This window comes from Xanthomonas sp. F1 (genome assembly GCF_014199855.1).
Window position 1 is genome coordinate 173,015 of the sequence record NZ_JACHOK010000004.1, and the last position, 57,671, is coordinate 230,685.

At 68.4% G+C, this 57,671-nt stretch carries 42 protein-coding genes (2 of these 42 running past the window's edge); all 42 read right to left on the bottom strand.

What is annotated here, in order from left to right; all coding sequences use genetic code 11:
* Positions 1–561 carry the start of a methyl-accepting chemotaxis protein gene (locus GGR71_RS11465; RefSeq protein WP_160958673.1) on the bottom strand. It extends 1,824 nt beyond the left edge of the window, so only the first 561 of its 2,385 coding nucleotides appear in the window; it begins with the start codon at positions 559–561; its stop codon lies off the left edge, out of view.
* 102 nt (positions 562–663) lie between these two features.
* Positions 664–1,044: a hypothetical protein gene (locus GGR71_RS11470; protein ID WP_026143867.1), complete on the bottom strand. Its 381-nt coding sequence runs from the start codon at positions 1,042–1,044 to the stop codon at positions 664–666.
* A gap of 179 nt (positions 1,045–1,223) precedes the next feature.
* A complete protein-coding gene (locus tag GGR71_RS11475; RefSeq protein WP_160958675.1) occupies positions 1,224–1,718 on the bottom strand; it encodes a chemotaxis protein CheW in 495 nt (164 codons plus the stop codon).
* A gap of 124 nt (positions 1,719–1,842) precedes the next feature.
* Positions 1,843–2,625: a flagellar brake protein gene (locus tag GGR71_RS11480; protein ID WP_160958677.1), complete on the bottom strand. Its 783-nt coding sequence runs from the start codon at positions 2,623–2,625 to the stop codon at positions 1,843–1,845.
* A gap of 60 nt (positions 2,626–2,685) precedes the next feature.
* A complete protein-coding gene (locus tag GGR71_RS11485; RefSeq protein ID WP_160958680.1) occupies positions 2,686–4,893 on the bottom strand; it encodes a methyl-accepting chemotaxis protein in 2,208 nt (735 codons plus the stop codon).
* The gene (locus tag GGR71_RS11490) at positions 4,890–5,345 is read right to left on the bottom strand and encodes a hypothetical protein (RefSeq protein ID WP_237474290.1); all 456 of its coding nucleotides are present in this window, start codon (positions 5,343–5,345) and stop codon (positions 4,890–4,892) included. The genes GGR71_RS11485 and GGR71_RS11490 overlap by 4 nt, the downstream gene beginning before the upstream one ends.
* A gap of 319 nt (positions 5,346–5,664) precedes the next feature.
* Positions 5,665–8,157 (bottom strand): methyl-accepting chemotaxis protein, encoded by a 2,493-nt coding sequence (locus tag GGR71_RS11495; RefSeq protein WP_160958682.1) that lies wholly within the window; start codon positions 8,155–8,157, stop codon positions 5,665–5,667.
* 675 nt (positions 8,158–8,832) lie between these two features.
* Positions 8,833–11,091 (bottom strand): methyl-accepting chemotaxis protein, encoded by a 2,259-nt coding sequence (locus tag GGR71_RS11500; RefSeq protein ID WP_160958685.1) that lies wholly within the window; start codon positions 11,089–11,091, stop codon positions 8,833–8,835.
* A gap of 343 nt (positions 11,092–11,434) precedes the next feature.
* Complete coding sequence (locus GGR71_RS11505) at positions 11,435–13,699, bottom strand: methyl-accepting chemotaxis protein (RefSeq protein ID WP_160958687.1); 2,265 nt, start codon at positions 13,697–13,699, stop codon at positions 11,435–11,437.
* A 248-nt stretch (positions 13,700–13,947) separates the two neighbouring features.
* A complete protein-coding gene (locus tag GGR71_RS11510) occupies positions 13,948–16,326 on the bottom strand; it encodes a methyl-accepting chemotaxis protein (RefSeq protein ID WP_184451953.1) in 2,379 nt (792 codons plus the stop codon).
* A 13-nt stretch (positions 16,327–16,339) separates the two neighbouring features.
* Positions 16,340–17,101: a transporter gene (locus GGR71_RS11515; RefSeq protein WP_160958689.1), complete on the bottom strand. Its 762-nt coding sequence runs from the start codon at positions 17,099–17,101 to the stop codon at positions 16,340–16,342.
* A 240-nt stretch (positions 17,102–17,341) separates the two neighbouring features.
* Positions 17,342–19,990 carry a methyl-accepting chemotaxis protein gene (locus GGR71_RS11520; protein WP_160958692.1) on the bottom strand — a complete coding sequence of 883 codons (2,649 nt, stop codon included), beginning with the start codon at positions 19,988–19,990 and terminating at the stop codon, positions 17,342–17,344.
* Positions 19,991–20,344: 354 nt separating this feature from the next.
* Positions 20,345–22,597, bottom strand: coding sequence for a methyl-accepting chemotaxis protein (locus tag GGR71_RS11525; RefSeq protein WP_160958695.1), 2,253 nt, complete (start codon positions 22,595–22,597; stop codon positions 20,345–20,347).
* 454 nt (positions 22,598–23,051) lie between these two features.
* Positions 23,052–25,289, bottom strand: coding sequence for a methyl-accepting chemotaxis protein (locus GGR71_RS11530; protein WP_160958696.1), 2,238 nt, complete (start codon positions 25,287–25,289; stop codon positions 23,052–23,054).
* A 460-nt stretch (positions 25,290–25,749) separates the two neighbouring features.
* Entirely contained in the window at positions 25,750–28,014 is a 2,265-nt protein-coding gene (locus tag GGR71_RS11535) for a methyl-accepting chemotaxis protein (protein WP_160958698.1), read from the bottom strand.
* An 866-nt stretch (positions 28,015–28,880) separates the two neighbouring features.
* Positions 28,881–31,124: a methyl-accepting chemotaxis protein gene (locus tag GGR71_RS11540; protein WP_160958699.1), complete on the bottom strand. Its 2,244-nt coding sequence runs from the start codon at positions 31,122–31,124 to the stop codon at positions 28,881–28,883.
* A gap of 489 nt (positions 31,125–31,613) precedes the next feature.
* Complete coding sequence (locus GGR71_RS11545; protein ID WP_043091955.1) at positions 31,614–33,617, bottom strand: chemotaxis protein CheA; 2,004 nt, start codon at positions 33,615–33,617, stop codon at positions 31,614–31,616.
* Between the two features lie 31 nt (positions 33,618–33,648).
* Positions 33,649–34,014 carry a response regulator gene (locus GGR71_RS11550; protein WP_010341778.1) on the bottom strand — a complete coding sequence of 122 codons (366 nt, stop codon included), beginning with the start codon at positions 34,012–34,014 and terminating at the stop codon, positions 33,649–33,651.
* A complete protein-coding gene (locus tag GGR71_RS11555) occupies positions 34,011–34,319 on the bottom strand; it encodes an STAS domain-containing protein (RefSeq protein WP_010341777.1) in 309 nt (102 codons plus the stop codon). The genes GGR71_RS11550 and GGR71_RS11555 overlap by 4 nt, the downstream gene beginning before the upstream one ends.
* 108 nt (positions 34,320–34,427) lie before the next feature.
* Complete coding sequence (locus tag GGR71_RS11560; protein WP_184451956.1) at positions 34,428–35,795, bottom strand: chemotaxis protein CheW; 1,368 nt, start codon at positions 35,793–35,795, stop codon at positions 34,428–34,430.
* Positions 35,792–36,574, bottom strand: a complete 783-nt coding sequence (locus tag GGR71_RS11565) for a ParA family protein (protein WP_160958702.1) — start codon at positions 36,572–36,574, stop codon at positions 35,792–35,794. Before GGR71_RS11565 ends, GGR71_RS11560 begins: the two co-directional genes overlap by 4 nt.
* Complete coding sequence (motD, locus tag GGR71_RS11570) at positions 36,574–37,521, bottom strand: flagellar motor protein MotD (protein ID WP_184451957.1); 948 nt, start codon at positions 37,519–37,521, stop codon at positions 36,574–36,576. Before motD ends, GGR71_RS11565 begins: the two co-directional genes overlap by 1 nt.
* Positions 37,522–37,528: 7 nt before the next feature.
* Positions 37,529–38,269: a flagellar motor protein gene (locus GGR71_RS11575; RefSeq protein ID WP_160958704.1), complete on the bottom strand. Its 741-nt coding sequence runs from the start codon at positions 38,267–38,269 to the stop codon at positions 37,529–37,531.
* 416 nt (positions 38,270–38,685) lie between these two features.
* Complete coding sequence (locus tag GGR71_RS11580; protein ID WP_160958705.1) at positions 38,686–40,428, bottom strand: chemotaxis protein CheA; 1,743 nt, start codon at positions 40,426–40,428, stop codon at positions 38,686–38,688.
* A gap of 4 nt (positions 40,429–40,432) precedes the next feature.
* Complete coding sequence (locus GGR71_RS11585; RefSeq protein ID WP_160958706.1) at positions 40,433–41,044, bottom strand: protein phosphatase CheZ; 612 nt, start codon at positions 41,042–41,044, stop codon at positions 40,433–40,435.
* Entirely contained in the window at positions 41,045–41,437 is a 393-nt protein-coding gene (gene cheY, locus GGR71_RS11590; RefSeq protein ID WP_010341542.1) for a chemotaxis response regulator CheY, read from the bottom strand.
* A gap of 17 nt (positions 41,438–41,454) precedes the next feature.
* Entirely contained in the window at positions 41,455–42,204 is a 750-nt protein-coding gene (locus GGR71_RS11595) for an RNA polymerase sigma factor FliA (protein WP_160958707.1), read from the bottom strand.
* Positions 42,201–43,085 (bottom strand): MinD/ParA family ATP-binding protein, encoded by an 885-nt coding sequence (locus GGR71_RS11600; protein ID WP_010341540.1) that lies wholly within the window; start codon positions 43,083–43,085, stop codon positions 42,201–42,203. Before GGR71_RS11600 ends, GGR71_RS11595 begins: the two co-directional genes overlap by 4 nt.
* A complete protein-coding gene (flhF, locus tag GGR71_RS11605; RefSeq protein ID WP_160958708.1) occupies positions 43,072–44,697 on the bottom strand; it encodes a flagellar biosynthesis protein FlhF in 1,626 nt (541 codons plus the stop codon). Before flhF ends, GGR71_RS11600 begins: the two co-directional genes overlap by 14 nt.
* A 176-nt stretch (positions 44,698–44,873) precedes the next feature.
* Complete coding sequence (gene flhA / locus GGR71_RS11610; RefSeq protein WP_184451994.1) at positions 44,874–46,934, bottom strand: flagellar biosynthesis protein FlhA; 2,061 nt, start codon at positions 46,932–46,934, stop codon at positions 44,874–44,876.
* A 17-nt stretch (positions 46,935–46,951) separates the two neighbouring features.
* Positions 46,952–48,082 (bottom strand): flagellar biosynthesis protein FlhB, encoded by a 1,131-nt coding sequence (gene flhB, locus GGR71_RS11615; RefSeq protein WP_184451959.1) that lies wholly within the window; start codon positions 48,080–48,082, stop codon positions 46,952–46,954.
* Between the two features lie 100 nt (positions 48,083–48,182).
* A complete protein-coding gene (locus tag GGR71_RS11620; protein WP_237474291.1) occupies positions 48,183–51,083 on the bottom strand; it encodes a ligand-binding sensor domain-containing diguanylate cyclase in 2,901 nt (966 codons plus the stop codon).
* A gap of 253 nt (positions 51,084–51,336) precedes the next feature.
* Positions 51,337–52,128, bottom strand: a complete 792-nt coding sequence (gene fliR, locus GGR71_RS11625) for a flagellar biosynthetic protein FliR (RefSeq protein ID WP_048489847.1) — start codon at positions 52,126–52,128, stop codon at positions 51,337–51,339.
* On the bottom strand, positions 52,128–52,340 hold the full coding sequence (locus tag GGR71_RS11630) for a hypothetical protein (RefSeq protein ID WP_160958710.1): 213 nt from the start codon (positions 52,338–52,340) through the stop codon (positions 52,128–52,130). The genes fliR and GGR71_RS11630 overlap by 1 nt, the downstream gene beginning before the upstream one ends.
* Positions 52,341–52,648: 308 nt before the next feature.
* Positions 52,649–52,918, bottom strand: coding sequence for a flagellar biosynthetic protein FliQ (locus GGR71_RS11635; protein ID WP_048489846.1), 270 nt, complete (start codon positions 52,916–52,918; stop codon positions 52,649–52,651).
* Between the two features lie 4 nt (positions 52,919–52,922).
* Positions 52,923–53,753, bottom strand: coding sequence for a flagellar type III secretion system pore protein FliP (gene fliP / locus GGR71_RS11640; RefSeq protein WP_160958712.1), 831 nt, complete (start codon positions 53,751–53,753; stop codon positions 52,923–52,925).
* A 2-nt stretch (positions 53,754–53,755) separates the two neighbouring features.
* Positions 53,756–54,172: a flagellar biosynthetic protein FliO gene (gene fliO / locus GGR71_RS11645; RefSeq protein WP_048489845.1), complete on the bottom strand. Its 417-nt coding sequence runs from the start codon at positions 54,170–54,172 to the stop codon at positions 53,756–53,758.
* Positions 54,169–54,507 (bottom strand): flagellar motor switch protein FliN, encoded by a 339-nt coding sequence (gene fliN, locus GGR71_RS11650; RefSeq protein WP_010343865.1) that lies wholly within the window; start codon positions 54,505–54,507, stop codon positions 54,169–54,171. Before fliN ends, fliO begins: the two co-directional genes overlap by 4 nt.
* Positions 54,504–55,511: a flagellar motor switch protein FliM gene (gene fliM, locus GGR71_RS11655; protein WP_019796142.1), complete on the bottom strand. Its 1,008-nt coding sequence runs from the start codon at positions 55,509–55,511 to the stop codon at positions 54,504–54,506. The genes fliN and fliM overlap by 4 nt, the downstream gene beginning before the upstream one ends.
* 12 nt (positions 55,512–55,523) lie before the next feature.
* Entirely contained in the window at positions 55,524–56,039 is a 516-nt protein-coding gene (locus tag GGR71_RS11660) for a flagellar basal body-associated FliL family protein (RefSeq protein WP_160958715.1), read from the bottom strand.
* A gap of 248 nt (positions 56,040–56,287) precedes the next feature.
* Positions 56,288–57,601 (bottom strand): flagellar hook-length control protein FliK, encoded by a 1,314-nt coding sequence (locus tag GGR71_RS11665; protein WP_184451962.1) that lies wholly within the window; start codon positions 57,599–57,601, stop codon positions 56,288–56,290.
* Positions 57,598–57,671 carry the final stretch of a flagellar export protein FliJ gene (gene fliJ, locus GGR71_RS11670; RefSeq protein WP_160947166.1) on the bottom strand. Its footprint extends 388 nt past the window's final position, so 74 of the gene's 462 nt are visible here — the last part of the coding sequence; the start codon falls outside the window, past its right edge; the stop codon is at positions 57,598–57,600. Before fliJ ends, GGR71_RS11665 begins: the two co-directional genes overlap by 4 nt.

Genomic DNA, 57,671 nt, shown 5'->3' on the forward strand with positions numbered 1-57,671 from the left:
GCCGTAGGTGCCGCTGGCGGCGTCGGCCGCGACCTTGGCCTGGCGGTCGTTCTCGGCGATGAGGGCGACGACGTCGTCCACCACCTTGTTGTGCAGGGTGCGGGTCTCGCCGGTGAAGGTGTCGATGGCGTCGTCGTGCAGGTCGAGCTGCAGCATCTCGTCGACAGACTGGTAGGAGGCGCTGGCCTTCTTCCAGTCCGCGACCAGGCGGTCGTAGATGGTCTTTTCCTGCGGGCTGCCGATCTTGGGCGGATACTTGGCCAGGATCTGGTCCATCTGCTTCTTCAGCGCGACCGCGCGTGCCGCCGATTCCTTCTTCAGCGCGTCGCTGCTGCGGATCAGGCTCTGGTAGGCCGCATTGCGGTACTCGCCCAGGATGCCGCGCATCTCGCCGCCGGTGCGCACGCTCGGTACCACTTGACCAGAGACATTGCTGGTCACGCCATTAAGCGAGTTCAGTCCGCGATAGGCGGCCACGCCCTGGATCAGCATCAACGCCAGCACGACGCCGAATGCCAGCATCAGCTTGGGCATCACCTTGAGATCTTTTATCCACTGCATGAGCGGTTCCCGTAAATTCGGAGGAGGGCGACAAGAAGCAAAAAACGGCAAACGCCGCCGCGCCGGACCGTCTGTACGGGCCCAGCACGGCGGCGCAAAGGCTTACTTGATGGTCGCCAGCTTCAGGCTGGACGGCGCGCTGACCTGGATTTCGGCACGCGAGCTGTCGCGCTCGATCTTGCCGATCACGCACACGTCCTTGCCTTCCAGCGTCTCCGGCGCGAAGCCGAACTTGCTGCGGTCGGCGCCGGCGATGCGGGCGGAGAAGGTGTGGCGCGGGAACATGCCGCCCATGTACAGGAAGGTCGGCTCGCCTTCGGAATTCTGCGCGTACTTGGCTTTCTCGACCTTGCCGCAGACCATGCCGTCCTTGCCGACGAAACGGGTGGCCATCTCCGGCGGGATCATCTGCTGGGACTGGGCGAAGGTGCTGGGGCTGGCGGCGAGCAGCAGGACCAGCAGCATGGGAAAGCTCGGTTTCATGGAACGACTCCTTGAGGACGGGGGATGAAGTGAGGGCTGTGTGATGCCAGCCACTCTTCAGCTATCGGCAAGAAATCGGCGAACTTGATTCGTGCAAGTGATAAACAGTTCGCATTTCAAATAAAAAACCCGCCGTGAGGCGGGTTCGTCTACGCAGGGCGGCCGCCGCGGCCGCGAGGTCAGGCGGCTTCGTCGACGTGGGCGTGCTGCTGGCCGAACTCGGCGCTGTCCAGCAGGGTCTCGATGTCCAGCAGGATCAGCATCTTGTCGTCCTGGGTACCGATGCCGGAGATGAAGCGGGTATCCACCGCGGCGCCGAACTCGGGGGTCGGGCGGATCTGCTCTTCGTTCAAGGGGATCACGTCGGAGACGCTGTCCACGACGATGCCGACCACGCGGTCCTCGACGTTGAGCACGATCATCACGGTGAAGGCGTCGTAGCGCGCTTCCTTCAGGCGCAGCTTCAGGCGCAGGTCGATCACCGGCACGATGGTGCCGCGCAGGTTGATCACGCCCTTGATGTACTCGGGAGCATCGGGAACCCGGGTGACCGAGTCGTAGCCGCGGATTTCCTGCACCTTGAGGATATCCACGCCGTAGTGCTCTTCGCCGAGGGTGAAGCTGAGGAATTCGCCGCCGGTGGCGCCGGAGGTGGAGGTGGTCTTGTCGTTCATCGTGTGCTCCTGGTGCGCACGGGATTGCGGGTGGTGGCGGAAGTGCGAAAGCGCGACTCTGATGCTAGATCGGCGCGGGGCCGCCGAACTTTAGTGCGCCGATCGGTCTGGCCGCTTGCGGCGTTCAGGACAGCACGCCGCTCTTGCGGGCGCTGCGCTGGCGTTCGATGCGGAACACGTAGCGCTGGATCGCCGCATCGGCGCCGCGCGGCAGGTCCAGGAAGCGCATGCCTACCCGCAGCGTGTCCTGGCCGTTGGCGAGCTTGGAGACGTACATGTTGCAGACCTGCAGGGTCAGCCGGATGGCATCGGCGTCGGGCAACTGCAGCACGCAGTTGGGGTAGCTCTCCTGCAGCTTCGGCAATGGCTGGCCGTGCACCAGCGCCACCGCCAGGCCGCCGCCGCTGATGTCCAGCACGCGCAGCTTCAGTTCGACCTGGCCGGCGTCGTCGTCGATGCGCAGCACGCACAGCGGCGAGTCGGTGATCGGGGTCTCCAGGCGGAAATGCTCGCGCCGCTGCAGGTAGTACAGCGATTCCGGCAACGGTGCGCGGAAGCCTGCCTGGCCGTCGTGTTCGGTGCGTTCGGGGCGTTCGATGCGGAAACGCACCCGGACTTTTTCCAACTGGGCGAAGCACAGCAGGTACTCGGCCTGTTCGGCGGCGCGGTTGGAAGCCTCGTTGACGCTCAGGTCCAGCAGCACGCTGTCCTCGTCCAGTTCCAGCAGCGCGGTGGAGAAGGCCTGGTCGCGGCCGCCCACGTGCGCGCTGACCTGCGAACGCTGCTGGATCAGCGACTGCAGCAGCTGGCGGATCTGTCGTGGCTTGGTCAGCAGGAAACGGTCGTCCTCCACCTCTTCTTCCGGCGAAGACGGGACGGGGGAGTCGCTGGGAGTGCCTTCGGCCATGGTGGACAGTGCGTACGGGAAGTGGGTGGGGCGGCACCGCATCGGACCGCCCCACGCATGCTATCGGCTGAGCTGGGCTTTTTTGTAGACCGGATGGACGTTGCCGCCGCTGGCGGAGGCGCCCGACGGCGGGCGCCGCTCCAGGGTGAAGGATGCCACGGCCCGTGCCAGTTCGCCCGCCTCGTGTTCCATCGAACGTGCGTTGGCGCTGGCTTCCTCGACCAGGGCGGCATTCTGCTGGGTGGCCTCGTCCATCTGGGTGACGGTCTGGTTGACCTGCTCGATGCCGGCCGACTGCTCCTGCGAGGCCGAGGAGATCTCGCGCATGATGTCGGTCACCCGCTGCACCGAGGCCACGATCTCCTGCATGGTGGTGCCGGCCTGTTCGACCAGGGCCGAGCCCTGGGCGACGCGGCCGACCGAGTCGTCGATCAGGTCCTTGATCTCCTTGGCGGCGGTCGAGGAGCGCTGGGCGAGGGTGCGCACCTCGCTGGCCACGACGGCGAAGCCGCGGCCCTGTTCGCCGGCCCGCGCGGCTTCCACCGCGGCGTTGAGCGCCAGGATGTTGGTCTGGAAGGCGATGCCGTCGATGACACTGATGATGTCGGCGATCTTCTTCGACGACGCCGCGATGCCGCTCATGGTGGTGACCACCTGGCCGACCACGCTGCCGCCCTGCGAGGCGACCGCCGCCGCGCCGACCGCCAGCTGGTTGGCCTGGTGCGCATGCTCGGCGTTCTGCTTCACGGTGGAGGTCAGCTCCTCCATCGAGGCCGCGGTCTCTTCCAGGCTGGCGGCCTGTTGTTCGGTGCGGCGCGACAGGTCGTCGTTGCCGGCGGCGATCTCGCCGGCCGCGGTGTTGATCGCATCGGAGGCGCCCTGGATCTGCCGCACGATCGCCGACAACTGCTCGGCGGTGGCGTTGGCATCGTCCTTCATGTTCGCGTACACGCCCTGCAGGTCGGCGTCGATGCGCCGCGACAGGTCGCCTTCGGCCAGCGCGCGCAGCATCTGCTGGATATGGCCCAGGCCGGACGCGCCGGCGGCGAGCATGGCATTGATCTGTTCGCCCAGTTGCAGCAGGAAGCCGTGCTTGCCGTCCAGGCGGATGCGCCCGCCGAGGTCGCCGGCGACCGCGCCGCGCACGATGCCGGCGATCTCCTCTTCCACCGCCACCTCGTCGGTGCGGTCGGCCCATTCCACCACGAAGCCCAGGCGGTTGCCGGCGGCGTCGGTGACCGGGTTGACGATCAGGCGCATGGTGTGGCCGCCGACGCGGATCTGCGCGCGATAGGTGCCCTTGAGCTCGGCGAGCATGCGCGCCTGGTGCTCGGGATGGCGATGGAACACGTCGATGGTCTTGCCCAGCAGGTCGCTGGCATCGAACTGCGGCAGGTCGCGGCGCAGGTCCTCCTGCACGTCGCCGAGCATCTGCAGCAGCGGACGGTTGACGTAGACGATGCGGCGCTCGGCGTCGGCGATCATCACGTTGGTGGTGACGTCGTCCAGCGCGCTGCGGATACGCAGGTTCTCGCGCTGGGCCTCGCTGTCCTGCTCGCGGCTGCTCAGCAGTTGCGTGTTGGCTGCGACCAGGGTGTGGGCGATGGAACCTTGCGGCAGGTCGAGCGCACGGATCGTAGCCGGCAGCGGCTGCTGCTGGGCGATGGCGCGTGCGGCCTGCGCCAGGTCGTGCGGATCGTGGCCTACGTCCAGCAGTTGCCGGCGCATCTGCACCGCCATCGGCACCAGGATCGCCGCTTCCACCGCCACGTACAGCGCATGGATCGCGAGGATGCCGAGCCCGGCGTCGGCGGTGAACACGCGCACCGGCAGGCCGCGATGCTGCAGCCAGAAGAACAGCACGTGATGCACGGCGATCGCCGCGGCGGCGACCATGATCGGGCGCCAGTCGCGGTAGTACAGCAGCAACGCGATCAGCAGGATGACCCCGAAGTGCACCTCGATCATGCCGCCGGCCTGCTGGATCAGGGCGGCCGCCAGCACCATCAGGCCCAACGCCACGGTGCAGCGGCTGAGCAGGCTGCCCGGATACAGCTTCACCTGCAGGGCGATGACCGCCAAGGTCGGCAGGCTGACCGTCAGCCACAACGTCCACGTGCCCTGATGCCAGGCGGCGGCCAGGCTGGCGACGGTGGCCAGGACGGCCACCGCCACGAACAGGCGGTCGGCCTGTGCCGCCAGTTTCTGCAGGTAGACGTAGCGCTCGTTGCCGATGAGAAAACTGCCTTGGTGAGGCGACGCGCTCATGCGAGGGATTCCTTGGAGTCGGTGGGACATCCGCACTGGGCGGGAGAGATCAACGGCGCCGCGTCGTCGCTGGCGAGCAGTCGCGGGATCAGCGCGGCGGCGGCGATGGAGGTGCCGCATCCGCTCAGTTGCGCCGGGCCGGCATAGATGAGGCGGGCCTGCGCATCGAAGACGATCAGCGCGTAGGGCAGGGCCGGCGGCGCCGGACGATCGCGCAGGTCGACGCTGCGAATACCCGGCAGCGGCGCCGCTGCCGGTGCGGCGCACGCGCAGCCGGCCACGCGCAGGCGAAACACGACGGCCTGGCCGGCGCTGGCGGCGGCGGGCGCGAACGCCAGCAGGCGCGCACGGATGGCGTCGGCGCTGTCGGCCGGGGGCGGGGCAGCGAGCGCCACCAGTTGGGCGCCCGCCCAGATGCTCCATATCGCCAGCAGCAACAGGCCCAGCGGCAAGCGCCGGACGTGTCGCGATCGATCGGGTTCGGTGGGACGTGCCTGCATGGAGCACCGACGAGGGCTGCACCGGCACCTACCGGCTGTTCACGTTATCGACAGCGTCTATTGATCCTTAAGGTCGCGTTCATCGCATTTCACAATTTGGTAACGATACCGTTTCAGTGTGCTTGGGCAGAAGCCGACGCGCAGGCCCAGAAACGCGATCGGCCGCGTGACTAACGCGGCCGATCGCTGTCTCAGGGTGTCGTCACGGCATCGGACGGCGGGTCTGGCGCCTTGGTCGGACCGGACGGTCGCGCGACCTGCGCGCGCAGGCTCAGGCGACTGCGTGTGCCGGTCTGCGCAAGGATGGCGCCATCGGCACGCGCGCCGCGGCCGCCTCCACCTTGAACACCGCCACCGCCTGGCGCAACTGCCCGGCCTGTTCCTCCATCGAACGTGCCGCCGCGGTGGCTTCCTCGACCAGCGCGGCGTTCTGCTGGGTGCTCTCGTCCATCTGCGTGACGGTGCGATTGACCTGCTCGATGCCGGACGATTGTTCCTGCGAGGCGACGGCGATCTCACCCATGATGTCGGTGACGTGCTGTACCGAGGTCACGATCTCCTGCATGGTCTCGCCGGCCTGGTCGACCAGGGCCGAGCCCTCGGCGACACGGCCGACCGAGTCGTCGATCAGGCCCTTGATCTCCTTGGCGGCGTTGGCCGAGCGCTGGGCGAGCGTGCGCACTTCGCTGGCGACCACGGCGAAGCCACGCCCCTGTTCGCCGGCCCGCGCCGCTTCCACCGCGGCGTTCAACGCCAGGATGTTGGTCTGGAAGGCGATGCCGTCGATCACCGAGATGATGTCGGCGATCTTCTTCGAGGAGGCCTCGATCCCGCTCATGGTCTCCACCACCTGGCCGACCACCGCGCCGCCTTGCGAGGCCACCGAGGCCGCGCTGGCGGCCAACTGATTGGCCTGGCGCGCGCGTTCGGCGTTCTGCCTGACGGTCGACGTCAACTCTTCCATCGAGGCGGCCGTTTCTTCCAGGCTCGCCGCCTGCTGCTCGGTGCGGCGCGACAGGTCGTCGTTGCCGGTGGCGATCTCGGCGGCGGCGCCGTTGATGCTCACCGCCGCGGTCTGGATGCGCGCGACGATCGCCGCGAGCTGTTCGGTGGTGGCATTGGCATCGTCGCGCATGGTCGCGAACACGCCCTGGAAGTCGCCGTGCATGCGCGCGGTCAAGTCGCCGGCGGCGATCGACTGCAACAGCGACGACAGCGCCTGCAGGTTGCCATCGGCGGTGGCCATCAGCTGGTTGAGGCTGTCGACCATCAGGCGGAAGTCGTGCTGGAAGCGTTCGGCATCGCCACGCACGCTGAAGTCGCCAGCGGCAGCGGCGCCGGCCAGGTGCTTGATCTCGGTGTTCATCGCGGTCAGGTTGTGCTTGACCGTGTCCATCGTCTCGGTGAGGCGGGCTTTCTCGCCGGGCAGGCGGTCCATGTCCTCGGACAAGTCGCCGATGGCGTAGCGGCCCATGATCTGCGCCAGGCGCTCGGTCACGGCGATGTGTGCGGCGGCCAGGGCATTGCTGTCGCGGACCATGCGTCCGTAGTCGCCGGGGAAGGTGCGCTCGTCCATGCGGTAGCTGGTCTGGCCCACATCGTGGCGCCGCGCCATCTCGGTCTGTGCGGCCAGCACCTCGCGCAGCTGTTTCTGCATGCGTTGCATGTCGGCCAGCAGCCGTCCGCTCTCGTCGCGGCTGGGCACCACGATGCGGGCGTCCAGGCGGCCCTCGGCGATGTCGGCGGCAACGCCGGCGGCGCGGCGCACGTTGCGGGTCAAGGTGACCAGGGTGTGCGCGCATATCGCCGCAATCAGCAGCGTCAGCACGCTGAGTCCGGCAACCGCGGTCCACATTGCCTGCAGCGACGCGTCCAGGTGCCGTTGCGACTGCCGTTGCAACGCCTGCAGCGCGGTGGCGCTGAGGCCGTGCAAGGCCTCGTCCCAGCCGTGTAGCGCGGCGTTCCAGCGCTGATCGGCATCGGCACTGCCGCTGTCCAGGACCTGTGCCAACTGCGGCAGGGCGCGATCGGCGACGGCCATTTCGGTGGCGGCGGCGCGCGCCAGGGCCGGATCCGGCTGCTCGAGCAGGCCCAGTGCCTTCTTCAGCTCATGCCTCAGGCGCGCGTGATCGCGCGCCAATTCGGCGATCTGCGCGCGTATCACCGGCGCTTCGGCACCAGCGTGGGACGGATCGTGCATCGCATCCAGGCGCGTCAGTGTCTCGCTGGTGACCGGAGCGTAAATCAGGCTGCTGATCACCAGGTGGTAGCTTTCCACGTAGGGCGTATAGACCAGTTGGCTGTCGTCGCGCAGGGCGTCCAGCGCGTCGTCGGCCTGTTCGGCGACCGCTGCGGCGTCGTTGCGCTTGTTCTGCAGGGTTTGCTGCAACTGCGCCAGCGCCGCCGTGCTGCGCTCGAAGCCTGGCAGGGCCGGCACGATGCGCTGCAGCTCGCGCAGCGCCCGGTCGGCCGTTTCGCGTGCCTGCGCCACGTCGGCGCCTCTGCCGACCTGCTCTTCCTGCAAGGCCGCCAGCAGCGTGAGCATCTCGCGCAGCGGCGCGTAGCTGCGCAGTTCGGCACGGCTGACGTCCACCCCGTCGTTGAGCGTGCGGGTGTACAGCAGCAGGGGAATGGCCAGCCCGATGAGGGCCAGCACGCCGATCAGGCTGAGCTTGCGCGCAATGGGAAGGTCATGCCAGATCCGCAAACGGGAGCGGCGTTCGGAGGCGGGCGGAGCGGCGTGGTTCGCGGGATGCGACGTCATTGCGCGGGTCTCTGAGCAAGAGCGAAAGGAGGCACACGATCCACAGGGATCCACGCCATGGGACTGCAAGGTGCAAACGGGCGGTCGTCGAGCTTCGCCCGTCCGGATGCGCGCAGCGATGAATAGGCGGCGCTCGACCGGATCGGGCATATCTTTAGCGGCGGTCGTAGACAAAGGTTGAATCTGTAAGCATGACCCCGTTAAGCCGCCACCTACGGTGTGCGGCCCGCGGCAGAGGGACGCATCAGGCGGGACATACGCCGGCAGGTGCGGCGCGGATGCAGCCTGCGTGAACTTTTTCGCGGGCCATGTCCTGCAGGCGTCATGTCCGCTGGGTGGGGCGTCGGGCACATGGGTCTGCGGGTCCACATCGGCTTGCGGCGTCGGCTGGCTGGGTGATCGGGCGCATCTGAGCGGGGCGTCGCACTGCCGAGGACCACGACGGCGGGATCGCGGGTGCTGCACGCGTTCTGGCGCGGGCGCGGGCCTGGCGTTGCCTGAGGACCGTGGGGGAATGAAGCGCCAGGCCACATGCCGTTGCGACGACACGCTTGCAGACCCAGGACGGCCTCTGCGTGAGTCGCGAGGTCGTGCGAGGCGGCAGCCGATCGCCTCGTCGATCGGCTGCCTGTGCATTGTCGCGGCGGAGCTGACAGGCGGCCGGCGACCGTCGCGTCAGAACTCCTGCCAGGTGTCGCCATTGCTTGCCGCGGCCACGGTCGCACGGCGTACGGTCGGCGCTTGCGGGCCGGTGCTGGCCTTCGCCGCGGTCTTGATCGCCGGCGTGGCCGTCCGCGCGGCGGAGGCCGTGCGGACAGGCGCAGGGCGCGCGATGGCGGACAGCCGGTCGATCTTGAACAACGCGACCGCATCGCTCAATTGCACGGCCTGTTCCTCCATCGCGCGTGCCGCCGCGGTGGCTTCCTCCACCAGGGCAGCGTTCTGCTGGGTGGTCTCGTCCATCTGCACCACGGTCTGGTTGACCTGTTCGATACCGGCGGACTGTTCCTGCGAGGCCGCCGAGATCTCGCCCATGATGTCGGTGACCCGCTGCACCGAGGCGACGATCTCCTGCATGGTGCGGCCTGCCTGGTCGACCAGGGCCGAGCCGGTGGCGACGCGACCGACCGAGTCGTCGATCAGCGTCTTGATCTCCTTTGCTGCATTGGCCGAGCGCTGGGCCAGCGTGCGCACTTCGCTGGCGACCACGGCGAAGCCGCGGCCCTGTTCGCCGGCGCGGGCGGCTTCCACCGCGGCATTCAGGGCGAGGATGTTGGTCTGGAAGGCGATGCCGTCGATGACGCCGATGATGTCGGCGATCTTCTTCGACGAGGCCTCGATGCCGCTCATGGTCTCCACCACCTGGCCGACCACCGCGCCCCCTTGCGATGCCACGGAGGCTGCGCCCACCGCCAGTTGGTTGGCCTGGCGAGCGTGTTCGGCGTTCTGCTTGACCGTGGAGGTCAGCTCTTCCATCGAGGCTGCGGTTTCTTCGAGGCTGGCGGCCTGCTGTTCGGTACGGCGCGATAGATCGTCGTTGCCGGCGGCGATCTCGGTGGCGGCGGCATTGATGCTGACCGCCGCGGTCTGGATGCGGCCGACGATGCCGGTCAACTGGTCGGCGGTGGCATTGGCGTCGTCGCGCATGGTCGCGAACACGCCTTGGAACTCGCCGTCCATGCGCGCGGTCAGGTCGCCGGCGGCGATGGACTGCAGCAGGGCGGACAGCTTGCCCAGGTTGCGATCGCTGACGTCCATCATGGCGTTGAGGTCCTGCACCATCAGCCGGAAGTCGTGCTGGAAGTGCGCCGCATCGCCGCGGGCGCTGAAGTCGCCGGCCGCGGCGGCGGCGGCCAGGCGCTTGATCTCGGTGTTGATGGCCAGCAGGCTGGCCTTGGCCGCGTCCATCGATTCGTGCAGTACCGCGCGGCTGCCGGGCAGGCGCCGCGCGTCGCGGCGCAGGTCGCCGTTGGCGTATTCGTTGAGCACGCCGATGGCGTCGACGATGGCATCCAGGTGCTCGAACATCATGGTGTTGATGCCCTGGCTCAGTTCGCCGTACACGCCGGGGAAGTCCTGCGGCATGCGGTGGCTGATGTCCTTGTCCGCATGCAGCTCGATCATCAACGCGGTTTCGCTGGAGAAGCGCCGCAACTGCGTCTGCATCCGATCCATCGCGACCAGCAGGCGACCGGGTTCGTCGCGTGCGTCGGTGGCCACGTCGTTGTCCAGGCGGCCGTCGGCGATGGCCTCGGCGGCGCGGGTGGCGCGGCCCAGCGGTCCGGTCAGGCTGCGGGTGATGGTCCAGGCGAGCAAGCTGCTGACCAGCAGGACGGCGAGGCCACCGGCGATCAGGACGATGCGCCCGCGCGCAATCGCCGCCGAGGACACCGCATAGGCCTCCTTGCTCAAGCGCCGCTGCAGCTCGGCATTGGCGCGGATCGCCGCCTGCTGCTTCTCCATCGCCACCGCCGCATCGCCAAGCAACAGCGCCTGCGCCTGCGCGTTCTTGTCCTTTTCGCCCAGTGCCAGAATCTCATCGTTGAGATGGACCGACTGCGCCCGTAGCGTGTCGATCAATGCCATGGCATTGCGCTCGGCCAGGCTTGCCGGCATGGCCGACAAGGCGTCGTGCGCGGCCTTGAAGCGGGCCCGATTGCTTTGCACGATGTTGAGCATCTTCTGGTTGGCCGCGTCGCCATCGACGATGCTGATGGAGAGCAGGCCGACCTGCACATTGGTGTTGGCGTCCAGCATCTCGTTGGAGAGCCGCACCTTTTCCATGTTGCCGTTGACGATGTTGTCCAGCTCGCGATGCGCGCGGGACATGGTCAACAAGCCCATGGCGACCAGCACGCCGGACAGCAGGATGAGGATGCCGAACGCCATGCCCAGGCGTCGACCGACGTTGTAGCGTTGCAGAAGTGCGTTCATGACCGACCTTTGGGGGAACCGGAAGGAGTCGGGTCGCGCGAGCTGGCGGACCAGCCGTTGCGGCGCGTCGTGGCGGTGCGCTGCCACCCCCTGAATATCGACATGAAGGCCAGAAATTGAGCGATGTTCCGATCCCTGTTGGCGAGCGGTTAGGAAGCTGTCTGCCGGCCATTTCCCGCTTGGCAGCGGCGGCAAAATCCGACGTTGTTCCGACATGCGGCGGCGCTCAATACGGGAACCTGCAGCTTGCGCTTGGCGGGCACGCGCAGACAGCCTGCAGTGCCGATTTCGGGCCTAGCCGCCGCGGCTGGCGGCCATGTCGAGGGCATGGCCGCCAATCGCCTCAGAACTCCTGCCAGTCGCCGCCGACCGCGACCGCGGCGCGCTTGATCGGAACCGCAGTGCGCTTGGCCGGTTGCGGCAGTGGACGTGCCGTCGTCCTGGCGACATGCCTGGTCTTGGCCGCAACAACGTGTGCCGGTGCCGGTGCCGCAGGCAGGCCGACGGCAGCGGCGCCGTCGATCTTGAACAAGGCCACGGTACTGGTGAGCTGGCCGGCCTGCTCCTCCATCGAGCGTGCCGCGGCGGTCGCTTCTTCCACCAGAGCGGCGTTCTGCTGGGTGGTCTCGTCCATCTGCATCACGGTCTGGTTGACCTGTTCGATGCCGGAGGACTGCTCCTGCGAGGCGGCGGAGATCTCGCCCATGATGTCGGTGACCCGCTGCACCGAGGCCACGATCTCGGCCATGGTCTTGCCGGCCTGGTCGACCAGGACCGTTCCGGTGGCCACGCGGCCGACCGAGTCGTCGATCAGGCCCTTGATCTCCTTGGCGGCGTTCGATGAGCGTTGGGCGAGGGTGCGCACTTCGCTGGCGACCACGGCGAAGCCACGGCCCTGTTCGCCGGCACGGGCCGCTTCCACCGCCGCATTGAGCGCCAGGATGTTGGTCTGGAAGGCGATGCCGTCGATCACGCCGATGATGTCGGCGATCTTCTTCGATGCCGCTTCGATGCCGCTCATCGTCTCGACCACCTGGCCGACCACGCTGCCGCCTTGCGAGGCGACGGACGTCGCGCCCACCGCCAACTGGTTGGCCTGGCGCGCATGCTCGGCGTTCTGCTTGACCGTGGAGGTCAGCTCTTCCATCGATGCCGCGGTTTCTTCCAGGCTCGCCGCCTGCTGTTCGGTGCGGCGCGACAGATCGTCGTTGCCCGCCGCGATCTCGGTCGCGGCCGCATTGATGCTGACCGCCGCGGTCTGGATACGGCCGACGATGCCGGTCAACTGCTCGACCGTGGCGTTCGCGTCGTCGCGCATGGTGGCGAACACGCCGTGGAAGTCGCCGTCCATGCGCGCGGTCAGGTCGCCGCCGGCGATGGACTGCAGCAGCGCGGACAGCTTGCCCAGGTTGACGTCGCTGACCTCCATCATCGCGTTGAGGTCCTGCACCATCCGCCGGAAGTCGTGCTGGAAGCGCTCGGCGTCGCCGCGTACACTGAAGTCGCCGGCCGCGGCGGCAGCCGCCAAGCGCTTGATCTCGGTATTGATCGCCAGCAGGCTGTCCTTGGCCGCGTCCATCGACTCGTGCAGCACCGCGCGGCTGCCGGGCAGGCGGCGCGCGTCGCGGCGCAGGTCGCCGTTGGCGTATTCGTTGAGCACGCCGATGGCGTCGACGATGGCATCCAGGTGCTCGAACATCATGGTGTTGATGCCCTTGCTCAGCTCGCCATACACGCCGGGGAAGTCCTGCGGCATGCGGTGGCTGATGTCCTTGTCCGCATGCAGTTCGATCATCAACGCGGTTTCGCCGGAGAAGCGCTGCAGCTGGCGTTGCATCGCGTCCATGGCCAGCAGCAGGCGGCCGGGTTCGTCGTGCGCGTCGGTGGCCACGTCGTTGTCCAGGCGTCCGCCAGCGATGGCCTCGGCGGCGCGGGTGGCGCGGCCCAGCGGTCCAGTCAGGCTGCGGGTGATCGTCCACGACAGCAGGACGCTGAGCAGCAGGGCCACCAGTCCACCGGCGATCAGCAGGTTGCGGCCGGTGACCATCGCCTGCGTCGCCTTGCCATGGGCGAGCTTCATCTGCGCTTCCTGCAGGGCGACGTTCTCGCGGATCTTGGCCTGCCAGGCCAGCGTGGCCGGGCGCGAGCGTTCGCTCAGCAGCGTCTGCGCCTCGGCATTGCGGTGCGCGGCAGCCAGCGCGATCACTTCATCGTTCATGGCCCGCGCAGTGGTGCGCGCGGCATCGATGTCGGCGCGCAGCTTCACCGCATAGGCGTTGGCGGGCGGGAACGCCTCCAGTTCGTTGCGCAGTTCGGTGTAGCGCTGGCGCTTGGCCTTGATTTCCGCCTGTGCCTGATCGTTGAGTTCTTCGCGCGTCTCCATCGCCAGTGTGCCCAGCGCGATCAGGATGCTGGCGTTGGCATCCAGCATGCCGTTGCTGATGCGGCTCTTTTCGACGTTCACCTTGACAATGTTATCCAACTCGGTGCGCGTGCGTGCCATGGACAGCAGGCCGATGACGACCAGGGCGCAGGACAACAGGATCAGCAGACCGAAGGCGCCACCGAGCCGGCGTCCGACGTTGTAGCGTTGCAGAAAGGAATTCATGTCGACCTCTTCGTTGACGGTGGTCCTGGGACGTCCAGGTCCTTGTCCCTGCAGGCGCCGGCGGCGTTTGCGCGACCGGAGTGGTGGGCGTGGCGGTCAAAAAAGGGAAGAAAGGAAAACCAATGCCCTGCTGTACAACATGTCCGCCGTCGCCCGAATGTGATATCGGCATGACGATGACTTACTCGATAGCACGTTGGTCGTAAGGCGATTCCCGACGCTGTCTTATTCAGTTCCTTACGCTGTTCTCAAGCGGTCAGCGGCTGCCACTGCGTGCCGATCGCATCGGCGATGGCTTGCGCATTCGGCTGCGACGCGTGCGTGGCGTGCAGCGCTGCCGTCGCGGTCGCCGCCGTCTGCCCCGACGCAGCCGATGCGACGGACACCGATGCCGGAGCTGCGGCACGCGCGGTGTGCTGTTCCAACCGGAATATCGCCACCGCGTCGCTCAGTTGCGCCGCCTGGTCCTCCATCGACCGTGCCGCGGCGGTGGCTTCCTCGACCAGCGCGGCGTTCTGCTGGGTGCTCTCGTCCATCTGCGTCACCGTGCGATTGACCTGCTCGATGCCGGCGGACTGCTCCTGCGAAGCCGCGGAGATCTCGCCCATGATGTCGGTGACGCGGCCTACCGAGGCCACGATCTCCTGCATGGTCTGGCCGGCGCGCTGCACCAGCTCCGCGCCGGTGGCGACACGGCCGACCGAGTCGTCGATCAGGCCCTTGATCTCCTTGGCGGCGTTGGCCGAGCGTTGCGCCAGCACGCGCACCTCGCTGGCCACAACGGCGAAACCGCGGCCCTGTTCGCCGGCACGCGCGGCTTCGACGGCGGCGTTCAAGGCCAGGATGTTGGTCTGGAAGGCGATGCCGTCGATGACGCTGATGATGTCGGCGATCTTCTTCGATGCGGTCTCGATCCCGCTCATGGTGTCGACCACCTGGCCGACCACCGCGCCGCCTTGCGAGGCGACTGCGGCGGCGCCAGCGGCGAGCTGGTTGGCCTGGCGCGCATGCTCGGCGTTCTGCTTGACCGTGGCGGTCAGCTCCTCCATCGAGGCCGCGGTTTCTTCCAGGCTGGCAGCCTGCTGCTCGGTGCGCTGCGACAGGTCGCTGTTGCCCTGGGCGATCTCGGTGGCGGCGCTGTGGATGTCGCCGGCGGCACGCTGGATGCGGCCGACGATGTCGGCCAGGCGCTCGGCGGTGCCGTTGGCGTCGTCGCGCATGGTGGCGAAGATGCCGTGGAAGTCGCCGTGCATGCGTGCGCCGAGGTCGCCGTCGGCCAGCGCGCTGAGCAAGCGCGAGACTTCGGCGATGCTGATCGCGTTGGCATCGAGCAGGCCATTGAGTTGTTGCGCCAGCATCAGGAAGAAGCCCTGCTTGCCGGTGCGGTCGATGCGTTGCGACAGGTCGCCGGCGGCGGCGCTGCGCACCACGGCGGCCACTTCCGCTTCCACCCGTGTCTCGGCGGTGCGATCGCGCCATTCGCACACGAAGCCCAGGTGCGCGCCGTCGGCGTTGCGGATGGCGGAAATCTCCTGGGCGATGCAGACCTCGCGGTAGCGCACCTCGCGCTGCGCCGCACCCTGGCGGTCCAGCCGCTGGTAGATCTCCGCGTCCTGCGAGTTGCCCACTTCCAGCAGCGCCACGGACTGGCCCAGCAGCGGCGCGCTACGGTCGAACGCCGGCGCGCAGGCGCGGATGTCCTCGGCGTGGGTCTGCAGCAGGGTCTGCAGCGCGGTATTGGCGTAGATGATGGTCAGGTCGGGATCGGCGATGTACATGCCGGTGGACGCGTTGTCCAGGGCGGTGCGGATGCGCAGGTTCTCGGCGGCGATGCTGCGTTCGCGTTCGATACGCTCGCGCAACTCGCGCTGCATCCGCGCCAGCGCCGCCATCAGGCTGCGCCCGTGCCTGGCCGCGACCGGGATCGGCTGGTCCAGGCGGCCTTCGGCGATGTGCTGGGCGGCGTCCATCGCCACCCGCGGCTCGCCGCCGAGCAATTGCGCGACCGAGCGCAGGATCCAGGCCGCGGCAGCGGCCAGGCACAGCACGGCGACCAGCACCGCGCCGGCCTGTTGCCAGGTGGCGCGCTGGCTTTGCTGTTCCGCCGCCTTGCGGCTCTGCTCGTTCAGCGCCAGGATGCTGTCGCTGATCGCGTCCATCTCGGTTTCCAGCCGCGCGAACTGCGCAGTGAAATCGGCATAGGTGGCGCTGCTGTCGCCCTGGGTCTCGGCCAGCGTCACCACCTTGTCGGCGGCGGCGATGTAGCGTTGCAGTGCCGGCCCCGCCGCATCCAGTTGCGCGCGCAGGTTGCTGTCCAGTGGCAGCTTCTGGTTGTCGTCCAGCGCCTTGCGGAACTCGCCGGCGTGTTCGCCCAGGGCGGCGCGCGCCGCCTTGACCCCGTCCGCGTCCTGCCGCGCCGCCGCCAGGAGTGCGGCGGTGACGTCGCCGCGCAGGGCGTCGTGCATCATGTCCGCCTGCATGTGGTTGCGCAGCGCGTCCGAGGACGTGACCTGTGCCGCGACCGAGCGCAACAGCCCTTGCTGCGCGGTGTAGCCGACCCCGCCGAGCGCGAGCAGGGCGAGCACCGCCACCAGCACCAGGACGCCGAGCATATGCATGATTTTCATCGGTGTGGCCCGATCAGAAACGGAAGGACAGGCCCGCGCCGAGCGCGTGGTCCGGCGAACGGTCGTTGAGGCCGCGGCTGTACACCACGTCCAACTGCACGTCCTGGCTGAGCAGCCAGGCCGAGCCGACGTCGAGCAGGGCGACGGTGCCGCCGTCGTCGGCATGCGCGATCTGCGGCAGCGCCAGCTCCACGAACGAGCGGCTGCGTTCGGTCCAGGCCTTGCCCAGCACCACACCGAAAATGCCGGCGGTGTAGCGATGCCCGCCGTCGCCTTCGTCGCGGATCACGCCGGGCATCATCCCCAGCGAGAGGCTGTCGCTGAGTTCCCATTCGGCCACCAGGCGGAACGAGGGGCGTGCGCCGCTGCCGCGCACGTCGCGCGCGCCGCTGGGCAGGTCGACGTGCAGCAGCCAGGCCAGCGACGCGCCGCCGATTTCGCTGGCCAGGTGGTGCTTGAGTCCGAGCGAAAGGTCGGAGAAGCCGGACACGTCGTCGCCGACCGGAACGTCGACGGTCTGCCAGCCGTCGGTCTCCACGCGCAGCTCCCAGGTCGGGCCGATGCCGTAGCGAAACAGGGTGGGCGTGGCGTAGCCATCGACATCGCCATCGCGTTCCCAGGCCACGCTGGTTTCCACCTGCAGACGCCGGTCGCCGACAGTGAGGCTGGATTCGACGAAATCCGGGCGATCGGTGGCGATCGGTTCGACCTCGGCGTGGGCCAGGCCGGCGAGGCCGCACAAGGTCAGACAACTGGCGATGACGCGTAGCTTCATGTGCGGCTCCCATTGGCGGTTCGGTCGGAACCGTGGGGACCGGACGCAGTGCGGCCGGCGCCGGGGCACGCGCGTTGCGGTGCCCGTGGCATGGCAGTTCCGCTTTCTATATCGACCCTGAATGCCGTTTCTTTACGAACGTGACGCGCTAAGCGCTCTGCCGCTCCTGTAGATGAGGCCCGGGAGGCCAGACCGCGAAGCGCGCACGGCGCTCGCGGTGCTCGCCGGTCGCGGCGGGCATCAGAACTCCTGCCACTGCCCGTGGTCCGCCGGCGCGGTTGCGCGCGGGACCGCCCGCAACGGGGCCGCCGCGGGCCGCCGTGGTGTGGCCGCCGCGGCGGCCGGCCTGGGCGATGCAGCGCGGCGCGCGGGCGCCGGCGGGGCGATCGCCACCCCGGCGCTGGTCTCGAGCTTGAACAGCGCCACCGCCTGGTTGAGGTGGCCGGCCTGGTCTTCCATCGAACGCGCCGCGGCGGTGGCTTCCTCGACCAGCGCGGCGTTCTGCTGGGTGGCCTCGTCCATCTGGGTGATGGTCTGGTTGACCTGCTCGATGCCGGCGGACTGCTCCTGCGAGGCGGCCGAAATCTCGCCCATGATGTCGGTGACGCGCTGCACCGAGGCGACGATCTCCTGCATGGTGCTGCCGGCCTGTTCGACCAGGGTCGAACCCTCGGCGACGCGCTCGACCGAGTCGTCGATCAGGGTCTTGATCTCCTTGGCCGCATTCGACGAACGCTGGGCGAGGGTGCGCACTTCGCTGGCGACCACCGCGAAGCCGCGGCCCTGTTCACCGGCACGCGCCGCTTCCACCGCGGCGTTCAATGCCAGGATGTTGGTCTGGAAGGCGATGCCGTCGATGACACTGATGATGTCGGCGATCTTCCGCGACGAGGCCTCGATGCCGTGCATCTTTTCCGAGACCTGGCTGGCCAGCGCGCCGCCCTGCGAGGCGACCGAGGCGGCGCCCGCGGCCAGCTGATTGGCCTGGCGTGCGTGCTCGGCGTTCTGCTTCACCGTGGAGGTCAGCTCCTCCATCGAGGCGGCGGTTTCCTCCAGGCTGGCGGCTTGCTGCTCGGTGCGGCGCGACAGGTCGTCGTTGCCGGCGGCGATCTCGGCCGCGGCGCCATTGATGCTGATCGCGACGGTCTGGATGCGCGTGACGATCGCGGCCAACTGCTCGGCGGTGGCATTGGCGTCGTCACGCATGGTGGCGAAGACGCCCTGGAAGTCGCCGTGCATGCGCGCGGTGAGGTCGCCAGCGGCGATGGCCTTCAACAGCGTGGACAGCGCCTGCAGGTTGCCGTCGGCGGTGGCCATCAACTGGTTGAGGCTCTCGACCATCAGGCGGAAGTCGTACTGGAAGCGCGCGGCGTCGCCGCGCACGCTGAAGTCGCCCGCGGCGGCGGCGCCGGCCAGGTGCTTGATCTCGCTGTTCATCGCGGTCAGGTTGCGCTTGACCGTATCCATCGTCTCGGTCAGCACGGCCTTTTCGCCGGGCAGGCGGTCCATGTCCTCGGACAGGTCGCCGATCGCGTAGCGGCCCATGATCTGCGCCAGGCGCAGCTTGACCGCGATGTGCGAGGCAGCCAGCGCATTGCTGTCGCGAACCATGCGCCCGTAGTCGCCGGGGAAGGCGCTTTCGTCCATGCGGTAGCTGATCTGGCCGGCATCGTGACGCTCGGCCATCTCCTTCTGCGCGTCGAGCACCGCGCGCAGTTGCTGCTGCATGCGCTGCAGCGATCCCAGCAACTGCCCCAGTTCGTCGTTGCGCGCGTACTGGATGCGGCTGTCCAGGCGGCCGGCGGCGACCGCGCCAGACACCTCCACCGCACTGGCCAAGGGCTTGACCACCAGCCGCCGCAGCAGCAAGTAGAGGCCGCCACTGAGCAGCAGCGCGGCGCACAGGCCGACCGCCACGATGGTCCACAGCAGGTTGCGCGCCTGCGCCATCAGCACCGCCTTCGGTACCGCCACGCCCAGCGCGAAGCGCTCCTGGGCCTGGCCGATCTGCAGCGGTACGTACACTTCCACATCGGTGGCGCCGGTCTGCGGATCGACGCTGTCGCGGCCGACGGTCTTGCCCTGGGCGATGTCGGCCAGCAAGGCGCGGGTGGCGGGATCCTGCAGCTTCTTGCCGACCAGCGCGGGATCGCGGTCGGCGACGATGGCGCCGCCGGGCGAGAGCAGGCGCACGCGGCCTGCGCCGAGCGGACGCAGCTTGGCGACGCGCTGCTGCAGCGCGGCCAGGCCGAAATCGGTGGTGACCACGCCCAGGAACTTGCCGTCTTCCAGGATCGGCGTGCTGACCGTGGTCATCAATACCTTCTGTCCGGCGATCTCGTAATCGTAGGGTTCGGCGACGGTCGGCCGCAGCAGCTTGCGCGGATTCAGATACCAGTCGCCGGCGCCGGCAACCTCGTAGTCGCGCAGCGGATCGCGCACGAGCTTCCCGTTCTGCCAGGACCAATACACCATGTAGCGGCCGCTGGCGTCGTGGCCGGCGCTGTTGGCGTAGTCCGCATCCTTGCCGTCCAGCGCCTGCGGTTCCCACAGCGTGCCCAGGCCCGTCCAGTCGGGGTGCTGCTGCAGTTCGCGGCGCAGGCTCTCGCTGAACAGGTCGCGCGCCTTGTCCTGGCCGCGCTGGGCGAGCAGGGCATTGGCCAGCGCCTGGTTGGAGACGGCGGAGGCGCCGATGGTGTTGCCGATGCGCTCGGATTCCAGACGCGCGGTCTCGGTCATGCCGGCCTTGGCGGAGGCGAGCAGGGCGGAACTGCTGCGGGCGTAGATGATGGCGGCGGTAATGCCGAAGCACAGCAGGGCGATCGCGGCCACGCCCAGCATCAGGCGGGTAGCGACACTGCTCGTGCGTGTGGAGGACGTGGTGGGCATCGCGGTCGTCTCGATGGGAGGAATGGAGAGATCGCGCGTTCTGGCTCCGGAAAGCGTCTTGCTTTCAGACAAGCCAGGCAGGGCGCATGCGCGATAGGGCGGTTATCGGCACAGCGTCCCAGAAATGTAGCCGGTGCCTGTGGTGGGCCATGTCCGACGGGCCGGCATCGGTGTGGATGGCATTGCTGGCTCCGGACGCGTCGTCGACCGTGGCGCATGCCGCGCAACGGCGAGGGCGCTGCTGAACGAGGCGGTGTGGGGCGGCGCGGCAGCGGCGCATGGCGGCAATAAAAAGCCCCGGGAGCGGATCGCTCCCGGGGCCGTTGGCGTCAGACGAGCGAGAGGGTTGCCCGCTCAGAACTCCTGCCAGGTGTCATCGCCGGCGGCGACCGCGGCCGGCCGGGCCGATGGTCGCGTCGGGCGCGCGGCGGGCTTGGTCATCGGCTTGGTGGCCGACCGGGCGACCGCGCCGACCGGCACGCTCGCCGCGTTGGCGACCGCCGGCTGGCCGGCGGGGCGGCTGCTCGCCTCGATCTTGAACACGGCCACGGCCTGGCTCAGCTGGCCGGCCTGGTCCTCCATCGAACGCGCCGCGGCGGTGGCTTCTTCCACCAGCGCGGCGTTCTGCTGGGTGGTCTCGTCCATCTGGGTGACGGTCTGGTTGACCTGCTCGATACCGGCCGATTGCTCCTGCGAAGCCGCGGAGATCTCGCCCATGATGTCGGTCACGCGCTGCACCGAGGCGACGATCTCGTGCATGGTCTTGCCGGCCTGGTCGACCAGCGCCGAGCCCTGCGCGACGCGGCAGACCGAGTCGTCGATCAGGGTCTTGATCTCCTTGGCGGCGCCGGCCGAGCGCTGCGCCAGGGTCCGCACTTCGCTGGCGACCACGGCGAAGCCGCGGCCCTGGTCGCCGGCACGCGCCGCCTCGACGGCGGCGTTGAGCGCCAGGATGTTGGTCTGGAAGGCGATGCCGTCGATGACACTGATGATGTCGGCGATCTTCTTCGACGACGCTTCGATGCCGCTCATGGTCTCGACCACCTGGCCGACCACCGCGCCGCCCTGCGAGGCCACCGCCGCCGCGCCGGTGGCGAGCTGGTTAGCCTGGCGCGCGTGCTCGGCGTTCTGCTTCACGGTGGAGGTCAGCTCTTCCATCGAGGCCGCGGTTTCTTCCAGGCTGGCGGCCTGCTGTTCGGTACGGCGCGAGAGATCATCGTTGCCGGCGGCGATCTCGCTGGCGGCGCCATTGATGCTGACCGCGGCAGTCTGGATACGCGCGACGATCGTCGCCAGTTGTTCGGCGGTGGCGTTGGCATCGTCGCGCATGGTCGCGAACACGCCCTCGAACTGGCCGTGCATGCGCGCGGTCAGGTCGCCGGCGGCGATGGACTGCAACAGGGCGGACAGCGCCTGCAGGTTGCCGTCGGCCGTGGCCATCAACTGGTTGAGGCTCTCGACCATCAAGCGGAAGTCGTACTGGAAGCGGTCGGCATCGCCACGCAGACTGAAGTCGCCGGCCGCGGCGGCCCCGGCCAGGTGCTTGATCTCGGTGTTCATCGCGGTCAGGTTCTGCTTGACCGTGTCCATCGTCTCGGTGAGCACGGCCTTCTCGCCGGGCAGGCGGTCCATGTCCTCGGACAGGTCGCCGATCGCGTAGCGGCCCATGATCTGCGCCAGGCGCATCTTGACCCCGATGTGCGCCGCGACCAGCGCATTGCTGTCGTGGACCATGCGCCCGTAGTCGCCGGGGAAGGCGCCTTCGTCCATGCGGAAGCTGATCTGGCCGGCGTCGTGGCGCTTGGCCATCTCGGCCTGCGCGGCGAGTACAGCCTGCAACTGGCTCTGCATCTTGTCCATGCTCAACAACAGCGCGCCGGCCTCGTCCTTGCTGTGCAGGTCGATCGCATTGTCGAGCTTGCCGCGGGAAATGGCGTCGGCAACGCCGATCGCGGTATCCAGGCGCTTGAGCAATTGCCGGCGGATCAGGATCGCCATGCCGATCGCGGCGACGATCACCAGCAGGTTGCCGAGCAGCACGGCCCACTTGTTCTGCGCGCGGACGGTGGCCAGGGTTGCGCTGCGCTTGGCCAACAGGCCGCGTTCCTCGTTGGTGAACTCGCCCAGCAGGCGGCGGATCGTTTGCATCGTCGCGCGATCGTTTGCGTCACTGAACGCGGCGGCGGCCTGCACGGGATCGTTGGACTTTTCGCGCAGCGCGATGAACTGCTTCTCCACACCGACCAGCTCATCGAACGCGGCACGCAACTGCTCCAGCCGCGCCTGCTGGCGCGGATTGTCCGCGGTCAGGTGCTTGGCGTCGGCGAAGGACGTGTCGAAGTCGGCCACGCCCTTGGTGAAGGGTTGCAGGTACTCTTTGTTGCCGGACAGAAGATAGCCGCGCGCGCCCGTCTGCGCGTTGACGGCGTTGGTTTGCATCAGCTCGCCGGTCGCCAGCACCTTGTAGGTGTGGTCGTTCATGTCGGCGGCAGTGTTGAGCGAGGACAGGCTGCTCAGGCTGATCGTGCCGATGATCAGCGTGATCAGCACGATGACGGCAAAGCTGAGCGCGAGCCTGGCGGAGAGACTGAGATTCTTGAGCGTCATCGTCGTAGTCCTTGTGGAAAGCGTGAAGCGTTGGGGATGGCGTACCCCGCCCGTGCCTGCGATGCCCGCGGAGGCGCTGGGCGCTGCCCTATCTATGGCGGCTGTGAATCGAAAACATTAAATCGATAGTTTTTCTATTATTAATAGCAATTATCTATCGAAACTCCTTTATTGATCTCTTTGACTCTTTTGCATGAAGGATTTCAAATTTGTTCGAATTTGTAGACAAATTATGTGTGCGAGTCTCATATCGGCGCTCGTCCTGGATTCTTGAATGGCGATATCGGATCTCTGGATCGACTTCCCGGCGGTGTTCCCGGAAACCGCGGGTCTGACTCATCGTGGATCGGCCATGCCGGCAGCGGAACGCATGCCCCGGACAACGAAAAAGCCCGGCAGCTGACGCTCCCGGGCTTCGATGTCCTGCAGCGTTGTAGACACAGCGTGCGCTGGATCAGAACTCCTGCCAATCGCTACCGCCAGCGATGGCGGGCGTGGCGGCAGGCTTGCGCGCGGCCGGTTGCACGGCGCGCGGCTTGGCGGGCCGCTGTCCGCTGCCTGCGGCCACCACCAGCCGCGGCGCGGGTGCGCGCTGAGGCGCCGGTGCCCGCTGGTCGATCTTGAACACGGCCACGGCCTCGCTCAGCTGGCCGGCCTGTTCCTCCATCGAGCGCGCCGCGGCGGTGGCTTCTTCCACCAGGGCGGCGTTCTGCTGGGTGGCTTCGTCCATCTGCGTGACGGTCTGATTGACCTGCTCGATGCCGGCCGATTGCTCCTGCGACGCCGCCGAGATCTCGCCCATGATGTCGGTGACGCGCTGCACCGAGGTCACGATCTCCTGCATGGTCTTGCCGGCCTGGTCGACCAGCGCCGAACCCTGGGCAACGCGGCCGACCGAGTCGTCGATCAGGCCCTTGATCTCCTTGGCGGCGTTGGCCGAGCGCTGTGCCAGCGTGCGCACCTCGCTGGCGACCACGGCGAAGCCGCGGCCCTGTTCGCCGGCACGCGCCGCTTCCACCGCGGCGTTGAGCGCCAGGATGTTGGTCTGGAAGGCGATGCCGTCGATGACGCTGATGATGTCGCCGATCTTCTTCGAGGACGCCTCGATGCCGCTCATGGTCTCCACCACCTGGCCGACCACGCTGCCGCCCTGCGAGGCCACCGACGCGGCGCCGGTGGCCAGTTGATTGGCCTGGCGGGCGTGCTCGGCATTCTGCTTGACGGTGGACGTCAGCTCTTCCATCGACGCGGCGGTCTCTTCCAGGCTCGCCGCCTGCTGCTCGGTGCGGCGCGACAAGTCGTCGTTGCCGGTGGCGATCTCGCTGGCGGCGGCGTTGATGCTGACCGCGGCGGTCTGGATGCGGGCCACGATGGAGGCCAGTTGTTCGGCGGTGGCATTGGCGTCGTCGCGCATGGTCGCGAACACGCCCTGGAAGTCGCCGTGCATACGCGCCGTCAGGTCGCCTGCGGCGATGGCCTGCAGCAGCTTCGACAGTGCCTGCAGGTTGCCGTCGGCGGTGGCCATCAGCTGGTTGAGGCTGTCGACCATCAGCCGGAAGTCGTACTGGAAGCGTTCGCTGTCGCCGCGGACGCTGAAGTCGCCGGCCGCAGCGGCGCCGGCCAGATGCTTGATCTCGCTGTTCATCGCGGTCAGGTTGTGCTTGACCGTGTCCATCGTCTCGGTGAGCCGCGCTTTCTCGCCGGGCAGGCGGTCCATGTCCTGGGACAGATCGCCGATGGCGTAACGGCCCATGATCTGCGCCAGGCGCTCGGTCACCGCGATGTGTGCGGCGGCCAGGGCGTTGCTGTCGCGGACCATGCGCCCGTAGTCGCCGGGGAAGGCGGTTTCGTCCATGCGATAGCTGATCTGGCCGGCGTCGTGGCGCTGCGCCATGTCGGCCTGCGCGGCGAGCACCGACTGCAACTGGCTCTGCATCTTGTCCATGCTCAGCAGCAGCACGCCGGCCTCGTCCTTGCTCCGCAGGTCGATCGCATTGTCCAGCTTGCCGCGGGCGATGGCGTCGGCCACGCCGATCGCGGTACCCAGGCGCTTGAGCAACTGGCGGCGGATCACGATCGCCAGGCCGATCGCGGCCACGATCACCAGCAGGTTGCCCAGCAGCACGGCCCATTTGTTCTGCGCGCGCACGGTCGTCAGGGTTTCGCTGCGCTTGGTCAGCAGTCCGCTTTCCTCGTTGTGGAACTCGGCGAGCAGGCTGCGGATCGATTGCATGGCCTTGCGGTCGCGCGCTTCGCGGAACACCGAGGCGATCTCCGCCGGATCGGTGGACTGCTCGCGCAGCGCGGTCACCTGCTTCTCCACGCCGACCAGATCGTCGAATGCGGCGTGCAGCTTCTCCAGCCGAGCCTGCTGCCGCGGATTGTCTGCGGTCAACTGCTTTGCTTCAGCGAAGTTCTTGTCGAAGTTGGCCTGGCCATTGATGAAGGGCTGCAGGTGTTGCTGTTCGCCCGACAGCATGTAGCCGCGTGCGCCGGTTTCAACGTTCAAGGCATCGATCCCCATCATGTCGCCGGTGGCCAGCACCTTGTAGGTGTGGTCGTTCATGTCGGCGGCAGTGTTGAGCGAGGACAGGCTGCTCAGGCTGATCGAGCCGATGACCACCGTGATCAGCACGATGACGGCAAAGCTGAGCGCGAGCCTGGCGGAAAGACTGAGATTCTTGAGCGACATCGTCGTAGTCCTGATGGAAAAGTGGAGCATTGGGGATGGCGTACCCCGTGCCTGAGTCGATGTCCGCGGAGGCGTTGGGCGCTGCCTTATCTATTTCTGTAGTGAATCGAAATCATCCAGCTCATGGTTTTGACGAATTGAATAGGTTTTACGCATTGAAACGCGCGTTCCAATTGCCGCTGCCTGCTTTAGCTGCGCATGACAAATTTTGTTCAAATTTGTAGACAATTTGTCTACGCAACTCCCGTATCGGCATGCCGCCTGGGTTCTTTAAGCCTCCAAGGCGCGTATTTAGATTGTTTTCACGTTTACTTCACGAGAGTGCGGATACGGCTCATCTCCGAGGGCCACTGGCGCCGCTGATGTTCCGCTACCTGCTGGCCCGGTCGAAAAAAACCCGGGAGCTGACGCTCCCGGGTTCGATGTCACGCAGCGGTTTGGACGCGGCGGCAGAGCGCGATCAGAACTCCTGCCAATCGGCGCCGCCAGCCGCAACGGCGGCGCTGGCCATTGCCACCGGTCGGTGGGTAGCCGCGCGCGGGGCCGGCGTCTTGACCGGCCGACGTGCGCTGGCGCCGGCGGCGACCGCCGACTTCGGCGCGGAAGCGCGGTGTATCACTTCCGATGCCTGCTGTTCGATCTTGAACAGCGCCACGGCCTCGCTCAGTTGACCGGCCTGATCCTCCATCGAGCGCGCCGCGGCGGTGGCTTCCTCGACCAGGGCGGCGTTCTGCTGGGTGGCTTCGTCCATCTGCATCACGGTCTGGTTGACCTGCTCGATACCGGCCGACTGCTCCTGCGAGGCGGCGGAGATCTCGCCCATGATGTCGGTGACGCGCTGCACCGAGGCGACGATCTCGTGCATGGTCTTGCCGGCCTGGTCGACCAGTGCCGAGCCGGTGGCGACGCGGCCGACCGAGTCGTCGATCAGGTCCTTGATCTCCTTGGCCGCATTCGACGAGCGCTGGGCGAGGGTGCGCACTTCGCTGGCGACCACGGCGAAACCGCGGCCCTGTTCGCCGGCCCGCGCCGCTTCCACCGCGGCGTTCAACGCCAGGATGTTGGTCTGGAAGGCGATGCCGTCGATCACCGAGATGATGTCGGCGATCTTGCGCGAGGAGGCCTCGATCCCGCTCATGGTCTCGACCACCTGGCCGACCACCGTGCCACCCTGCGAGGCGACGGACGCAGCACCGGTCGCCAGTTGATTGGCCTGGCGGGCGTGTTCGGCGTTCTGCCTGACGGTCGACGTCAACTCTTCCATCGAGGCGGCGGTTTCTTCCAGGCTCGCCGCCTGCTGCTCGGTGCGGCGCGACAGGTCGTCGTTGCCGGTGGCGATCTCGGCGGCGGCGCCGTTGATGCTCACCGCCGCGGTCTGGATGCGCGCGACGATCGCCGCGAGCTGTTCGGTGGTGGCGTTGGCATCGTCGCGCATGGTCGCGAACACGCCCTGGAAGTCGCCGTGCATGCGCGCGGTCAAGTCGCCGGCGGCGATCGACTGCAACAGCGACGACAGCGCCTGCAGGTTGCCGTCGGCGGTGGCCATCAGCTGGTTGAGGCTGTCGACCATCAGGCGGAAGTCGTACTGGAAGCGTTCGGCATCGCCGCGCACGCTGAAGTCACCCGCGGCGGCGGCGCCGGCCAGGTGCTTGATCTCGCTGTTCATGGCGGTCAGGTTGTGCTTGACCGTGTCCATCGTCTCGGTGAGGCGGGCTTTTTCGCCGGGCAGGCGGTCCATGTCCTCGGACAGGTCGCCGATGGCGTAACGGCCCATGATCTGCGCCAAACGCTCGGTCACGGCGATGTGCGCAGCGGCCAGGGCATTGCTGTCGCGGACCATGCGCCCGTAGTCGCCGGGGAAGGTGCTTTCGTCCATGCGGTAGCTGATCTGGCCGGCGTCGTGGCGCTGCGCCATCTCCGCCTGCGCGGCGAGCACCGCCTGCAACTGCTGCTGCATGCGGCCCATGGCGTTCAACAGGCGACCGGTTTCATCGCGGGCCTCGGTGCGCACGGCGTTGTGCATGTCGCCATTGGCGATCGCTTCGGCAGTGCGCGTGGCCAGGCGCAGCGGCGCGGTCAGGCTGCGGGTGATGGTCAGTGCCAGCAAGGCGCTGAGTGCCAGGGCCAGCACGGTGCCGCCGATCAGCAGCATGCGCCCGCGATGCATCGCCTCCAACGCCGCTTGGTAGCCGGCAGCGGCTTGCGCTTTCTGGCGGTCGGCGAACTCGCGGATCTTGCCCTGCCACGCCAGCGTCGCCGGCAGCGCTTGCTGATTCAGCATTTCCGCCGCCTGGGCGGTCTCGCCTTTCTCGCCGAGCGCCACGATGGCGTCGTTGATGGTCTTGGCGGTGGCGCGCTTGGCGTCCATCTCGGCGCGGATCGCCCGTCCGGCGGCGGTGCTGGACAGCTTGTCAATCTTGGCGCGGGCCTCGGCGTAGCGCTCGCGTTGGCGATTGAAGGTGTCCAGCGCCTCTTGCCGCATCGCGGCGTTGGTGGAGGTGGTGTAGGTGCTCAACGCGACCAGCACGGAGGCATTGGCGTCGAGCATCTGGTTGCTGAATTCGATCTTCGCCATGCGGTCCAGCACGATCATGTCCAGGTGCTTGCGCGCCTCGGCCATGCCGGACAGCCCGATGATCACCAGGACCACCGAAAGAAGAATCAGCAGGCCGAAGGCCGCCGACAGGCGGACACCGACGTTGTAGCGTTGCAGAAAGCGGATCATTTCAATCTCCAAGGAACGAAACAGGCAGGTCGGCGCGCAGGGATGCGGCGTCGGCGGTTGACGCGGGCAGACGCGCACGGCCGGTGCTGACCACGGCGGCAGTCACATGGCGTGATGACTGGCAATGCGACAGGCAGGTCGTGCGCAAGCGCCGCAATCGCGACGGTGGCCATGGCGTTGGCATGCCCGAGTTGCGCCTGTAATCGCCGGCGGCGTCGGCTGGTCGCTCGGTGGATGCGTCTTCGGTGTCGCAAGACCGCATGCATGGTGGGCCCCCGTGTACGAATGAAGGAACGAAGCGCGTTGTGGCGCGCCGGGGATCCGGGGTGTGGGCAAGCTGACGAAACGTGTGGCGAAAGCACTGCAAGTCGAACACGCGCGCGAGCCGAGGGCAGGCGCGAAAAAGAACAGTCGTCAGGGCTGCGTTCTTCCCCGTTCGGTTTGCGAGTTCAGCGACCGGTGCATGCACCGATCGATCCCTCTGAAGCGTCGGCGGACCTCCCCAGGCCATGCCGACACGCACGGATGTAGACAAAAAACGTGCACTCAATCTGATATCGACGGCGGCACGGGATTCTTGAGCCACAGTGCGGTCGTGCCGCGCAGAGCGGCGGCGCGTGGCGCGCTGGATGCACGCTGGCGTGGATGGTGTTGCCGAACGCGCCGTCCGACAGCGCTTGCAACCTGGTGCAGGCAGGTGCCTCCCGCCAATGCTGCGTGTTCGACGGTTTCCGCGGTACTCGCAGCACTGCGCGTTGATGGAGGTGGCATCTGCCATGGCGAGCCGCACTGACATCCTCTGCATCGCGCATCTGTCGAGCGGCCATGCAGTGCACGGCCGCTCGATGACGTGACGGTGCCAGGACTCAGAATTCCTGCCAGTCGCTGCTGGTCGCCTGTGCAAGCGCAACGGACTGCGCCGGGGCCGGCCGCGACCTGCGTGGCGGTGCAGGCGCCACGCTGCGTGGGGCAGGGCGGGGCGTCGGCGCAAGTCCGATCGGCGTAATCGCCGGCAGGGTGTCCAACTTGAACACCGACACGGCGTCCTGCAACTGCGTGGCCTGTTCTTCCATCGAACGTGCGGCGGCAGTGGCTTCTTCCACCAGCGCCGCGTTCTGCTGGGTGGTCTCGTCCATCTGCATCACGGTCTGGTTGACCTGCTCGATGCCGGCGGACTGTTCCTGCGAGGCGGCCGAGATCTCGCCCATGATGTCGGTCACGCGCTGCACCGAGCTCACGATCTCGCTCATGGTCTTGCCGGCCTGGTCGACCAGGGCCGAGCCTTCGGCAACGCGATTCACCGAGTCGTCGATCAGGTCCTTGATCTCCTTGGCGGCACTGGCCGAGCGCTGGGCGAGGGTGCGCACTTCGCTGGCGACCACCGCGAAGCCACGCCCCTGGTCGCCGGCACGCGCCGCTTCCACCGCCGCGTTCAAGGCCAGGATGTTGGTCTGGAAGGCGATGCCATCGATGACGCCGATGATGTCGCCGATTTTCTTCGAGGAGGCCTCGATGCCGCTCATGGTCTGCACCACCTGGCCGACCACGCTGCCGCCTTGTGAGGCCACCGCCGCCGCGCCGCTGGCGAGCTGATTGGCCTGGCGCGCATGTTCGGCGTTCTGTTTGACCGTGGAAGTCAGTTCCTCCATCGAGGCCGCGGTTTCTTCCAGGCTGGCAGCCTGCTGTTCGGTACGGCGCGACAGGTCGTCGTTGCCGGTGGCGATCTCGCTAGCCGCGGCATTGATGCTGACCGCCGCGGTCTGGATGCGGCCGACGATGCCGGTCAGCTGGTCGGCAGTGGCATTGGCATCGTCGCGCATGGTGGCGAAGACGCCATGGAACTCGCCGTCCATGCGCGCGGTCAGGTCGCCCGCGGCAATGGACTGCAGCAGGGCGGACAGCTTGCCCAGGTTGCGATCGCTGACGTCCATCATCGCATTGAGGTCCTGCACCATCAGCCGGAAGTCGTGCTGGAAGTGCGCCGCATCGCCGCGGGCGCTGAAGTCGCCGGCGGCGGCCGCCGCGGCCAGGCGCTTGATCTCGGTGTTGATCGCCAACAGGCTGGCCTTGGCCGCGTCCATCGATTCGTGCAGCACCGCACGGCTGCCGGGCAGGCGGCGCGCGTCGCGGCGCAGGTCGCCGTTGGCGTATTCGTTGAGCACGCCGATGGCGTCGACGATGGCGTCCAGGTGCTCGAACATCATGGTGTTGATGCCCTTGCTCAGCTCGCCGTACACGCCGGGGAAGTCCTGCGGCATGCGGTGGCTCATGTCCTTGTCGGCATGCAGTTCGATCATCAACGCGGTTTCGCTGGAGAAGCGCCGCAACTGCGTCTGCATCCGATCCATCGCCAGCAGCAGGCGGCCGGGTTCGTCGCGTGCGTCGGTGGTCACGTCGTTGTCCAGGCGGCCGTCGGCGATGGCCTCGGCGGCGCGGGTGGCGCGGCCCAGCGGGCCGGTCAGGCTGCGGGTGATGGTCCAGGCCAGCAGTCCACTGACCAGCAGGACGGCCACGCCCCCAGCGATCAGCATGTTGCGGCCCCGTGCCATCGCCTGGGTGGCGTTGGCGTACGCGGCTGCCGTCTCCTGTTCCTGCAAGGCCACGTTCTCGCGGATCTTGGCCTGCAGGGCGGCCGTCACCGGCCTGGCCTTCTCGTTCAGCAGCGTTTGCGCTTCGGCATTATGGTTGGCGGTGGCGAAGGCGATCACCTGGTCGTTGAGCTTGCCTGCAACGACGCGCTGCGCATCGATGTCCGCACGCAATTTCTTCACGCTTGCGTTGGATGGCGGGAATCCATCGAGTTCCTTGCGCAAGTCGGTGTATCGCTGACGCGCCTGCTGGACTTCGGCCAGTTCCTTCCGGTTGAGCGCCTCGTCGGACACCATGCTCAACGCACTCAACGCGAGCAGGATGCGGGTGTTGGCGTCGAGCATGCCGTTGCTGATCCGGATTTTCTCGACGTTGACCTCGACGATGTGACGCAACTCGCTGCGCGCTTGCGCGATGGAAACCAGGCCGGCGGCGACCAGCAGGCAGGACAGCACGATGAGTAGACCAAAACCGCCGCCGAGGCGGCGGCCCACGTTGTAGCGTTGCAAGAACGACGTCATGTTGAACCCCCTGAGAATGGACAAGTCATTGCGTGTTCGTACGAGGGGACACCGATCGTGATGCTGGCTTCATCTGTGATGAAATGCGCGAATTGAACGGAGGGCGTGCGGAACACCCGCTCAAACGGCGCCAACATCACACACGATGCGTTTTCCCCTTTCCTGCAGCATGGCTTCAGCGATCGGCATCTGCTCCGATCGATCCCCCCTGGAGTGCCGGCTCCACCTCCCCAGGTGTCACCAGTGCGCACGTGTAGACAAAAAGTGTGCGCTACATTGCTATCGGCAGCTGTGCTGCGTTCTTTAGCGCTTTTTTTGGCTTTCGTACGTCGTGTGCGAGTGGCGCAGCGCCATCGCCTATGCAGCGCATGTTGGCCGCGCGGGCGGCGGCCATGCCCGGAGCGGCGGATCGGCCGGAGACACGGCAAACAAAAGCCCCGACATCGCTGCCGGGGCTCGTGTATGGCGTGACACGGGAGGGCGAGGCGATCAGGCCGCCTGCTGCACCCGCAGCGAGCGGACCAGGCCGCCGATGTCCACGATCAGGGCGACGCGGCCGTCGCCGAGGATGGTGGCACCGGAGATGCCGCTGATGCGCCGGTAGTTGTTCTCGATGTTCTTGACCACTACCTGCTGCTGGCCGATCAGCTCGTCCACTTCCAGCGCCAGCTTCTGCCCATCGGCCTCGACCACCACCACCAGCGGCTCTTCGCTCTGCTCGATGCGGCCGAAGCCGTAGGAGTCGCTGAGCGAGAGGATCGGCAGGTATTCGCCACGGACCCGCAGCACGCGGCCTTCGCCGGCCATGGTGCGGATGTCGTCGGCCTTGGGCTGCAGCGCCTCGATGACGTAGGCCAGCGGCAGGATCAGGGTCTCGCCGGACACCGCCACGGTCATGCCGTCGAGGATGGCCAGGGTCAGCGGCAGGCGGATCAGCACGCGGGTGCCGCGGCCGGATTCGCTTTCCAGTTGCACTTCGCCGCCCAGGCCCTGGATGTTGCGGCGGACCACGTCCATGCCGACGCCACGGCCGGACAGGTCGGTGACCGCATCGGCGGTGGAGAAGCCGGGGGCGAAGATCAGGTCCCAGACCTGCGCATCGCTCGGGTTGTCCGGCACGGCGATGCCGCGTTCGGCGGCCTTGGCCAGGATACGGTTGCGGTTGAGGCCGGCGCCGTCGTCGCTGACTTCGATGACGATGTGGCCGCCCTGGTGCGACGCGGCCAGGGTGATGGTGCCGGTCTCGTCCTTGCCGGCGGCGCGGCGCGCCTCCGGCAGTTCCAGGCCGTGGTCGATCGAGTTGCGCACCAGGTGCACCAGCGGATCGGCGATCTTCTCGATCAGGCCCTTGTCCAGCTCGGTCCCCTCGCCAATCGTGCGCAGGCGCACCTGCTTGCCGAGGCGGGTGGACAGGTCGCGGACCAGGCGCGGGAAGCGGCGGAACACCGCGTCCACCGGCAGCATGCGCACGCCGATCACCGCTTCCTGCAGGTCGCGGGTGTTGCGTTCGAGCAGATCCAGGCCGGCGAACAGGCGTTCGGCCACCGCCTGGTCCAGGCCGGTGGAGACCTGCTTGAGCATGGCCTGGGTGATGACCAGTTCGCCGACCAGGTTGATCAGCGCATCGACCTTGTCGACGCTGACGCGGATCGAGCTTTCCGCTTCGTGCGCGGCGGCAGCATTGCCGGCCGGGGCATTGGCGGCCACAGCCGCGGCCGGCGCGGCGGTGGCGGCGGTCGGTGGCGCGGTCAGCACCGGCGCCGGTGCGGTGGCCAGGCTCGGCGGCGGCACCGGACGGATCTCCAGTTCGCAGTCGTCGATGACCCAGGCGAAGGTGTCTTCGATCGCGCTGCGCGGAATCTTGCCGACCAGGCCCAGGTCCCAGGCGAGGTAGGCCTCGAGCGGGTCGAGTTCGGCGAAGCCGGGCAGGCGCGTGCTGCGGCAGGCGACCTGCAGCGGGCCGAGGTGTTCGAGTTCGCGGATGATGCGCAGCGGGTCGTTGCCGCTCATGAACAGCGACGGCGCCGGGGTGAAGCCGATCTGCCAGGCTTCCGGCTCGGCCGGCTGGTTCGCCGCCGGGGTGGCGGCAGCCGGCGCGGCGGGGCCGCCGTTCAACGCGTGCTGCAGGCGCTCGTGCACGGCCTTGACCGCGGCCGGATCGGCCGGGACGCCGTGTTCGGCTTCGCGCAGCAGGGCGCGCAGCACGTCCACCGAGCCGAGGATGGCGTCGATCGCGTGCGCTTCGACTTCGCGCTTGCCGGCGCGCAGCTCGTCGAGCAGCGTCTCCAGCACGTGGGTGAGGCCGGCCATCGCTTCGAAGCCGAAGGTAGCGGCGCCGCCCTTGATCGAGTGCGCGGCGCGGAACACCGAGTTGATGGTCTCGGGGTCGCGATTGCCTTCTTCCAACGACAGCAATCCGGCTTCCATCGCGTCCAGCCCTTCGCGGCTTTCCTCGAAGAAGGTGGCGTGGAAACGCTGCAGGTCCATGCTCATGGGGCGGGAATCCGGAAAAGGTGGAGAGGGATCAGCCCAGGACTTTCTGGACGGTGGCGATCAGCTGTTCGGGATTGAACGGCTTGACCAGCCAGCCGGTGGCGCCGGCCGCCTTGCCCTCGGACTTCTTCTCCGCCGCCGACTCGGTGGTCAGCATCAGCATCGGGGTGAACTTGTAGTCCGGCAGCTGCCGCAGTTCGCGGATCAGGGTGATGCCGTCCATGTTCGGCATGTTGACGTCGGTGACCACCGCGTTGAAGCGCTGGCCCTTGGCGCGGCCCAGCGCGACCGCGCCGTCTTCTGCTTCTTCGACGGCAAAGCCGGCCGAGGTGAGGGCGAAGGAGACCATCTGGCGCATCGACGCCGAATCGTCCACTACCAAGATACGTGCGCTCATGCCGCGTTCTCCACAGATTTCAGATTGTCAGGGGTTGCAGGAAGGCCCAGCGATTCGCTGACTCCTAGCAGGCGGGCCGCGTCGCGAAAGGTCGCGTTGCAGGCCTCGAATTCGGTGCGCTTGCCGTCCTTGCGGCGGGCATCGACGAATGCGCACAGCACCTGTACGGACGCGGTATGGATGCGGCGCACTTCGCCGGCGTCCAGTCGCAGCACGTCGTCCGACGCAAGGAACGCGGTCAGGCGTTGTTTCAGGTCGGCGCTGGTCTCGATACCGAGATCTTCGCCAAGGGGGACTGTGCTCATCATTGCTCCGCACCAATGGTTCTATGGCAGATAACGGCCGTGGCCTGAAAAGCTTTAGCGGCGGTTGGAAAGTGCGGCACCGTTCCCAGTTGCCGCCCGCCGCGCGGGTCAGTGCAGCAGTTGCTCGGCGTCGAGCAGGATCATCGGCTGTTGCGCCAGCCGCGCCACGCCGCGGAACAGATGGTTGGAAATGCGGCAGATGCGGGCGTTGTCCGGCGGCTCGATCTGCTGGTCGCTGAGGCTGGCCACGTCTTCCACCGCGGACACGCGCAGGCCCAGGGTCTCGCCGTTCTCTTCCAGCACCACCACCCGGGTGAGCATGTCCATCTCGATCGGGGCCGCGCCCAGGTGGACGCCCAGGTCGAGCACCGGCACCACCTGGCCGCGCAGGTTCATGATGCCGAGCATGGCCGGCGGGGTGCCGCGCAGCGCCAGCAGCGGCACCGGCAGCACCACTTCCTGCACCTTCAGCAGCTCCAGCGCGTAGGCCTGCTCGCCGCAGCGCAGGCGCAGCCAGCGGGTGCGGCGCTCGGCCAGGCGTTCGGGCGCGATGGCCGAGCCGTGCGGCACGCTCGGCGCCATGAAGGCCTGCAGATTCGGCGGCAACTTGGCGCCGGCCGCCTGGGCGCGGCTGGCCTCGGCACGGCGTTCCGGCGGCACCGCCATCGGCGGGCGCTTGACCGCGCGCGCGGCGGCGGCATCGTCTTCGGCGGCCAGATCGCGCGGCACTGCGGCACGCTGCCGCTCCATCGCCGCGACCGCGTCCAGGTCGGCCTGGCGCTCGGCCTGCTGGGCCGGCGTCAGCGCGGCAGGCGCGGGCGCGTCCTGCGACATGATGCCGGCCAGGGCCGGATCGGAGTCGGCCTCGGCCAGGACCGCAGCGGCGATTTCTTCGGGTGTCGGGCCGGCCGTGGCGGGCGCGAGCGCCTGCTGCGACATGATGCCGGCCAGGGCCGGATCGGAATCGGCTTCGGCCAGGACCGCGGCGGCGATCTGCTCGGGCGTCGGGCCGGCCGGGGCGGGCGCGAGTGCTTGCTGCGACATGATGCCGGCCAGGGCCGGATCGGAGTCGGCCTCGGCCAGGACCGCGGCGGCGATTTCTTCGGGTGTCGGGCCGGCCGTGGCGGGCGCGAGCGCCTGCTGCGACATGATGCCGGCCAGGGCCGGATCGGCATCGGCTTCGGCCAGGACCGCGGCGGCGATTTCTTCGGGCGTCGGGCCGGCCGGGGCGGGCGCGAGTGCTTGCTGCGACATGATGCCGGCCAGGGCCGGATCGGCGTCCGCCTCGGCCAGGACCGCGGCAGCGATCTGTTCGGGTGTCGGGCCGGCCACCGCGGGCGCCGGAGTCTCGGTTTCCGCTTCCACGTCGGCGACTGCGACCGGCGCGGGACTCGGCGGCACCGCCTTCTGCTCCTCGGCGATCACGTCGTGGAGCAGGCCTTCCAGGTAATCGTCGATGATCCCGGGGGTGCTCATGCGGCTTGCTCCATCGGCGTGGCGTCGCTGGCGATCAGCCATTCCAGCGCGCGGCGGTAGGCGGCCAGGCCACGGCCGGGGTAGTCGCCCGGCACGCTAGCCACGGTCAGCGCCTTGACGTTGCAGATCTTGGTGTCGACCGGGATCGCGTCTTCCCACACCCGCTCGCCGTAGCTGTCCTGCATCTGCCGCAGGGTCTCGTTGCCGGCACGGGTACGCTTGTCGAACAGGGTCGGCAGGATCGAGGCGGGCAGCGGCCGACGCCGCGAGCGCTCGACCATGTCCACGGTGCGGACCATGCTGGCCAGGCCGTGCAGGGCCAGCGGCTCGGCCTGGGTCGGGATGATCACCCGGTCGGCCGCGGCCAGCGCGTTGATCATCAGCAGGCCCAGGGTCGGCGGGCAGTCGAGCAGGATGTAGTCGTGCTGGCCGGCATGGCGGGCCATGGCCTGCTGCAGCGCCAGCCCCAGGCCAGGCTGGTTGGCGCTGCGCCGTTCCAGCGTGGCCAGCGCGGTCTGCCCGCAGACGAAGCTCAGGCGCTCGACCGCGGTGTCGCGGGCCAGCGCGGCGAGTTCGCCCGGCGGGGTCGCGAACAGGTCGAGCACGCCCGGCGGCTGCGGTTCCTGGGGCACGTCGAAGGCCCGGGTCAGCGAGGCGTGCGGATCGAGATCGAGCATCAGCACACGGTGCCCGAGCATGGCCAGCCCACGGCCCAGGGCCAGCGTGGTGGTGGTCTTGCCCACGCCACCTTTCTGGTTGGCGATCGCCCAGATGCGCATCAGTTGACTCCTTCAATGGCAGGTGCTGCACGGGGGCTGCCAGCATTGCCGGCGGCCGCCGCGGCGGGGGGTGTCGGGGTGGCCGGCGCGGCGCCGGCACTCAAACGGTCGGTGGCCGACGGCGTCGGATCGGTGCTGTCGCCGGAATCGGCCAGGATCACCAGCACCACCCGGCGGTTGGCGTTGCGGCCGGCCGGGGTGTCGTTGCTGGCGCGCGGGCGGAACTGGCCGTAACCGATCATCGACAGCCGCGAGGGCTGCAGGCCCTGGTCGGCGAACAGGTGGACCACGCTGGCCGCGCGCGCCGCCGACAGTTCCCAGTTCGACGGGAACTGCAAGGTCGCGATCGGGGTGTTGTCGGTGTAGCCCTCCACGCGCACCCCGTTGGGCACGCCGGCCAGCACCTGCGCCAGTTCCGCCAGGGTGGCACGCGCGCTCTGGTCGAGCGCGGCCGAGCCGGAGCCGAACAGGATGTCGCTGTTGATCTCCACTTCGATCCACAGCCCGGCGCGGCGCACGGTGATCAGCTTCTTCTGGATCAGCGGCGCCAATGCGGCGCCGAGGCGGTCGGCGATGCTGTCGAGCTGGCGCTGCGCGCGGCGCAGTTGCTGCGCGTCGCGTAGGTCGTCGCCGCGCTGCGCGGTGCCCGAGGGCAGGCGGTTGGGATCGGGCAGGGTCAGCGCCGGGCTGGACTTGATCGGGGTCGGGCGATCGCCGCCCTGGCCCTGCAGCGCCTGATCGCCGACCTGCACCGGACGCAGGGTCTTCGGGGTGCCGCCGAATGCGGCGCTCATGGCGTCGGCCATGACCCGGTACTTGGCTTCGTTGATCGTGGACAGTGCGTACATCACCACGAAGAAAGCGAGCAGCAACGTCATCAGGTCGGCATAGGGGATGGCCCATGCCTCGTGGTTGGCGTGCTCGTCGTGGGAGTGCTTGCGGGCCATTGGCAACTCAATGCAAGAATCCGGCCAGTTTCGATTCGATGTTGCGCGGGTTCTCGCCCTGGGCGATGGCGATCAACCCTTCGATGATCATTTCGCGCTCGCCGCAGCTGTGCTTGATCACGCTCTTGAGCTTGGCGGCCATCGGCAGGAACAGCAGGTTGGCCGAGGCGATGCCGTAGATGGTGGCGGTGAACGCGGCGGCGATGCCGTGGCCGAGCTTGCTCGGGTCGGCCAGGTTCTTCATCACTGCGATCAGGCCCAGCACTGCGCCGATGATGCCCAGGGTCGGCGCGTAGATGCCCATGCCCTCGAACACCTTGGCCGCAGCCAGGTCGCAGTGTTCCTGGCCTTCCAGGTCGATCTCCAGCATGTGCCGGATGGCTTCCGGCTCGACGCCGTCCACCAGCATCTGCAGGCCCTTGCGCACGAACGGATCCTGCTGCTGCGGCACCTGGTTCTCCAGGCCGAGCAGGCCCTGGCGGCGGGCGATGTTGCTCCATTCCACGATCTGCTTGAGCAGTGCCTGGCGATCGCTCGGCGGCGGCCACAGGAGCCACTTGGCGATCTGGAACGCACGCCGGAACACGGACGGCGGGGTGTGCACCAGGATCGCGGCGACGGTGCCGACGATCACGATCACGAACGCAGCCGGCGACCACAGCGCCGAAATGCCGGCGCCCTTGAGGATGCTGCCGCCGATGAGCGACAGAATCGCCAACAGCAGGCCGATGAGACTGAGCTTGTCCATGCAGGAGGTATCGGCAACGGGGCGGGGGACTTGATGGGTTGGGGATTCGGGATTCGGGATTGGGGAGTCGCAAGAGCGCGAGCGAGGCGGGTTGGTCGGTGTGTCGTAGGAGCGGCTTCAGCCGCGACGCGCTGACCTTGGCGCGTTGCCTCTGCACAATCGTTCGGATCGTGTCGGCAGGGAGCCGAGCGCCGCGCTTTATCGCCAAGCAGCGATTCCGGCTTCATGGCGTCGCGGCTGAAGCCGCTCCTACAAGGGAAGCGATGCGGCGGGGAGCCGCTTTTGCGATTCCCCAATCCCGATTCCCGAATCCCAGCCTTACCGCGTCGCGGCTAAAGCCGCTCCTACAGAGGAAAGGAGGCGCCAGGAAACCCGCTCTTACGATTCCCCAATCCCCATTCCCCAATCCCGGCTTCTCAAGCCTTCAGCCCATCCACATCCAGGATCAGCGCCAGGCGGCCGTCGCCGATGAGGGTGGCGCCGGCGTAGCCGGGCAGGCCGCGCAGGGAGCGCGGCAGCGGCTTGATCACCACTTCCTCGCGGCCGCGGACCTGGTCCACGACCAGGCCCATGCGCGATTCGCCGGCCTGCAGCACCACCACGGTGAGCAGCGGCAGTTGCGGGGCGTCGATGTTGAGCCACTGGCGCAGGTCCACCAGGGGCAGGGTGTGCGATTGCCGGTCGAGCACGGCGCGGCCGTCGAACCAGCCAAGCGAGCGGCGCGGCGCATGCAGCACTTCCACCACGCGCGCCAGCGGCAGCGCATAGACGGTGTCACCGGCCTGCACCAGCAGGGTCGGCAGGATCGCCAGGGTCAGCGGCACGCGGATCAGGAAGCGGCTGCCGCGGCCCAGTTCCGACTGGATCTGGATCTGGCCGCTGAGTTCGCGGATGCGCGACTGCACCACGTCCATGCCGACGCCGCGGCCGGAGATGTCGGTGACTTCCGACTTGGTCGAGAAGCCGGGCAGGAACACCAGGTGCAGGCATTCCTCGGTGCTGAGGCGGGCGGCGGCCTCGGGATCGATCAGGCCCTTCTCGCGCGCCTTGGCGCGCAGCCGCTCGGGGTCGATGCCGGCGCCGTCGTCCTGCACCTCGATGCTGACGTAGTCGCCTTCCTGCTGCGCCGACAGGCGCACGTGGCCGCCGCGCGGCTTGCCGGTGGCTTCGCGCAGCGCCGGCGCTTCGATGCCGTGGTCGATCGCGTTGCGCACCAGGTGCACCAGCGGATCGGCCAGCGCCTCGACCAGGTTGCGGTCCAGTTCGGTGTCGGCGCCGATCAGCTCCAGCTCCACTTCCTTGTTGAGCGAGCGGGCGACGTCGCGCGCCACCTTGGGGAAGCGCGAGAACACCTTGCCGACCGGCTGCATGCGCGTGCGCATCACCGCCGACTGCAGGCGCGCGGTGGCGATGTCCAGGCTGCTGACCGCACGGTCCAGTTCCTCGTCGCGCAGGCGCACGCGCAGGGTCTTGAGGCGGTTGCGCGAGAGCACCAGTTCGCCGATCAGGTTGACGATCGCGTCCAGGCGCTTGGTGTCCACGCGCACGGTGTGTTCGGGTTCGGCGGCCTTGGCCGGGGCGGCGGCCTTGGGCGCGGCGCTGGGCGCGCGCGGCGCCGGCTGCAGCGCCTGCGGTGTGGCCGTCGGCGGCGCATCGCCGTGCAACTGGTCCAGCAGCGCCTCGAATTCGTCGTCGCTGATCAGATCCCCCGCAGCCGCGGCGGTGGCCGGTACGGCGGCGGGTGCCGGCGCGGTGCTCTTGGCCGGCGCCGGGGCGGCGTCGCCGTGCGCATCGAACTGCGCGATCAGTTCCGTCGGCGCGCGTGGCGGCTCCTGGCCGCTGCCGAAGGCGTCGAGCATCGACTGCAGGTAGTCCAGCGACTGCTGCGCGGCGTCGAAGTGCCGCGCCTGCAGGATGGCCTGGCCGGCGCGGGCCATGCCCAGGGTTTCTTCGGCGGCGTGGCACAGCTCGACCATGGCGTTGATCGCCAGGAAGCCGGCGCCGCCCTTGAGCGTATGGAAGCCGCGGAACACGGCGTTGAGCTGGCCGCTGTCCTCGGGCGCCTGCTCCAGCGACACCAACTGCTCGCCGAGCCGGTCCAGGATTTCCTGGGCCTCGATGATGAAGTCGGCAGCGATGTCGTCGGGTACGGCGCTCATGGCATTACAGTCCCAGGCCCGAGAGCAGGTCGTCGGCGTCGTTCTGCGACACGCCGTGGCGGTCCAGGCCGGGCAGGGCCGGGCCGGCCAGGCCGCCGTCGGCCTTCTTGTTTTCTTCCTTCGGCGGCAAACCCAGTGCGCCGAAACCCTCATGCACGCGGCGCACGATGCCGGCGACGCGGCGGATGATCTGCCCGGTCAGGTCCTGGAAGCTCTGCGCCAGGGCCATCTCGGTGAGGTTGTGGCGGATCTTGTCGAGGATCTCGCTCTGGTCGCCGCTGAGGCCGCCGGCGGCCAGCTGGTTGGCCAGCGTGCGGCATTCCTCGGCCAGGTCCAGGGTGCGGTGGCTGGCCTGTTCGGTCATCTCCACCACGTGGTCCAGGCGCGAGCAGGCGTCGTCCAGTTCGCCGGCCTCGCTGGGTACCACCGGCAGTTCGCCGAGCGCCTGGCCCAGATCGCGCGCGAGCCGGCTCAGGCCCTGCATCATCGGCCGCGTCCGCCAGGCGGCGAGGGTGTCGATTTCCCGGCGCCAGCCGGCCTCGTCGCCATTCTCCAGCGCGTCCAGCGCGCCTTGCAGGCGTTCGATCAGGGCGGTACGTTCGGCGGTGGCTTCCATTTAGGCGGTCGCCCCCAGGCGCTCGAAGATCTTGCCCAGCTTCTCCTGCAGCGTCTGCGCGGTGAACGGCTTGATGATGTAGCCGTTCACGCCGCACTGCGCGGCCTCGATGATCTGCTCGCGCTTGGCCTCGGCGGTGACCATCAGCACCGGCAGGTGCTTGAGCTTGTCGTCGGCGCGGATGTTGCGCAGCAGATCGATGCCGGTCATGCCCGGCATGTTCCAGTCGGTGACCACGAACTCGAACGGCGCCGAGCGCAGCGCGGCCAGGGCGCTGTTGCCGTCTTCGGCCTCGGCGGTGTTGGTGAAGCCCAGATCGCCGAGCAGATTCTTGACGATGCGTCGCATCGTCGAGAAATCGTCCACGATCAAAATCCGCATGTTCTTGTTCACCACTGACTCCTAGGTTCCTATTCTTCGTCTTCCAGGCCGGCATCGGCGACTTGGAACGCCTTCAGGCGTCCGCGCAACCGTACCGTGGCCTGGCCATGGATCTGACACACGCGCGACTCGCTGACCCCGAGTACCGCGCCGATTTCCTTGAGGTTCAATTCCTGCTCGTAGTACAGCGACAGCACCAACTGCTCGCGTTCGGGCAACTGCGCGATGGCCTTGCCCAGCTCGCGGCCGAATTCGCTGCGCTCGAGCATCTGCTGCGGATTGGGTCCGCCCTTGGCGATGGTATCCAGCTCGCCATGGTCCTCGATGCGCGACTCCAGGCTCAGCACCTGGCCGCGGGCGGCATCTTCCATCAAACGCAGGTATTCGGGAAGCGGCATGTCCATCGCCGCGGCCACTTCGTTGGCGGCGGCGGCACGGCCGGTGCTCTGTTCGATCTTGCGGATCGCCGAGGCGGCGTCGCGGGCGCGGCGGTGCACCGAGCGCGGCACCCAGTCGCCACGGCGGATCTCGTCGATCATCGCGCCGCGGATGCGGATCGAGGCGTAGGTCTCGAACGAGGCGCCCTGTTCGGCGTCGTAGCTGCGCGAGGCCTCGATCAGGCCGATCATGCCGGCCTGGATCAGGTCGTCGATCTCGACGCTGGCCGGCAGCCGCGCGGCCAGGTGGTGGGCGATGCGCCGGACCAGGTCCGAGTGCTGGGCGATGTAGTCGTTGGCGCTGTTGCGCTGGACGGCGCGGTAGTGGGCGGCGGCGTTCATGCGGCCACCCCGCGCTGGATGATGCGTTCGACGAAGAACTCGACGTTGCCGCGTGGGGCGGTCGGCGCCTGCCAGCGTGCGGTGCGACGGGCGATCTCGGAGATCGCCTGCGCCGACGGGCTGGACGGGTAGGCCTTGACCACCGGCTGCTGGCGCTGCACCGACAGGCGCAGCCAGTCGTCCTGCGGCACGCAGCCCAGGTAGTTCAGCGACACGTCGCCGAGGAACTTCTCGCAGACCCGGCTGAGCTTGTCGTACAGCAGGCGGCCTTCGTTGAGGTCGCGGACCATGTTGGCGACGATCTGCACCCGGTCCACGCCGCGCTCGCGCGAGAGGACCTTGATCAGGGCGTAGGCGTCGGTGATCGAGGCCGGCTCGTCGCAGACCACCACCACCGCGTCCTGCGCGGCCTGGCAGAAGGTCAGCACGCTGTCGGTGATGCCCGCGGCGGTGTCGACGATCATCACGTCCAGCTCGCGCTGCAGCTCGGAGAACACGTTGACCAGGCCCACGTGCTGGGCCGGCGGCAGCTCGGCCATGTAGCGGCGGCCGGAGGCGGCGGGCACCACCATCAGCCCGTTGGGCATGTCGATCAGCACCTCTTCCAGGGTGCAGCGCCCGGCGACCAGGTCGGCCACGGTGAACTTGGGCGTCAGCCCCAGCAGCACGTCGACGTTGGCCAGGCCGAGGTCGGCGTCCAGCAGCAGGGTGCGCTTGCCCATGTCGGCCAGCGCCATGGACAGGTTCACCGAGATGTTGGTCTTGCCCACGCCGCCCTTGCCGCCGGTCACGGCGATGGTGCGCACCGGACCCAGCGGTTCGCTACGCGTCGCCGACAGGGGGAAGGCATTGGTCAGATTGACGTAGTCACGCGACGGCATGGGTCTGCTCCGGAGTACAGGGCTTATCGGCAGCGCGCCGCAAATCTTCAAGGCGCAATACCAGGCTGGCGGCGTTGGCGCGGTGCAGGTCGTCCGGCACACGCTGTCCATCGGTCACCCAGGTGATGGGGAGGCGGTGGTCCACGACCACCGACAAGGCACTGCCGAACCGCCCGGTCTCGTCCAACTTGGTCATGATGACCCCCTGCGGGTCGGCGCCGGCGAACCGGCGCACCACCTCGTCCAGGTCGGAGAAATGGGCATTGGCGGGAAGGACCAGCAAGGATCGGACCACACGCGAGGCGCGCAGCCAGTGCAGCTGGGCGGCCAGGGCGCGGTCGCGCTGGCCCATGCCGGCGGTGTCGATCAGCACCAGCTTGTAGTCGGCCAGGCGCTCCAGCAGCTGCTGCAGCGCGGCGTCGCTGTCGGCCTCGTGCACGGCGATGCCGAGCTGGCGGCCGTAGCTGTGCAGCTGTTCGCGGCCGCCGACGCGGACCGTGTCGGTGGTGACCAGGGCCACGTCGCGGGCGGCGTGGCGCTCCAGGAAGCGCGAGGCCAGCTTGGCGATGGTGGTGGTCTTGCCGGCACCGGTCGGGCCGATCAGGGCGATCACGCCGCCTTCCTCGAGCGGGTCCAGCGGGGCGATCGGCAGGCGCTTGGACAGCAGGCCCAGCATCAGCCCGCGACCGCGGTGCAGTTCCAGGTCGGCGGGGATCTGCATGACCACGTCGCGGGTGATGCCGCTGTCGAAGCCGTAGTCGTCCATCAGTTCCAGCGCCTGGGCGCGGACCGGCGAGCCGCGCAGGCGCTCGTCGGTGAGGCGGTTCATCTCGCGCTCGATCATCTGCCGCATCAGCGACAGTTCGTCGCGCAGCTGCGTCAATTGTTCGTCGTTCTGCGGGGCGGGGAAGGGCGGCACCGCCGCCAGTGGCGCGGCCGCCGGGATTCCGGCAGCGGCCGCCACGTCGGCCTTGGCCACGCTGGGGGCGGCCGCGGCCGGGCGCGCCACCGGTGTCAGCGCCACCGCGGCGACGTCGTCGCGCCAAGCCGGCACCGTCTCGGCGGCCGGAGCAGGCGGAGCGGCTGCGAACGGGCTGGGCATGGGCACGCTGATCGGGGCGTTGCGGAATACGTCTTCGGGAATGCTGAACTCGGCACGAGCCGGAGCCGGAGCCGGGGCCTTGGCCGCTGCGGCCGGGCGTGCTGCGGCAGCCGGGGCCGTCGCGGCGGGCATGACCGAGGCGGCAAGCGCCGCCGGCTGGGTCAGCGGCCGGGTGGCGGCGGCCGGGGCGGTCGCGGCACCACCGCGGCGCTCGCTGATCGCGGCCATCATCGCCATCGCCGGGCTGGCCGCGGCGCTTTCGCTGCGTGCGGCCCGCGGGGCGGCAGTGGCCGGCGCCTGCGCCGGAGCGGCGGCGCGCGGCGCCTCGTCCGGGCGCACGGAATCCAGCGCCCGCTGCACCAGGGCCTCGTCGTAGTTGCTGGCGGCGACGATCTCGATGCCCTCGTCGGTACGCCGGTTGGACAGGATCACCGCATCCGGCCCGTGCTCGTCGCGCACCATCCGGAAGGCGGTGCGCATGTCGGGGGCGACAAAGCGTTTGATCTTCATGGGTGAGTGCCGGGATTCGAGATTGGGGAGTGGGGATTGGTTGCGGAGGCCGCCATGGCATGGCTGCTATCCGGTCGCCTTGCTCTGGTTGTGTTCGTTCGTGTCATTGCTGTCTCTCTCCGCGTGCCGGGCCCGCTGTTGCGACTCCCGAATCCCAAATCACCAATCCCCGCCAATCAACTGATCGTCCCCACCAGCTTCAGCCGCTTGTCCTCCGGCACTTCGCTGTAGGACAGGACCGACAGCGCGGGGACGCTGTGGCGGACCAGGCGGGCGAGGGCGGCGCGGACCTGCGCCGGCACCAGCACCACCGCCGGTTCGTTGCGCGCCTCCTGCTTGCTCACGCAGTCCGCCAGACTTTGGTGCAAGCGCTCGGCCAGTCCGGGTTCCAGCGCCGCGCCGTTGCCCTGGGTAGAGTCTTGCAAGACACGTTCCAATTGCGGGGCCAGGGTGAACACCGGCAGTTCCGGGGCCATGCCGGCGATCTCCTGGACGATGAAACGGCCCAGGGCGTTGCGCACGGCGGCGGTGAGCGCGCCGGGTTCCTGACTCTGCGGGGCGTGCTCGACCAGGGCCTCGACGATCTTGCGCAGCTGCCGCACCGGGATCTTCTCGATCAGCAGGTTCTGCAGCACCCGCACCACCACCGACAGCGGCAGCGCCTTGGGGGTGAGGTCCTCGACCAGCTTGGGCGCGCTCTTGGCCAGGGTCGCCAGCAACTGCTGCACTTCCTCGTGGCCGAGCAGTTCCGGGGCGTGCTCGCGGATCAGGTGCGAGAGGTGGGTGGCGATCACCGTGGCCGGGTCGACCACGGTGTAGCCCATGGTCTCGGCCTGGGCGCGCAGGTGCGGCTGGATCCAGATCGCATCCAGGCCGAACGCCGGATCCTTGCCGGGAATGCCGTCGATCTTGCCGAGCGCGCCGCCCGGGTCCAGCGCCAGTTCGCGGTCCGGGTGGATGTCGGCGGTGGCCACCGGTACCCCGTGCACCAGCAGGCGGTAGGCGTTGGCCGGCAGTTCCAGGTTGTCGCGGATGTGCACCGGCGGTACCAGGAAGCCGATGTCCTGGGTCAGCTTGCGGCGCACGCCCTTGATGCGGGCCATCAGCTCGCCGCCCTGGGCCTTGTCCACCAGCGGGATCAGCCGGTAGCCGACCTCCAGGCCCAGCGGGTCGATCGGACGCAGTTCGTCCCAGCCCAGTTCGGCATTGGCCTGGGCGGCGGCCGCGGCCTGTGGCGCCGCCTCGGCGGCGGCCGGCGCCGGCTGCAGGCTGCGCTTCCACATCTTCCAGGCCAGCAGGCCGAGGATCAGCGCCAGCGTCAAGAAAGCGACGTTGGGCATGCCCGGGATCAGGCCGACCAGGCCCAGGATCGCCGCGGCCACCGCCAGCGCCTTATGCTGGCCGAACACCTGGCCCATCATCGAGGCGCCCATGTCCTGCGAGCGCGAGGCGCGGGTGACCAGCATCGCCACCGCCGAAGACACCAGCAGCGCCGGCAACTGCGCGACCAGGCCATCGCCGATCGACAGCAGGGTGTAGGTGGAGGCGGCCTGTCCCACCGGCATGCCATGCTGCAGCACGCCGACCGCCATGCCGCCGATCAGGTTGATGAACAGGATCAGGATGCCGGCGATGGCGTCGCCGCGGATGAACTTGCTGGCGCCGTCCATCGAGCCGTAGAAGTCCGCTTCCTCGCGCACTTCCTCGCGGCGGGCCTTGGCTTCTTCACGGGTCAGCAGGCCGGCGTTGAGGTCGGCGTCGATCGCCATCTGCTTGCCGGGCATGGCGTCGAGGATGAAGCGCGCGGTCACTTCCGACACGCGCCCGGCGCCCTTGGTGATGACCACGAAGTTGATGATGGTCAGGATCGCGAACACCACGATGCCGACCGCATAGTTGCCGCCGATCACGAATTCGCCGAAGGCCTCGATGACCTTGCCGGCGGCGCCGTGGCCGTCCTGGCCGTTGATCAGGATCACGCGGGTGGAGGCCACGTTCAGCGCCAGGCGCAGCATCGTGGTCATCAGCAGCACGATCGGGAAGATGCTGAACTCCAGCGGCCGCTTCACGTACACCACCGCCAGCAGCACCATCAGCGAGATGGCGATGTTGAAGGTGAACAGGGCGTCCAGCACCGGCGCGGCCAGCGGCACCACCACCATCGCCAGCATCAGCAACACGATCACCGGGGCACCGAGCCCGTGCTTGATCATGTCCATGACTTTGCGCGTGTTCATCTGCGCGGCGGGCTGACTCATGGCTGGCTCCCCGGGGCGAATTCATCCACTTCCAACGGCGGCAACGGCGGCATCGGCCCGCTGCGCCAGGCGCGCAGCTGGTAGACGTACGAGAGGACCTGCGCCACCGCGGAATACAGTCTCACGGGAATTTCCTTGCCGAGTTCGCCTTCCCTATACAAGGCGCGTGCCAAAGGCGGTGCCGAGATCACCGCCACGCGGTGCTGCTCGCCGACCTCGCGGATGCGGAAGGCGATCTCGTCCACGCCCTTGGCCACCACGGTGGGGGCGCGCATGCGCCCGCTTTCGTACTTCAGCGCCACGGCGTAGTGGGTGGGGTTGACCACCACCACGTCGGCCTTGGGGATGGCTTCCATCATCCGTCGTTGCGACATCTGCATCTGCATCTGGCGGATGCGGCCCTTGACCTCGGGGCTGCCGTCGCTTTCCTTCATTTCCCGGCGCACTTCCTCCCGAGTCATCTTCAATTTGCGGATGTAATTCCACTTCTGATAGGGCGCGTCGATCGCGGCCAGCAGCGCCAGCGCGCCTGCGGTGTACAGCAGCAGCTTCAGGGTGAAGCCCAGGCCGTGGCCGATGGCCTGTTCCAGCGGCTGCAGCAGCAGCCCGCGCAGGAAGTCGACGCTGCCCCACAGGCACAGCATCGCGGCGCCGCCCACGAACGCCATGCGCAGGATCGATTTCAGCAGTTCGGCCAGGGTCTCGGCGCCGTACATCCGGCTCAGCCCGGCCATCGGATTGAGCCGGTCGAACTTGGGGATCAAGGCCTGGCCGGAGAAGCGCAGGGTGCCCATCAGCACCGGCGCGGCGAAGCTGGCGGCAAAGCAGATGCCGACCAGCGGCAGCACCACCCAGAGCAGGTTCAGCAGCAGCTCGCCGAAATGGCCGAACATCGCCTCCGGATGGGCGCGCATCGACAGGTCCGGGCGCAGCGCCTGCTTCAGCCAGGCCACGGCGCCGGCGGTCATCGAGGTGGACAGGCCCATCAGGGCGAAGATGCCGGCGCTGAACACCGCCGCCGTCGCCAGTTCGCGCGAATGCGGGATGTTGCCCTGTTCGCGGGCTTCGCGCAGGCGTTTGTCTGTTGGCTGTTCTGTGCGCTCTGCGCCTTCTTCGCTCTCGGACATGGGGGATGCGCTCGGCCAGGATCGACCCTGCGCGGTGCAAGGATCGTGCCGCTACGCGGTCAGGCTCCCGGCGCTGCCGCGGCGCACCGTCCGGCCGCGGCTAGGCCGGCTGCAGTTCCACCCGGTCGCGGCCCAGGCGCTTGGCCTGGTACAGCGCCGCATCGGCGCGCGCCAGCAATTGCTGCAGGGATTCGCCGGGCCGGTACCAGGCCACGCCGATCGAGGCGGTGATCGCCAGCTGCCGCTCGCCGATGCGCAGCGGCTGCCCGGCGATGACGGTGCGCAGCGCCTGCAGCCGTTCCTGACAACTGGGCGGCAGGCCCGGCAGCACGGCCAGCAGCTCCTCGCCACCATAGCGGCCGACCAGGTCGGCGTCGCGCAGGTTGGCGCTCAGGCGCCGCGCCACCTCGATCAGCACCGCATCGCCGACCAGGTGGCCGTGTTCGTCGTTGATCCGCTTGAAATGGTCCAGGTCGATCATCGCCACCGCCAGCAGGGTCCGTTCGGCGTCGCTGCGGCGGATCTGCGCGGCCAGCGCCTCGAGGATGCCGGCGCGGTTGAGCAGGCCGGTGAGGGCATCGTGCGAGGCTTTCACCGCCAGTGCGGCGCGGGCGAGTTCCAGTTCGCGCTTGTCGTGCTCCAGTTCCTCGGTGCGTCGCGCCACCAGGTCGGCCAGTTCGCGCTGGCGCTGGTGCAGGCGGCGTTCGCGCCAATGCAGCAGCGCCACCATCAGGCCGCCGCCGAGCAGCAGGTACAGGGCCAGCATCGGCTGGCTGCGCCACCACACCGGCGCCACCGAGAACGCCACCCGCAGCGGCGCCGAGGCGCTGCGCCGGTAGGCGTCGAGCAACTGGATCTCCAACACGTAGTGGCCCGGCGCCAGCGGCGGTTGCTCGAACTCGAAGTTGGGCGTGTGCAGCCAGCGCGTGTGTGCGCCCTCGAACCGGTAGCGGAAGCTGATGCGGGTGCGTTCGTCGTACAGGTCCGGCGAACCGACGGCGATGTGCAACGGATCTTCGCTCCAGGGCAGACGCGCGCCCTCGGCGATGGCCGTGCCGCCGCGGCTGAATTCCTTGAGCGCCAGCCGCGGCGCCTGCGCCGGGAACAGCCGCGCCGGATCCAGCAGGTGGGTGACGCCGCGGCTGCTGCCGAGCCAGACCGAGCCGTCGCTGTCCTCGTGGAAGGCCGATTCGGACATGTCGTTCCAGAGCAGGCCCTGAGCCTGGGTCAGCCGCGACCAGGCGCGTCCGTCGTAGACGTCCACGCCCTGGTTGTGGCAGATCCATATCCAGCCGTTGCGGGTGCGGCGCAGGCTGTAGAGCTGCAGGCCGCTCAACTGCGCATCCGCTGGCTGCAGGTGCAGGGTGTCGCCGTCGAGACGGCCTTGCCAGGCACCGGGGCCGTACAGGCTGGCCCAGGCCTGGCCGTTGTCCAGGACCAGCAGCTTGCTGAGTACGGGCTGCGCCGGCGCGCCGTCCACGACCAGCCGGATCGGGGTCCAAGTGTCGCCGCGCAGTCGGAACACGCCGGTCATGCCCACCATCAGCAGGCTGCCGTCGTGGCGCTGCTGGATGTCCGAGTACTCGCCGCCCGGCAGTGCCTGCACCTTTTTCGGCACCGCCCCGGCGTCGTCTCGCGGCAGCAGATACACACCACGGTTGGTGAGGATCCACACCCGGCCGCTCGCATCCACGAACAGTTGTTTGGTGATGCCCTCCAGTGGCGGGTAGGCACGCAGCAGTCGGCCCTGTGCGTCGTAGTGGCGCAGCACGCCCACCGACCCGATGCTCCACAGCGTGCCGTCGGCAGCGCGTCGCAGGCCGATCATCTGCGTGCCGTTGTCGCTGGCCCAGCGCTGGAAGCGGCCATCCTCACGCAGCCGGTCCACACCGCCCTCGTTGCCGAGCAGCAGATCGCCGCGCTGGGTGCGCTCGATGCTCCAGGTCGGCGCCCGGCTGATGCCCTGCGACACATCCCAGTTCTCGATCCAGCCATAGCCGTTCCAGCGCAGCACGCCTTCGCCATCCATGCTCAGCCACAGGTCGCCGGCCTGGTCGAAGCGCATGGCGACGACGTTGCCCTCTGGCAGGCCGTTACGGCGGTCGAAGCTGCGCCAGTGCCCGTGTTCCCAGCGCGCCAGGCCCTGGTTGGTGCGCACCAGCACGCGGCCTTGCGGGTCCAGCAGGATCGGCGTGCGCCACGTCACCAGGGCCGGTCCGTCCAGACCAGGGGGCGTTTGTTGCTGGAAGTGCGTCGCGCCGGCAGGCAACCGCATCACCTTGCGGCTGCCGACGACCCACAGGCTCCCGTCGCGGTCGCGGACCGCGTTGCGCCAGAGCTCGGGCGGCAGGCCCTGGGCCTGGTCGTAGCGGGTCGCGCGGCCATCGGCATCGACCCGGCACAAGGCCTTGGCGCAGCCCAGCCATAGCGTGCCGTCGACGACGAACAGGTCGTGGATATTGGCCAGTTCCGGCTGCCGCGCCAGCACCGCCGCATCGAACAGGGGCTGCAGCTCCCATCCCTTGGTATCGGTGTTGCGCACCGCGCGCAGGACATGGTGGTCGTCCAGCACCACGGTGCCCCAGTCTGGCGCGGCCAGGCGCGGACGGTTCAGCGGACGATGCGACGGCAGGCTGTCATGTTCCAGGGAGATCCACCGCGCCGGGGCGCCGTCGTCGACATAGATCGCATCGAAGGTGGCCACCCACAGCCGCCGCTGGGCGTCCTCGGCAGCGTCGGAGATGTAATGCCCGCCGCGGCCCTGCAGCGGCACTTGCTGGAACTGGTCGCCGTCGAAGGCGTACAGCCCACTTTCGCTGCAGACCAGCAGGCTGCCGTCGCGCCGCTGCAGCAGGCAGGTCCCGGCCAGGCCGAGCAGGCCCTGGTCCTGCGCATAGTGCCGCAACGGGATGACCTGGGCCTGCGCGGTGCCGGTGCAGGTCAGTGCCGACAGCAGCAGCCACAGCGGCCATCGCAGGCATCGACCCAAGACCGTGCGCATGCGCCGCTCAGCCGCCGCTGCGCCGCCGTGGGGCACGGCGATGGCGGGCACGAGCGAACGCTGACGGGCGATGGGACATGGCGGACGGCGGGCGAAGAAAGAAGAGGCGGACGGCGGCGATCGGCAGTGTAAGGACGGCCGACGGCGCCGCCCCTCATCCAGGCGTCACGCCAATGGCCTTCTGCCGGTATCGGCTGCGTCGTGGCGCAGCTTGAGCGCCGGCCAGGGCCTGTCCGGGAAGTGGCGACAGGCCCTAGGCGGTGAGCGCGCGCGCGGCGTCGAAGGCGGCGTCGAACAGGCGCTGCACCGGCGGCCCCATCTCGCCGACCAGCAGCGCCAGCAACGCCAGGCCCAGCACCACCGCCACCGGCAGACCGAGCTGGATCGGGTTCAGCGATGGCGCCGCCTTGGCCAGTGCGCCGAAGGCCAGGTTCACCGCCATCATCGCCACCATCACCGGCAGCGCCAGGGTCACCGCGCCACGCATCATGCTCATGAAGAAGTTCGGCGCCACCGAGGCCATGGCCTGCGCATCGGGCAGCGCGGTGCCGATCGGCAGCGCCTTGTAGCTGTCCACCAGCAGCGACACCACCGCCAGGTGCCCGTTGGTGGTGAAGAACATCAGCCCGAAGGCGAGGTAGAACCACTGCCCGAGCACCCCGGAATTGACCCCGCGCAGCGGATCGGCCATCTGCGCGAAGCCAAGGCCGGTGCTCTGCGAGACCAGTTCCCCGGCCATCGCTCCGGCCTCGAAGATCAAGCGCAGCATGAAGCCCATGCTGGCCCCCACCGCCAGCTCCCGGGCCACGCTCAGCACCACTGCGGCATTGAACCCATCCCAATCCGGCACCGGCGGCAGGATCGGCGCCAGCGCGATGGCCAGCGTCCCCGACAGGATCACCCGCACCCGTCCCGGCACCGCCTTGGTCCCCACCAACGGCATCACCGTGAACATCGCCCCGATCCGCAGCATCGTCCACAGCACCGCCCCGACCATCGCGAACGCCCGCGACCCATCGACGACCATTTGCGTGGCGGCATCCATCAGCCCGAGACCTCGGTAGCCATCACGAAGGAACGGCCAGCACCAACTGCCAGACGCGAGCGGAGACCGGCGAGTCCGTGAAAAATCACGGACACCGCACGCTCGGCACCCAAGCCAACGCCACCATAGCCGCAACTATTGCCGTTGCCGTTGTTGTTGCTATTGGGGTTGTTCTTGTTTTTGTTGTTGCTGTTGTTTAGCTCTTGATCCACCGGGTCCCCTCCGTAGCGGCGGAGCTGGCGGGTCAAACCCCCCGTAGGGGGGCGGCGCACAGGGACGTGCGCCGTTTTCGGCCGGGGCAGGATGCCCCGTCCGAAAATCCCGTCAGCGGAGCGGACCCGCGCAGCGGGCGCTGCGGCGGGGTGTGCTTTCTTTTGGTTACTTTTCTTTGCACAAGCAAAGAAAAGTGACTCGCCGTAAGGCGAAAGCTTTTGCCTCCCACGCACGAATAAAAGCGCAGGAAGAACAAGAACAGCAAGGGTGGCTAGAGTCAGCATAGACGGCGAAGCAGCCATCCCCGCTACCCAATCAAATGCGGAATACGCTGAAACAGCATCGTCGTGTACTCCACCAGATGCGCCAGCAACATGCTCCCCGTCGCGAACAACATCGCCGTCAACGCAATCACCTTCGCGATGAAGGCAATGGTCGGCTCATTGAGCTGCGTCGCCGCCTGGAACACACCGATCACCACACCCACCACCAACATCGCCAGCAACAACGGCCCCGCCACCCACAACACCGTGATCAGCCCCCCGCGCAACTCGGTCAACGCCAGTTCCGGACTCATGGCCTCAGACCCCGTTGAAACTGGCGGCCAGCGTGCCGACCGTCAGCACCCAGCCATCGACCAGCACAAACAGCAGGATCTTGAACGGCGCCGAGATCAGCATCGGCGACATCATCATCATGCCCATCGACATCAGCACGCTGGCCACCACCAGATCGATGATCACGAACGGGATGAAGATCAGGAAGCCGATCTCGAACGCCGTCTTCAGCTCGCTGGTGACGAACGAGGCCACCAGCACCTGGAACGGCACCGCGTCCGGGCCGCTGTAAGTGCCGTTGCCGGCCATGCCGGCGAAGGTCATCAGGTCGGTCTCGCGCACCTGCGCCAGCATGAACGCGCGCAGCGGCTGCGTGGTCAGCGTCCATGCCGTCTGGAAATCGATCTGGCCGTTGAGATATGGGCTCATGCCCTGGCCCCAGGCCTTCTCCCACACCGGCATCATCACCAGCGCGGTCAGGAACAGCGCCAGGCCCATCAGCACCTGGTTGGACGGGGTCTGGCCGGTACCCAGCGCCTGCCGCAGCAGGCCGAGCACGATGGTGATGCGAGTGAAGGCCGTCAGCACCAGCAGCAGCGACGGCAGCAGGGTGATGGCCGTCATCAGCAGCAGGGTCTGCAGCGGCAGGCTCACCGGCTGCGCGCCGATCTTGCCGACGTTGACCTCTGGCAGCGAGGGCAAGGTGGGCGCGGCGTTCTGCGGGGCCTGCGCGGTCGGCGTGGCGGCGGGCGCCGCGGTGGCCTGGGCCCAGGCAAAGGCCGGCAGCAGGCTCATGACCAGCAGGATCAGCAGCAGGCGCAGGCGGCGGGCGTTGCGATTCCAGAAAAACGGCATGGTCATTTGTCCTTGCGCAGCTTCTGCGCCAGAAGCTGGGCGAAATCGGGAAGCTGCTTGAACTGCTTGATCGAGGGCAGGGTGGGCGCGGGCGCCTGCGGCAGCGGCTCGGGCAGCTGATGCAAGGTGCGTACCCCGCCGGGCGACACGCCGAGCAGCAGCTGTTCGCCGTTGACCTCGACCACCACCACCCGCTCCTTGGCGCCAACGGCCAGGCTGGCGACCACGCGCAGGCCCTGGGCCGGGCGGAAACCGCTGCCGGGCAGGCGCTTGAGCACCCAGGCCATGGCCAGGATCAGCCCCAGCACCAGCAGCAGCGCGAACACCGCGCCGAGCAGGCTGGGCGCCGACGGCGCCGCGTTGCCGACGCCCGACCCGTGCTTGGCGGTCTGCGTGGCGACGGCGAGCAACAGGCTCACCGCAGTCTCCGGATGCGCTCGCTGGGGCTGACCACGTCGGTCAGGCGCACGCCGAAGCGGTCGTTGATGGTCACCACTTCGCCATGCGCGATCAGGGTGCCGTTGACGTACACGTCCAGCGGTTCGCCGGCGCCGCGCTCCAGTTCCACCACCGAGCCCTGGTTGAGCTGCAGCAGATTGCGGATCGGAATGCGGCTGCGGCCCACTTCCAGCGACAGCGTCACCGGCACGTCCAGGATCACGTCCAGGTTCAGGTCGTTGGACTCGGCCATGGCGTCCGGCTGCAGGCTGTCGAACTGGGCCGGCGCCGGCTGGGTGGGATCGGTCTGGGTCATGGCAGGTCTTCCTGGAGAGCGGGACGACGGCGCAGCGCGCCGGGGGGATGGGTGGCGGTGATCTTCACCGCGTTCTGGCCGTGCGAGATGCCGAACTCGCCGGTGAACACCGGGATGTTCTCCACGCACAGCGGCACCTGCTTGGGCAGGTCGATCGGCAGCACGTCGCCGATCTTCAGCCGGGTCAGCTCGCGCAGGCTCATCTGCTTCTGCGCCAGCACGCTGGAAATGGTCACTTCCGAGCCGAACAGCTGCTCGCGCAGCATGATGTTCCAGCTCTCGTCGCGGTCCACGCGATCGCTCTGGATGCCGGCGTCGAGCAGTTCGCGGATCGGCTCCAGCATCGAGTACGGCAGGGTCACGTGGATCTCGCCGCCGCCGCCCTCCAGCTCGACGTGGAAGCGGCTGACCACCACGTACTCGCGCGGGGTGACGATGTTGGCGAAATGCGGGTTGACCTCGGAATTGAGGTACTCGAACTCCACCTCCATCACCGGCGCCCAGGCTTCGGCCAGGTCGGCGAAGGTCTGCTTGAGCATCAGCTGGATCACCCGCATCTCGGTCGGGGTGAACTCGCGGCCTTCGATGCGGGTGGGGTAGCGGCCGTCGCCGCCGAAGAAGTTGTCGACCACGGTGAACACCAGGGTCGGCTCGAACACGATCAGGCCGGTGCCGCGCAGCGGCTTGAACTTGATCAGGTTCAGGTTGCTCGGCACGTACAGCGAGTGCATGTAGTCGTTGAACTTGATCAGGTCGATGCCGCGCACCGACAGGTCGGCCGAGCGCCGGATCAGGTTGAACAGGCCGATTCGCCACAGGCGGGCGAAGCGCTCGTTGACCATCTCCAGGGTCGGCATGCGCCCACGGATGATCCGGTCCTGGCTGGAGAAGTCGTAGTTGCGCGCTTCGCCCGGCTCGGCCGGCGCCGGCTCGGTGTCCACCACGCCGGCGTCGACGCCATGCAGCAGGGCATCGATCTCGTCTTGGGAGAGCAGGTCGGTCATCGCGGCAGCGCCTTACTGGGTCACGAAGCTGGTGAACAGCAGTTCTTCCACGCACTTCTTGCCGGTCTCGGCGGTCATCAGCTTCTGCGCGTCGGCCAGCGCCGCGGCCTGCAGCTTCTTGCGCCCGTCGATGTTGGCGATGTCCGTTGCCTGCACCTGCGAGAACAGCATCAGCAGGTGCGCGCGGATCGCCGGGGCGTTCTCGGTGATCAGCTTCAGCTCTTCCGGATCGCGGGTCATCAGCTGCACTTCCAGCTGCAGGTAGTGCGGGCCGTCTTCGGCGCCGCCGTTGAGGTTGACCACGAACGCCGGGTCCATCGCGAAGTACTGCGCCGGCTTGGGAACCTCGGCGGTCTTCTCCTCGGCCTTGGCGTGGCCGCCCTCTGGCTTCTTCAGGAAGAAGAACGCGCCGGCACCGCCGCCGCCCAGCACCAGCACGGCCGCGACCACGATGATCAGCATCTTCTTCGACTTGCCGCCTTCCGGGGCGTCCTTGGCGTCTTTCTTGGATTTGTCGGCGGCTGACACAGTGCGGGCTCCTGAAGGGGGTCTGCCCCTGAGGATGCAATCGCCGTGCCGAAACCGGGCGCCTGGCGCGCCGGGTGTTTGACAGTGCCGCCGCGCGCGGTGCGGACGTGGGCCGAGACCGTTGTGGGAGAAGGATCCAGGGTGGGGAGGGGCTTCAACCCCGACGCTTTTCGGAGGAAAGCGTCGGGGCTGAAGCCCCTCCCACAAAAGGCCTTACCCCGATCCGGCTGGCGGCAGCGCCGCCCGGATCAGGCGTAGGCGTCGAGCAGCCCGCGCTGGCGCAGCACCATCGCCGGAATCCCGACGCTGCCGGACAGGTCGTCGGCAAGCTCGCCGCCGCTGCGGCTGCCGCCCTGCGGCGTGCTCTGCGCATTGGCCTGCTGTTGCTGCGGCTGCTGCTGGCCGACGTCGGCCTGGCCGAGCTGGAAGCCGTGCTGGCCGAGCATGTCGCGCAGGCGCGGCAGGCTGTTCTCCAGGGCCTGGCGCACGTCGGCCTGGTTGCTGCTGAAGCTGGCGTTGACCTGGTCGCCGGTCATGTGCAGGCGCACTTCGACCGGGCCGAGCTCGGCCGGATTCAGCTTGATGTGGGCGTGACCGATCTTCTGGTCGGCCAGCCAACTGATACGCGCGCCCAGTTCCTCGTCGAACTGGTTGCCGTGCAGGTTCGGGGTCGGCGTCGGCGAGCCGCTGAACGGCTGCGCATCGGCCAGCCGCGCGGTGGCGTGCAGCGGCGTGGCCGCCGCGGTCGGCGCGATCGCGCTGGGATCGGCGGCGGGCGCGGCGTCGCCGCTCTCGCCGGTCTTGCCGCCGGCTGCGGCGGCAATGGCGGCCAGTGCCGCCAGCGGGGCCGCGGTCTCGGCACCGCCGGCCTTGTCGGCCGACCCGCCCTGCGCCAGCAGCATCGCGCCGAAGCCGCCGGCGGCCGAGGCCGGGGCGGTGCCGGCCGCCGCGGTGGCGGTGCCGGCGGTGGCCGCATTCGGATCGGTGGCGCCCGCCGCGGTCTGCGGCAGCGCGTCGCCGCCGCCGAGCAGGGCCGCGGCGCCATTGGCCACGGCGCCGGCGACGCCGACGGCCAAGCTCGCGGCCGCGCCCAGCGGGGTCGCCGTGGCCGCGGGCAGCACCGCCGCGCCAATCGCCGGCAACAGGCCCAGGCCGATCCCAGCCAGCCCGGCCGGCGGCCAGGCGCTCTCGTCCGGCTTGGCGTCGTTGTGGCTGTCCTCGGCCTTGCCCTTGTCCTTGCCCGAGGCCTTGGTCTCGGTGCTGCTCTTCTCGGTGTCCTGCGCGACCTTGTCGCCGGTCTGCGCGGTGCGCGCGGGATCGCTGGCGGCGTCGTCGGCGGCCGCCGGGCGCTTGTCCGCCTGGCTCTTGTCGGTGTCTTGCGCCGGCTTGGCCGTCTCGCGGGCAGCGGGCTTGGGCGCGGTGGTGCGCGCCGAGCCGCCGCCGAGCAGCTTGGCGAAGTCCTTGTCCTTGCTGCCGCTGCGGTCAAGGCCCTGGCTGTCGTTGCCGCCGCCGATCTGGCTGGCGCGGCCGCTGCCGCCCAGCGCGGAAAGCGCGTTGTTCATCGTCCGTCTCCGTTCTCGTGTTCGTCGGCGGTGGCCGCCAGGCGCGCACGGCGCGCGCCCAGGTCGTCCA

Excerpts from the sequence above, each read along its gene's own strand:
- GGR71_RS11470 (WP_026143867.1), bottom strand. The coding sequence starts at position 1,044 with ATGAAACCGAGCTTTCCCATGCTGCTGGTCCTGCTGCTCGCCGCCAGC.
- GGR71_RS11475 (WP_160958675.1), bottom strand. The coding sequence starts at position 1,718 with ATGAACGACAAGACCACCTCCACCTCCGGCGCCACCGGCGGCGAATTC.
- GGR71_RS11480 (WP_160958677.1), bottom strand. The coding sequence starts at position 2,625 with ATGGCCGAAGGCACTCCCAGCGACTCCCCCGTCCCGTCTTCGCCGGAA.
- GGR71_RS11485 (WP_160958680.1), bottom strand. The coding sequence starts at position 4,893 with ATGAGCGCGTCGCCTCACCAAGGCAGTTTTCTCATCGGCAACGAGCGC.
- GGR71_RS11495 (WP_160958682.1), bottom strand. The coding sequence starts at position 8,157 with ATGACGTCGCATCCCGCGAACCACGCCGCTCCGCCCGCCTCCGAACGC.
- GGR71_RS11500 (WP_160958685.1), bottom strand. The coding sequence starts at position 11,091 with ATGAACGCACTTCTGCAACGCTACAACGTCGGTCGACGCCTGGGCATG.
- GGR71_RS11505 (WP_160958687.1), bottom strand. The coding sequence starts at position 13,699 with ATGAATTCCTTTCTGCAACGCTACAACGTCGGACGCCGGCTCGGTGGC.
- GGR71_RS11510 (WP_184451953.1), bottom strand. The coding sequence starts at position 16,326 with ATGAAAATCATGCATATGCTCGGCGTCCTGGTGCTGGTGGCGGTGCTC.
- GGR71_RS11515 (WP_160958689.1), bottom strand. The coding sequence starts at position 17,101 with ATGAAGCTACGCGTCATCGCCAGTTGTCTGACCTTGTGCGGCCTCGCC.
- GGR71_RS11520 (WP_160958692.1), bottom strand. The coding sequence starts at position 19,990 with ATGCCCACCACGTCCTCCACACGCACGAGCAGTGTCGCTACCCGCCTG.
- GGR71_RS11525 (WP_160958695.1), bottom strand. The coding sequence starts at position 22,597 with ATGACGCTCAAGAATCTCAGTCTCTCCGCCAGGCTCGCGCTCAGCTTT.
- GGR71_RS11530 (WP_160958696.1), bottom strand. The coding sequence starts at position 25,289 with ATGTCGCTCAAGAATCTCAGTCTTTCCGCCAGGCTCGCGCTCAGCTTT.
- GGR71_RS11535 (WP_160958698.1), bottom strand. The coding sequence starts at position 28,014 with ATGATCCGCTTTCTGCAACGCTACAACGTCGGTGTCCGCCTGTCGGCG.
- GGR71_RS11540 (WP_160958699.1), bottom strand. The coding sequence starts at position 31,124 with ATGACGTCGTTCTTGCAACGCTACAACGTGGGCCGCCGCCTCGGCGGC.
- GGR71_RS11545 (WP_043091955.1), bottom strand. The coding sequence starts at position 33,617 with ATGAGCATGGACCTGCAGCGTTTCCACGCCACCTTCTTCGAGGAAAGC.
- GGR71_RS11550 (WP_010341778.1), bottom strand. The coding sequence starts at position 34,014 with ATGAGCGCACGTATCTTGGTAGTGGACGATTCGGCGTCGATGCGCCAG.
- GGR71_RS11555 (WP_010341777.1), bottom strand. The coding sequence starts at position 34,319 with ATGAGCACAGTCCCCCTTGGCGAAGATCTCGGTATCGAGACCAGCGCC.
- GGR71_RS11560 (WP_184451956.1), bottom strand. The coding sequence starts at position 35,795 with ATGAGCACCCCCGGGATCATCGACGATTACCTGGAAGGCCTGCTCCAC.
- GGR71_RS11565 (WP_160958702.1), bottom strand. The coding sequence starts at position 36,574 with ATGCGCATCTGGGCGATCGCCAACCAGAAAGGTGGCGTGGGCAAGACC.
- motD (WP_184451957.1), bottom strand. The coding sequence starts at position 37,521 with ATGGCCCGCAAGCACTCCCACGACGAGCACGCCAACCACGAGGCATGG.
- GGR71_RS11575 (WP_160958704.1), bottom strand. The coding sequence starts at position 38,269 with ATGGACAAGCTCAGTCTCATCGGCCTGCTGTTGGCGATTCTGTCGCTC.
- GGR71_RS11580 (WP_160958705.1), bottom strand. The coding sequence starts at position 40,428 with ATGAGCGCCGTACCCGACGACATCGCTGCCGACTTCATCATCGAGGCC.
- GGR71_RS11585 (WP_160958706.1), bottom strand. The coding sequence starts at position 41,044 with ATGGAAGCCACCGCCGAACGTACCGCCCTGATCGAACGCCTGCAAGGC.
- GGR71_RS11595 (WP_160958707.1), bottom strand. The coding sequence starts at position 42,204 with ATGAACGCCGCCGCCCACTACCGCGCCGTCCAGCGCAACAGCGCCAAC.
- GGR71_RS11600 (WP_010341540.1), bottom strand. The coding sequence starts at position 43,085 with ATGCCGTCGCGTGACTACGTCAATCTGACCAATGCCTTCCCCCTGTCG.
- flhF (WP_160958708.1), bottom strand. The coding sequence starts at position 44,697 with ATGAAGATCAAACGCTTTGTCGCCCCCGACATGCGCACCGCCTTCCGG.
- flhA (WP_184451994.1), bottom strand. The coding sequence starts at position 46,934 with ATGAACACGCGCAAAGTCATGGACATGATCAAGCACGGGCTCGGTGCC.
- flhB (WP_184451959.1), bottom strand. The coding sequence starts at position 48,082 with ATGTCCGAGAGCGAAGAAGGCGCAGAGCGCACAGAACAGCCAACAGAC.
- GGR71_RS11620 (WP_237474291.1), bottom strand. The coding sequence starts at position 51,083 with ATGCGCACGGTCTTGGGTCGATGCCTGCGATGGCCGCTGTGGCTGCTG.
- fliR (WP_048489847.1), bottom strand. The coding sequence starts at position 52,128 with ATGGATGCCGCCACGCAAATGGTCGTCGATGGGTCGCGGGCGTTCGCG.
- GGR71_RS11635 (WP_048489846.1), bottom strand. The coding sequence starts at position 52,918 with ATGAGTCCGGAACTGGCGTTGACCGAGTTGCGCGGGGGGCTGATCACG.
- fliP (WP_160958712.1), bottom strand. The coding sequence starts at position 53,753 with ATGCCGTTTTTCTGGAATCGCAACGCCCGCCGCCTGCGCCTGCTGCTG.
- fliN (WP_010343865.1), bottom strand. The coding sequence starts at position 54,507 with ATGACCCAGACCGATCCCACCCAGCCGGCGCCGGCCCAGTTCGACAGC.
- fliM (WP_019796142.1), bottom strand. The coding sequence starts at position 55,511 with ATGACCGACCTGCTCTCCCAAGACGAGATCGATGCCCTGCTGCATGGC.
- GGR71_RS11665 (WP_184451962.1), bottom strand. The coding sequence starts at position 57,601 with ATGAACAACGCGCTTTCCGCGCTGGGCGGCAGCGGCCGCGCCAGCCAG.